Annotated in this window: 50 protein-coding genes, 1 other RNA gene, 1 pseudogene and 1 riboswitch (1 of these 53 only partly in view); of the genes and pseudogenes, 28 read left to right on the forward strand and 24 right to left on the reverse strand. The window is 70.0% G+C overall.

The genetic code is table 11. The features are described from left to right. Positions 1-35: 35 nt before the first annotated feature. A complete protein-coding gene (locus AC3WPZ_RS03735) occupies positions 36-1457 on the forward strand; it encodes a coniferyl aldehyde dehydrogenase (RefSeq protein ID WP_492438266.1) in 1422 nt (473 codons plus the stop codon). Position 1458: 1 nt separating this feature from the next. Here the strand turns inward: AC3WPZ_RS03735 and AC3WPZ_RS03740 are convergent, their stop codons facing one another. Both AC3WPZ_RS03740 and AC3WPZ_RS03745 read right to left on the reverse strand, forming a co-directional pair. Then, the gene (locus AC3WPZ_RS03740) at positions 1459-1713 is read right to left on the reverse strand and encodes a hypothetical protein (RefSeq protein WP_382326451.1); all 255 of its coding nucleotides are present in this window, start codon (positions 1711-1713) and stop codon (positions 1459-1461) included. A gap of 109 nt (positions 1714-1822) precedes the next feature. Then, on the reverse strand, positions 1823-2659 hold the full coding sequence (locus AC3WPZ_RS03745; protein ID WP_382156990.1) for an AraC family transcriptional regulator: 837 nt from the start codon (positions 2657-2659) through the stop codon (positions 1823-1825). Between the two features lie 83 nt (positions 2660-2742). Here AC3WPZ_RS03745 and AC3WPZ_RS03750 point away from each other — a divergent pair, with 83 nt between their 5' ends. Together AC3WPZ_RS03750 and AC3WPZ_RS03755 are read left to right on the forward strand one after the other, a co-directional pair. Continuing rightward, positions 2743-3987, forward strand: coding sequence for an MFS transporter (locus AC3WPZ_RS03750; RefSeq protein WP_382320386.1), 1245 nt, complete (start codon positions 2743-2745; stop codon positions 3985-3987). Between the two features lie 145 nt (positions 3988-4132). Then, positions 4133-6010, forward strand: a pseudogene (locus AC3WPZ_RS03755) (DUF1631 family protein); the annotation flags it as partial. A 696-nt stretch (positions 6011-6706) separates the two neighbouring features. Here AC3WPZ_RS03755 and AC3WPZ_RS03760 read toward each other — a convergent pair. Further along, complete coding sequence (locus AC3WPZ_RS03760; RefSeq protein ID WP_492438310.1) at positions 6707-8596, reverse strand: InlB B-repeat-containing protein; 1890 nt, start codon at positions 8594-8596, stop codon at positions 6707-6709. Positions 8597-8792: 196 nt separating this feature from the next. Here AC3WPZ_RS03760 and AC3WPZ_RS03765 point away from each other — a divergent pair, with 196 nt between their 5' ends. After that, positions 8793-9104, forward strand: a complete 312-nt coding sequence (locus AC3WPZ_RS03765) for a hypothetical protein (RefSeq protein ID WP_382320382.1) — start codon at positions 8793-8795, stop codon at positions 9102-9104. Positions 9105-9112: 8 nt separating this feature from the next. Here the strand turns inward: AC3WPZ_RS03765 and AC3WPZ_RS03770 are convergent, their stop codons facing one another. Further along, positions 9113-10903, reverse strand: a complete 1791-nt coding sequence (locus tag AC3WPZ_RS03770; protein ID WP_492438269.1) for an ATP-binding response regulator — start codon at positions 10901-10903, stop codon at positions 9113-9115. Further along, positions 10904-11518 carry a LuxR C-terminal-related transcriptional regulator gene (locus AC3WPZ_RS03775; protein WP_492438271.1) on the reverse strand — a complete coding sequence of 205 codons (615 nt, stop codon included), beginning with the start codon at positions 11516-11518 and terminating at the stop codon, positions 10904-10906. A gap of 132 nt (positions 11519-11650) precedes the next feature. Here AC3WPZ_RS03775 and AC3WPZ_RS03780 point away from each other — a divergent pair, with 132 nt between their 5' ends. Beyond that, the gene (locus tag AC3WPZ_RS03780) at positions 11651-12616 is read left to right on the forward strand and encodes a diiron oxygenase (protein ID WP_492438273.1); all 966 of its coding nucleotides are present in this window, start codon (positions 11651-11653) and stop codon (positions 12614-12616) included. A 1-nt stretch (position 12617) separates the two neighbouring features. Here the strand turns inward: AC3WPZ_RS03780 and AC3WPZ_RS03785 are convergent, their stop codons facing one another. Further along, entirely contained in the window at positions 12618-14864 is a 2247-nt protein-coding gene (locus tag AC3WPZ_RS03785) for a heavy metal translocating P-type ATPase (RefSeq protein ID WP_492438275.1), read from the reverse strand. 148 nt (positions 14865-15012) lie between these two features. Between AC3WPZ_RS03785 and AC3WPZ_RS03790 the strand changes: the two genes are divergently transcribed. Further along, positions 15013-15285 (forward strand): hypothetical protein, encoded by a 273-nt coding sequence (locus AC3WPZ_RS03790; RefSeq protein WP_492438277.1) that lies wholly within the window; start codon positions 15013-15015, stop codon positions 15283-15285. Between the two features lie 48 nt (positions 15286-15333). Here the strand turns inward: AC3WPZ_RS03790 and AC3WPZ_RS03795 are convergent, their stop codons facing one another. From AC3WPZ_RS03795 to AC3WPZ_RS03840, 10 genes are all read right to left on the reverse strand, one after another. Continuing rightward, on the reverse strand, positions 15334-16212 hold the full coding sequence (locus AC3WPZ_RS03795) for a sugar phosphate isomerase/epimerase family protein (RefSeq protein ID WP_492438279.1): 879 nt from the start codon (positions 16210-16212) through the stop codon (positions 15334-15336). A 3-nt stretch (positions 16213-16215) separates the two neighbouring features. Continuing rightward, the gene (locus AC3WPZ_RS03800) at positions 16216-17403 is read right to left on the reverse strand and encodes a dihydrodipicolinate synthase family protein (protein WP_444686824.1); all 1188 of its coding nucleotides are present in this window, start codon (positions 17401-17403) and stop codon (positions 16216-16218) included. A gap of 4 nt (positions 17404-17407) precedes the next feature. After that, entirely contained in the window at positions 17408-18571 is a 1164-nt protein-coding gene (locus AC3WPZ_RS03805; RefSeq protein ID WP_444686823.1) for a Gfo/Idh/MocA family protein, read from the reverse strand. A 43-nt stretch (positions 18572-18614) separates the two neighbouring features. Continuing rightward, complete coding sequence (locus AC3WPZ_RS03810; RefSeq protein WP_382157008.1) at positions 18615-19586, reverse strand: tripartite tricarboxylate transporter substrate binding protein; 972 nt, start codon at positions 19584-19586, stop codon at positions 18615-18617. A gap of 232 nt (positions 19587-19818) precedes the next feature. Next, positions 19819-21174, reverse strand: a complete 1356-nt coding sequence (locus AC3WPZ_RS03815) for an enolase C-terminal domain-like protein (protein WP_492433555.1) — start codon at positions 21172-21174, stop codon at positions 19819-19821. After that, positions 21171-22001, reverse strand: a complete 831-nt coding sequence (locus AC3WPZ_RS03820) for a sugar phosphate isomerase/epimerase family protein (RefSeq protein ID WP_382325640.1) — start codon at positions 21999-22001, stop codon at positions 21171-21173. Before AC3WPZ_RS03820 ends, AC3WPZ_RS03815 begins: the two co-directional genes overlap by 4 nt. Then, positions 21998-23497, reverse strand: a complete 1500-nt coding sequence (locus tag AC3WPZ_RS03825) for a tripartite tricarboxylate transporter permease (RefSeq protein ID WP_492438282.1) — start codon at positions 23495-23497, stop codon at positions 21998-22000. The genes AC3WPZ_RS03820 and AC3WPZ_RS03825 overlap by 4 nt, the downstream gene beginning before the upstream one ends. 9 nt (positions 23498-23506) lie before the next feature. Next, positions 23507-24004, reverse strand: coding sequence for a tripartite tricarboxylate transporter TctB family protein (locus tag AC3WPZ_RS03830; RefSeq protein ID WP_444686820.1), 498 nt, complete (start codon positions 24002-24004; stop codon positions 23507-23509). Positions 24005-24024: 20 nt separating this feature from the next. Continuing rightward, positions 24025-25032: a Bug family tripartite tricarboxylate transporter substrate binding protein gene (locus AC3WPZ_RS03835; protein WP_444686819.1), complete on the reverse strand. Its 1008-nt coding sequence runs from the start codon at positions 25030-25032 to the stop codon at positions 24025-24027. Between the two features lie 77 nt (positions 25033-25109). Continuing rightward, positions 25110-25760, reverse strand: coding sequence for a TetR/AcrR family transcriptional regulator (locus AC3WPZ_RS03840; protein WP_382157020.1), 651 nt, complete (start codon positions 25758-25760; stop codon positions 25110-25112). 35 nt (positions 25761-25795) lie between these two features. On the opposite strand from AC3WPZ_RS03840, the gene AC3WPZ_RS03845 reads away from it, so the two are divergent. From AC3WPZ_RS03845 to AC3WPZ_RS03855, 3 genes are all read left to right on the forward strand, one after another. Further along, positions 25796-27499, forward strand: coding sequence for a thiamine pyrophosphate-binding protein (locus AC3WPZ_RS03845; RefSeq protein ID WP_444686818.1), 1704 nt, complete (start codon positions 25796-25798; stop codon positions 27497-27499). An 86-nt stretch (positions 27500-27585) separates the two neighbouring features. Further along, on the forward strand, positions 27586-28281 hold the full coding sequence (locus AC3WPZ_RS03850; RefSeq protein ID WP_444686817.1) for a helix-turn-helix transcriptional regulator: 696 nt from the start codon (positions 27586-27588) through the stop codon (positions 28279-28281). 11 nt (positions 28282-28292) lie between these two features. Then, positions 28293-28946, forward strand: a complete 654-nt coding sequence (locus AC3WPZ_RS03855) for a Crp/Fnr family transcriptional regulator (protein ID WP_291111322.1) — start codon at positions 28293-28295, stop codon at positions 28944-28946. Between the two features lie 6 nt (positions 28947-28952). Here AC3WPZ_RS03855 and AC3WPZ_RS03860 read toward each other — a convergent pair whose 3' ends face one another. The 8 genes from AC3WPZ_RS03860 to AC3WPZ_RS03895 form a co-directional block, all read right to left on the reverse strand. Beyond that, on the reverse strand, positions 28953-30887 hold the full coding sequence (locus AC3WPZ_RS03860; protein WP_444686816.1) for a S8/S53 family peptidase: 1935 nt from the start codon (positions 30885-30887) through the stop codon (positions 28953-28955). Continuing rightward, on the reverse strand, positions 30884-32002 hold the full coding sequence (locus AC3WPZ_RS03865; protein WP_492438285.1) for a phosphatase PAP2 family protein: 1119 nt from the start codon (positions 32000-32002) through the stop codon (positions 30884-30886). The genes AC3WPZ_RS03860 and AC3WPZ_RS03865 overlap by 4 nt, the downstream gene beginning before the upstream one ends. Positions 32003-32024: 22 nt before the next feature. Then, positions 32025-33794, reverse strand: a complete 1770-nt coding sequence (locus AC3WPZ_RS03870) for an adenylate/guanylate cyclase domain-containing protein (RefSeq protein ID WP_492438287.1) — start codon at positions 33792-33794, stop codon at positions 32025-32027. 207 nt (positions 33795-34001) lie between these two features. Then, positions 34002-34445 (reverse strand): SWIB/MDM2 domain-containing protein, encoded by a 444-nt coding sequence (locus AC3WPZ_RS03875; protein ID WP_291111314.1) that lies wholly within the window; start codon positions 34443-34445, stop codon positions 34002-34004. A 244-nt stretch (positions 34446-34689) separates the two neighbouring features. Next, positions 34690-35505: a sulfite exporter TauE/SafE family protein gene (locus AC3WPZ_RS03880; protein ID WP_291111312.1), complete on the reverse strand. Its 816-nt coding sequence runs from the start codon at positions 35503-35505 to the stop codon at positions 34690-34692. A 2-nt stretch (positions 35506-35507) separates the two neighbouring features. Next, a non-coding RNA gene (ssrS, locus tag AC3WPZ_RS03885) (6S RNA) lies at positions 35508-35687 on the reverse strand. 73 nt (positions 35688-35760) lie between these two features. Further along, on the reverse strand, positions 35761-36144 hold the full coding sequence (locus AC3WPZ_RS03890; protein WP_297401080.1) for a cell division protein ZapA: 384 nt from the start codon (positions 36142-36144) through the stop codon (positions 35761-35763). A 61-nt stretch (positions 36145-36205) separates the two neighbouring features. Then, complete coding sequence (locus tag AC3WPZ_RS03895) at positions 36206-36445, reverse strand: DUF904 domain-containing protein (protein ID WP_382325470.1); 240 nt, start codon at positions 36443-36445, stop codon at positions 36206-36208. A gap of 49 nt (positions 36446-36494) precedes the next feature. Beyond that, a riboswitch (cobalamin riboswitch) is annotated at positions 36495-36751 on the forward strand. A gap of 78 nt (positions 36752-36829) precedes the next feature. On the opposite strand from AC3WPZ_RS03895, the gene AC3WPZ_RS03900 reads away from it, so the two are divergent. The 19 genes from AC3WPZ_RS03900 to bioD form a co-directional block, all read left to right on the forward strand. Continuing rightward, complete coding sequence (locus AC3WPZ_RS03900; protein WP_382157034.1) at positions 36830-38686, forward strand: TonB-dependent receptor domain-containing protein; 1857 nt, start codon at positions 36830-36832, stop codon at positions 38684-38686. After that, positions 38668-40005, forward strand: coding sequence for a cobyrinic acid a,c-diamide synthase CobB (locus AC3WPZ_RS03905; protein WP_492438312.1), 1338 nt, complete (start codon positions 38668-38670; stop codon positions 40003-40005). Before AC3WPZ_RS03900 ends, AC3WPZ_RS03905 begins: the two co-directional genes overlap by 19 nt. Further along, entirely contained in the window at positions 40002-40823 is an 822-nt protein-coding gene (locus AC3WPZ_RS03910; protein ID WP_382325466.1) for a cobalamin-binding protein, read from the forward strand. The genes AC3WPZ_RS03905 and AC3WPZ_RS03910 overlap by 4 nt, the downstream gene beginning before the upstream one ends. Then, on the forward strand, positions 40816-41370 hold the full coding sequence (locus AC3WPZ_RS03915) for a bifunctional adenosylcobinamide kinase/adenosylcobinamide-phosphate guanylyltransferase (RefSeq protein ID WP_382325464.1): 555 nt from the start codon (positions 40816-40818) through the stop codon (positions 41368-41370). Before AC3WPZ_RS03910 ends, AC3WPZ_RS03915 begins: the two co-directional genes overlap by 8 nt. 11 nt (positions 41371-41381) lie before the next feature. Continuing rightward, entirely contained in the window at positions 41382-42248 is an 867-nt protein-coding gene (locus AC3WPZ_RS03920; protein ID WP_444687487.1) for an ABC transporter substrate-binding protein, read from the forward strand. Continuing rightward, positions 42245-43249, forward strand: coding sequence for a FecCD family ABC transporter permease (locus AC3WPZ_RS03925; RefSeq protein ID WP_382325462.1), 1005 nt, complete (start codon positions 42245-42247; stop codon positions 43247-43249). Before AC3WPZ_RS03920 ends, AC3WPZ_RS03925 begins: the two co-directional genes overlap by 4 nt. Beyond that, entirely contained in the window at positions 43246-44007 is a 762-nt protein-coding gene (locus AC3WPZ_RS03930; RefSeq protein ID WP_382325460.1) for an ABC transporter ATP-binding protein, read from the forward strand. The genes AC3WPZ_RS03925 and AC3WPZ_RS03930 overlap by 4 nt, the downstream gene beginning before the upstream one ends. Positions 44008-44031: 24 nt before the next feature. Further along, positions 44032-44601, forward strand: a complete 570-nt coding sequence (gene cobO, locus AC3WPZ_RS03935; RefSeq protein WP_382325458.1) for a cob(I)yrinic acid a,c-diamide adenosyltransferase — start codon at positions 44032-44034, stop codon at positions 44599-44601. Beyond that, positions 44601-45437: an ABC transporter substrate-binding protein gene (locus AC3WPZ_RS03940; RefSeq protein ID WP_444691251.1), complete on the forward strand. Its 837-nt coding sequence runs from the start codon at positions 44601-44603 to the stop codon at positions 45435-45437. Before cobO ends, AC3WPZ_RS03940 begins: the two co-directional genes overlap by 1 nt. 14 nt (positions 45438-45451) lie before the next feature. Further along, positions 45452-46516: a cobalamin biosynthesis protein CobW gene (gene cobW / locus AC3WPZ_RS03945; protein WP_382157050.1), complete on the forward strand. Its 1065-nt coding sequence runs from the start codon at positions 45452-45454 to the stop codon at positions 46514-46516. A 1-nt stretch (position 46517) separates the two neighbouring features. Further along, the gene (gene cobN, locus AC3WPZ_RS03950; RefSeq protein WP_444686813.1) at positions 46518-50300 is read left to right on the forward strand and encodes a cobaltochelatase subunit CobN; all 3783 of its coding nucleotides are present in this window, start codon (positions 46518-46520) and stop codon (positions 50298-50300) included. Positions 50301-50305: 5 nt separating this feature from the next. Continuing rightward, a complete protein-coding gene (locus AC3WPZ_RS03955; RefSeq protein ID WP_382325637.1) occupies positions 50306-51352 on the forward strand; it encodes a magnesium chelatase ATPase subunit I in 1047 nt (348 codons plus the stop codon). Then, entirely contained in the window at positions 51349-52032 is a 684-nt protein-coding gene (locus tag AC3WPZ_RS03960) for a vWA domain-containing protein (RefSeq protein WP_444686812.1), read from the forward strand. The genes AC3WPZ_RS03955 and AC3WPZ_RS03960 overlap by 4 nt, the downstream gene beginning before the upstream one ends. 16 nt (positions 52033-52048) lie before the next feature. Further along, positions 52049-52441: a DUF1636 domain-containing protein gene (locus tag AC3WPZ_RS03965; protein WP_382325452.1), complete on the forward strand. Its 393-nt coding sequence runs from the start codon at positions 52049-52051 to the stop codon at positions 52439-52441. 88 nt (positions 52442-52529) lie between these two features. Beyond that, positions 52530-52715 (forward strand): CbtB domain-containing protein, encoded by a 186-nt coding sequence (locus tag AC3WPZ_RS03970; RefSeq protein WP_382157056.1) that lies wholly within the window; start codon positions 52530-52532, stop codon positions 52713-52715. Positions 52716-52728: 13 nt separating this feature from the next. Then, positions 52729-53535 carry a CbtA family protein gene (locus tag AC3WPZ_RS03975; protein ID WP_444686811.1) on the forward strand — a complete coding sequence of 269 codons (807 nt, stop codon included), beginning with the start codon at positions 52729-52731 and terminating at the stop codon, positions 53533-53535. 70 nt (positions 53536-53605) lie between these two features. After that, on the forward strand, positions 53606-54658 hold the full coding sequence (bioB, locus tag AC3WPZ_RS03980) for a biotin synthase BioB (RefSeq protein ID WP_444686810.1): 1053 nt from the start codon (positions 53606-53608) through the stop codon (positions 54656-54658). A gap of 11 nt (positions 54659-54669) precedes the next feature. Further along, positions 54670-56052 (forward strand): adenosylmethionine--8-amino-7-oxononanoate transaminase, encoded by a 1383-nt coding sequence (bioA, locus tag AC3WPZ_RS03985; protein ID WP_444686809.1) that lies wholly within the window; start codon positions 54670-54672, stop codon positions 56050-56052. Beyond that, positions 56042-56544: the 5' portion of a dethiobiotin synthase gene (bioD, locus tag AC3WPZ_RS03990; protein WP_444686808.1), read on the forward strand. Its footprint extends 181 nt past the window's final position; the window shows 503 of its 684 coding nt (coding positions 1-503); its start codon is at positions 56042-56044; its stop codon lies off the right edge, out of view. The genes bioA and bioD overlap by 11 nt, the downstream gene beginning before the upstream one ends.

Raw genomic sequence — 56544 nt, forward strand, 5'->3', positions numbered from 1 at the left:
ACCCTTGACGGGAGGGGCGGCCTATCATGAAACCCATGACCCAGATCCCTCCCTCCCTGCCTCTGCGGGCGCTGTTCGACGCGCAGTACAACGCCAGCCGCGCCCAGGTGGACGTGCCACTGGCATTGCGGCGCGACCGGCTGGCCCGACTGCGTGCCCTGATCGACAGCCACGCGCCGGCCCTGGCCGAGGCAGTGGAGGCCGACTTCGGCGTGCGCTCGCCGCAGCTCACCGAGGCGGCGGACCTGTTCGTGCTGCGCGCGGGCATGGCCCAGCTGCACAAGCACCTGCCCGGCTGGATGAAGCCGCAGCGCGTGGCCACGCCGCTGTACCTGCAGCCCGCGCGGGCCCACATCCAGCGCCAGCCCCTGGGCGTGATCGGCGTCATCGGTCCCTGGAACTACCCGCTGCAACTCACGTTCGGCCCGGCCGCCACGGCGCTGGCGGCCGGCAACCGCGTGATGCTCAAGCCCAGCGAACTCACGCCCCACACCTCGGCCCTCATGGCCACGCTGGTGCAGCAGGCTTTCGCGGCCGACGAGTTCAGCGTGGTGCTGGGCGGGCCGGACGTGGCGCAGGACTTCTCCCGCCTGCCGTTCGACCACCTGTTCTTCACCGGCTCCACCCAGGTCGGCCGCCAGGTGGCGGCGGCCGCGGCGGCCAACCTCACGCCCACCACGCTGGAGCTGGGCGGCAAGTCACCCTGCGTGATCGATGCCTCGTGCGACCTGAACGATGCGGCCGTCAAGATCGCGCACGGCAAGCTGCTCAACGCCGGCCAGACCTGCATCGCGCCCGACTACGTGCTGCTGCCGCGCGACCGGGAGGCCGAGTTCGAACGCGCCTACACCGCCGCCGTGGCGCGCCTGTTCCCCAGCATCGCGGGCAACCCCGACTACGCCGCCATCGTGAGCGAGCGGCACCAGGCGCGCCTGGTCGCGCTGCTGGACGAAGCCCAGGCAGGCGGCGCGCGCGTGGTGAATGTGGCGCCACCCGGTGGCACCAGCGGCGGTGCGCGCCAGATGAACCCCGTGCTGGTGTTCGATGCGGCGCCGGGCCTGCGCCTGATGGGCGAAGAAATCTTCGGTCCCATCCTGCCGGTGGTGGCCTACGACGGCATCGACGACGCCATCGCCTTCATCAACCTGCGACCCCGACCGCTGGCGCTGTACTGGTTCGGCAGCGACACCGCCGCGCGAGACAGGTTGCTGAACCGCACGGTCAGCGGTGGCGTGACGGTGAACGACACGCTGATGCACATCGCGCACGAAGGCCTGCCTTTTGGTGGCGTGGGCGAAAGCGGCTGGGGCTCGTACCACGGCGAGGCCGGCTTCCTGCGCTTCACGCAGCAGAAGCCGGTGCTGGTGCAGTCGCGTTGGGCGATGGGCTGGCTGTTCTACCCGCCATATGGGGCGCGGTTCCAGCGTGTGATGGGGTTGCTCAAGCGCTGGCTCTGAGTCAGGCACCCGCCACCGCGTCGTCGTCGGTCTCCGCCGTGGCCCCGGTCGTGGCGCACTGCAGCAAACCTTCTTGCTGCAAACGCTGCAGAAGTTCTTTCACATCGTTGCCCAGCAGGCCCACCAGTTCCTGCTCGCTGCGCCTGCCGTTGGCCAGCAACAGGACGGTGTGTGTCTGGCGGCCCAGTCGGTCGGGCCAAGTGAGGGCATCCCAGGCGCGGGATGTCTTCACGTAGCGTTGGTTGTTGCATTCCATCTTTTTACTCCCCGAATCTCGGCACCATTCTGGCCCGAGCATGTCCCATGCTGCCTGTCAGATATGACAGCTCCTTGAAGGGCGGAAAGACGGCCGCGCCGAGTCTCCTTCAGCGTTGCTGGCCGTCGGCCCGCAAGCCCCAGCGCGTTGGCGGATGGCCCATGGCCGCCTTGAACATCGCGCTGAACGCACTGTCGCTGGCGTAACCCGTGGCCGCCGCCACCTGACCGATGGGCATGCCCCGGGCGAGCATAGGCAAGGCGTGTGCCAGCACCGCCTGCTGCCGCCATTGCTGGTAGGTGGTGCCCAGTTCTTCGCGGAACAGCCGCGCCACGGTGCGTTCGCTCGCGCCGGTGTCGGCCGCCCACTCGGCCAGCGTGGCGCGTTCGCCGGGCGCGCGCAGCACCGCCTCGCACAGGGCGCGCAGCCGCTTGTCGCGCGGCAGCGGCACGCCCAGGGTCTGGGTGTCGGCGTGCGCCAGCTCGTCGAGCACCAGATCGGTCAGCAGGCGGTCGCGCGCCGGTTCGGCCGCTCGCCGCGTGGCCGCGTCCATGGCCTGGATCAGCTCGCGCAACAGGGGGGAGACGACGATCATGCGGCAGGCCGTCCAGCCGGCGGGCGCGGCGCCCGCGTGGATGTAGAGCGTGCGCAACTCGGCGGCCTCGCGCACCGTGACGGCGTGGCGCATGCCGGGCGGAATCCACACCGCGCGCGAGGGCGGCACGATGTAGGTCACCGCCTGCAGGCTCGGGTCGTCGGGAGAGGCCATCGCCTGCACGATGCCCGTGGCGCAGTAGGCCAACTGCCCCCAGGGGTGGCGGTGCGGTTCGAAGTGGGTGTCCGCGCTCAGGTCGCGGGCGCGCACGCGCACCGGGCGGGCCGCGTCGGGCGTGAAGGGATCGGTGTCTCCGAGGAGCGTGGGGCCGGGGCGAGGGCGCTGAGGCATCGTTTTGGTGCGTTGGCGGACTTTCAACGAATTCTGACAGATCGTCGCGATTCGGCGAAGTCGGGCCGATCTACGATCACGCCATGTCTTCCTCCAGCACCACCTCATCCCTGCCGCCGCCCGTGGCCCTGCGGCAGGACGCCAGCCTCATCGGGCTGGTGGGCCTGGCCCACATGGTCAGCCATTTCAGCCAGCTGCTGCTCGCGCCGCTGTTCCCCTGGCTCAAGGACGCGTTCAACGCCAGTTACGCGGAACTGGGTTTCCTGATGACCATCTTCTTCGTCACCTCGTGCGCGGTGCAGACCGCCTCGGGTTTCGTGGTGGACCGCCTCGGTCCCCGCCCGGTGCTGTTCGCCGGCCTGGCGCTGCTGGGCGTGGCGGCTTTCGGGTTCGCGGCCAGCACCGGCTACTGGATGATGGCCTTCTTCGCCATCGTGGCCGGCATCGGCAACGGGGTGTTCCACCCGGTGGACTACACCCTGCTCAACCGCAAGGTGAGCGCGCCCCGCCTGGGGCACGCCTACAGCGTGCACGGCATCACCGGCAGCCTGGGCTGGGCGCTGGCGCCGGCCATGATGGTGCCGATCGCGCTGGCCTTCTCCTGGCGCGCGGCCCTGGCCAGCGCGGGTGTGCTGGCCTTCGCGGTGCTGGCCGTGCTGTGGTTCAACCGCGAGCGCCTCAGCCTGCCGGCCGCGCCCAAGCCGGTTCAGGGACCGGCCCACGCGGCCACGGAAAGCTCCACGGCTTTCCTGCGCATTCCGGCGGTGTGGATGTGTTTCGGTTTCTTCTTTTTCTATGCCATGGCGCTCAGCGTGGTGCAGGCTTTCGCGCCCGAAGCCGCGCGCCAGCTGCACGGCGTGCCGCTCGCGCTGGTGGCGGTGTGCCTGACGATCTACATGGTCTGCGCGGCCGGCGGCATGGTGCTGGGTGGCTTCCTCGCGTCCGACCCGGCGCGCTGCGAGCGCGTGGTGGGCGTGGGCTTTGGCCTGGCGGCGGTCATCGCGCTGGTGCTGGCCTTTGCCCATGTGCCGGCGGCGGTGGTGCCGGTGCTGTTCGGCGCCATGGGCTTCTCGGCCGGCATCGCGGGCCCTTCGCGCGACCTGCTGGTGAAGAAGTCCACGCCCGACAACGCCACCGGCCGTGTGTACGGCGTGGTGTATTCCGGGCTGGACATCGGCCAGGCCATCTCGCCGCTGATCTTCGGCGTGCTCATGGACCACGGCCAGTTCCAGGGCGTGCTGATCGGCCTGGCGGTGGTGCAGGCGGTGCTCATCGCGAGCGCTTTCAACGTGCGCCGGGTGCGGCGCACCGTTTTGGCGCCGGCCTGAAGCCGGCCGGCCACCCGGGCGCCGCCGATGCCGGTGTTGCGCCCGGCTGCCGAATATTTGCCGCCCTTCACGCGGTGGGCCTTGCCAGCGGGTATAAAAGCATCTTGATACATATACCCACCCGGCCGATTCCCGCACACCGCCCATGACGGCGCCCTCCCGTTTGCTGCAGCAGTGCTTTCAGGAAGCACTCTCTGGCGCGCCCGACATGCTGGCGCGCTGCGCCGACTCGGCCATCGCCAGCCTGCAGGCCGCGGAAAAAGCCTCCAAGGAAGTCGCCCAGCGCGACCGCCTCGCTCTGGCCTGGTGGGGTCTGTTGCAGAACAAGATCCAGTGGGGACGCAGCTTCTCGCAGCACCTGCGCGATGCCCTGATGGCCTCGCCCGAGATGAACAGCTCGCGCCCGGCCCTGCTGTCCGAGTCCTCCCTGCTGTCGCTGGTGGAGGACGACGCGGTCAACGAGTCGCTCGAATCGGCCCGGCTGGTGCACAGCCTCATGCCGGTGGTGGAGCAGCAACTCGGCGTGCTCGATGCCCTGATGAGTTCGGTGATCGGCCTGCAGACGGTGCAGGCCGAGCGCAACCCCATGCGGCCTTCGGTGTTCGTGCGGGCGCTGCGCGAGCTCATGGCCTCGGCCGAGTCCGAGCCCGAGGTGCGCGCCCTGTGGTTGCGGCACATGGGCGACGCGCTGGCCCGCGAGCTGCAGAAACTCTACGAGCGCGTGGCGCTGATCCTGCAGCGCGCCAACGTGCAGGAAGCCGGCTACCGCGTGCGGCTGGTGGAAGAGTCGGGCGCGTCCACCCGATCCGGCGGCCTGTCCACCCGCTCGGGCAACCTGGGCACGTCGTCCCGCGCGGCCGGGCTGGGCGTCCCGCCCAGCAGCCAGTGGCAGGACGCCGGCGACACCGGGGGCAGCGGCCACCACGCGCCGGGCTGGGCCAGTGCCGATCCACTGCCGTCCATGCAGACGCTGGCGCGCATGCAGCCGGGTGAAGACCACCAGGTCTTCCATGACTTCCTGAAGCAGGGCGGCAAACACTTCGACCGCCACCTGACCCCGGACTACTACGAGCAGGTGAGCGAAGAGCTCGCCGCCATCGAGGCGTTTGCCGCGATCCCGGTGCTCGACGAGTCCATGATCCTGGAGCAGCAGACGCAGTACCGCGACCTGCCGGTGGTGGACCGGCCGGCGCGCGAGATCGGCATCTCCAGCCAGCTCAGCCACAAGGCCTGGGGCACCTACGCCGCCGCGCACGAGCGCTCGCGCGTGCTCATGCACCTCAAGCAGAAAGCGCAGCGCGTCAGCCAGGCCGTGGGCCTGGACCTGGTGCGCACGCTGGTCAGCCAGGTGGCGAGCGATCCCTTGCTTCTGGGGCCGGTGCGCGAATCGGTGGTGGCGCTGGAGCCGGCGCTGTTGCGCCTGGCCATGGCCAACCCGCGCTTCTTCAACGAAGACGAACACCCCGCGCGGCGCCTGATCGAGAGCGTGGCGCAGCGCAGCTTCAAGTTCAACGACGAGTTCGCGCCCGAATTCGACAGCTTCTTCCAGCCGGTGCAGAGCGCGTTCAACGAGCTCAATGCCACCGCCACCCGCGACCCCCAGCCGTTCGCCGACGTGCTCACCGAGCTGCGGCAGGGCTGGGAAGCGCAGGACCAGAAGGAACTCGCGCTGCAGGACAACAGCCTGCAGTCCATCCGCTATGCCGAAGAGCGGCAGGCCATGGCGGACCAGATCGCCTGGGACCTGAGCCAGCGGCCCGACGTGGACAACGCGCCCGGCGTGATCCTCGATTTCCTCTACGGCCCCTGGTCGCTGGTGATCGCCTCGGCCAAGCTCAACGAGCCGGACGAGGCCGACCCCGGCGGCTACCGCAAGGTGGTGTCCAACCTGCTGTGGAGCGTGAAGAAGGAAGTCACGCTCAAGCGGCCCAAGGAGTTGTTCGCCATGGTGCCGGGCATGCTCGCCACGCTGCACGCGGGGCTGGACATGCTGGGCAAGACGCGCGAGGAAACCAAGCCCTTTTTCGATGCGCTGATGCGCCTGCACCAGCCGGTGCTGGGCCTGCGCCGCGCGCGCATCCGCGCCGACGCGAGCCACTCCGGCCTGCCGCCGATGGAGAACTCGGGCGCGATGCCCCTGGAGGAGGTGCCTTCCTCCATGTCCATGGACCTCGACGAAACCCTGCCCGCCACGCCCGAGCAGCGCAAGCCGAAGCCGCGCGCGCAGCCCTGGCTGGGCAAGCGCGAGCTGGAAGCCGCCGGTTTCGAGGACACCATGCCGACCGATTACGGCGACCTCATCGAAACCCAGGTGCAGGCCCGCGCCAGCGAGGACGATTCGCAGGCCGCGGCCCTGGCCGAAGAGGGCGAACTGGAAGACATCAACGCCGCCGCTACGCTGGTGGGCCTGCACGAAGGCGACTGGGTGGACCTGTATTCCCACCGCGAGTGGCTGCGCGCCCAACTCATCTGGGCCAGCAGCAAGGGCACGCTGTTCATGTTCGTGAGCCGGGGAGGCCGGCCGCATTCGATGACCAAGCGCAGCTGCGAACGCCTGATCGCCAGCCGCCTGTTGCGCCCGGTCAATACGCAGCAGGGTGTGGTGCAGAAGGCGCTGCAGGCCATGAAAAAGGCCGACCCCGCCGCCTCGTCGAGGTCGGCGGAGTCGGCCGCGGGCGGTGGTGGGGGGTGGGGCCCGCGGCCTGACGGCCGTCGCCGTTCACGGCCCCGCGTTCCAGCGGCGCACCACGATCTGCGTGCCGGTGGCGGAGAAGAGCTGCGCCCATCCGAGCACCGCGTGGCCTTGCCCGTTCATGGCCAGGGCCGGGGTGTACGACGGGTCGGTGTAGGTTTCCACCACCTCCGCCGTGAACCAGCCGCTGCCCGGCGTCAGGCGCGACACCGTGACGTTGCTGCCCACGGGATCGACCCAGGCGACCATCGCGCGGTCCGCGCTGTCCACGCCCACCACCGGCAGGCTGTCCCAGGTGCCGCCGTTGGCGCTGCGCAGCGTGGTCGGGCCGCTGAAGGCCACCGCCTGCGGGGCGGCCGCCGCCGCGTTCAGCGATTGGTCGGCATCGCCCCAGACCACCACCGCCGTGCCCGCCGCGTTCATGCGCAGCACCGGCGTGCTGACGAAGCCTTGCGTGTTGGGCACGGCTGGTGCCACGGTGCCCACCGCCGGTTGCCAGGCGCCGGCATTGAAGCGTTTGAACCAGATGGCGTTGTTGCCGGTGCCGCCCGCGATGTCGAGCTGGCCCCAGGCCAGCAGGCCGTTGCCACCGGCATCGAGCGCGAGGTCGTGCCGGCCCAGGGTCTGGAAGGCGCCCGCGTCGGTCACGATGGCGGCAGCGGTTCCCCAGCCCGCGCCCACGGTGAAGCGGTTGCCCCAGAGGTCACCGCCGCCGCCGGAGCGCTTCCACACGGTCAGTGCGTCGCCGGCGGGCGTCACCGCCACCACGGGGTCACCGTCCACGCTGCCGACCACCTCGTTGGTCTCGATCAGCTGCGGCGAACCCCAGCCGCCGCCGGGCGTGTAGCGGTTGGCGTGGATGCTGAAGCGCGTCGCCGGGCCGATCTGCGACCAGACCGCCACCGCGTTGCCGCTGTGGTCCGTGCCCACGCTGCTCACGCCGACCATGCCCGCGCCACTGTCCACCACTGCGGCGGCGCCCCAGCCGGTGGTGGGGTCCAGCGGCCTCGCATGCAGGTCCACCGTGGGGCCGGCCTGGATCCACAGCAGCATGCCGCGCCCCGTGGCCGCGTCCACCGACAAGCGCAGTTCGCTCACGTTGCCGGTGTTGCTCTCCAGCCGCTCGGGCGTGGACCAGGTGCCTCCCGAGACCGAGCGGCTGCTCCAGACGTGGTGCTCGGTGGTGCCCGGGTTCAGCTGGCGCCACACGGCGGTGGCCCGGCCCGCGTCGTCGATGGCCACCACCGGCGTCGCCGCGCCCGCGCCCGCCAGGTTCACCAGCTCACCCCAGCCCGCCTGGCTGGGCGCTGCCTTGAAGGCGGCCGCCACGGCTCGCGCCGCGCTCATCGTCACATCGCAGCTCAGGGCCTGGTTGCGGCAGGCGCCGCTCCAGCCATCGAACACCTGGCCCGACGCGGGGCTGGCCGTCAGCGTGACCAGGGTGCCGGCGTTGAACTGGGCCTCGCAGCTGCTGCCGCAGCTGATGCCCGCCGGTGACGAAGTCACATCGCCGCTGCCGGTGCGCGTGACCGACAGGTCGAAGCGCGTGGCCGTGGTGGCCACGAAGGTGGCCGTGGCCGAGCGCGCCTGGTCCATCGACACGGTGCAGGTCAGCGCCGCGCCGCTGCAGGCGCCGCTCCAGCTGGCCAGTTGCTGCCCCGCCGCCGGTGTGGCCGTCAGCGTCACCGCGCTGCCGGTCGCAAAGGGTGCGCCGCAGGCGTCGTTGCAGTCCAGCCCGGTGGGCAGTGAGCTGATGTTGCCGCTGCCCACCACGGTCACCTCCAGCCTGCTGCCTGGGACGGGAGCGGGGCTGTTGCCACCACCTCCACTGCTGTTGTTCGAGCCTCCACAGGCGCCCAGCGCGGCGGCCACCGCCGCCAGCACGGACAGCCGTGCGATCGTTCTTTGCCATTTCATTCATGTGCTCCATGGTTGTACATGGGGCGGATGCTAGGAACGAAGGGCGCGCGGCTCCATAGCACCATCGGGCAGGGCGATGCGCGCGCGCATCACCTGCCCGAAGGTGCTGTTCCCCGCCGGGGAGGTCCTGCCTAGCATGGGTTCGCGGCAGACCTTGCCGTCACCACCTCACTCTTTCAGGACAGGAGAACCCATGCACTCACCCAGACTCTGGGTACCCACCCTTGCCGCGCTGCTGCTCACCGCCGGTTGCGCATCGATGGCCGTGACCGACGAGGCCATCGTCGACCGCACCGCCTTTGCGCTCGGCCTGGAGCGAAACGCGTTCACCGTGAGCAACCGCGTCGACGAGGGCACCACCACCCGCTACGCCGTGCGCACCAAGAGCGGCCAGGAATACGGCTGCTTCGTCGGCGGGTCCTTCAACGTGCTGGGGCGCTCGGTGTCCGAGGCGGTGTGCAGCCGCAAGGGCGCGCCGCCCGCGCGCAACCCCCTGTTGCGCTGAGCCCTTCCTCAGTCGGGCTGCGGCGCCTGCTCCCTGGCGAACACCAGGCCCAGGAACGCGCGCAGCTGCACCGGCCGCACCGGCTTGACCATCACCGTCAGGCCGGCGTCCTGAGCCAGCCGCATGTGAGGGCTTCCGGCGTCGCCCGTCACCATCACGGCGGGCACCTCGTCACCCAGCAGCGCGCGCACGTCGCGCAAGGCGTCGATGCCGCTGGCACCGTCGGGCAGGCGCAGGTCCACCACCAGGGCATCGGGCCGGAACCCCGTCCGAATGTGGCCCAGGCTGGTGGCCGCATCCGCCGCCGAACGCACGTCGCAACCCCACGAGCGCAACAGGCCCGTGAGCGCGGCGCGCGCATCGGCGTCGTCCTCGATCACCAGCACGCGGTGGCCGGGCAGCAAAGCCTCTTGGGCGCCCGGCTCGGGATGGGCCGTGGCGCTCATCGTGACTTCGTCCATGGCCACGCGCCGCAGCTTCAGGGAAAACACGCTGCCCTGGCCGGGCGCCGAGCGCAGCACCGACACATCCAGCGACAGCAGGTCGCTCAGGCGCTTCACGGTGGCCAGGCCCAGTCCCAGGCCCAGGTGGCGGTCGCGGGCCGGGTTGCCCACCTGGTAGAACTCCTCGAAGATGCGCGGCAGGTCCTCTTCATCGATGCCGATGCCGGTGTCTTCCACATCGAGCCAGACGTGGCTTTCGTCGCTTGTCAGGGCGCAGGCCACCCGCACGGCGCCGCGCTCGGTGTAGCGGATGGCGTTGGAGACCAGGTTGCTCAGCACGCGGGCCAGCAGGGCGCGGTCGCTGTGCACTGCGAGTCGGCCCACATCGATGTCCAGCCGCAGGCCCTTGGCCAGCGCCAGCGGTTCGTGGGGCCGGCAGCACTCCCGCACCAGATCGTCCAGCGGAAAACTCGACCAGTGCGGCGCCATGTGGCCCACGTCGAGCCGCGTGATCTCCAGCAGGTCGTCGATCACCTCCGCCATGCCCTCCACGCACTCGACCAGGTGGGTGGACACCGCTGCCACGTCCACCTTGTGGCCCTGTTCCAGCAGCGTCTGCGACAGCAGGCGCATGGCGTGCAGGGGCTGGCGCAGGTCGTGGTTGGCGGCCGCGAAGAAACGGGTGCGCGCCGCGTTCGCCTCTTCGGCCACGCCGCGCGCGGTTTCGCTGCGTTCGTTCTCTCTTTGCAAGGCGACGATCAGTTCCTCGTTGCGCTGGCGCTGGACGTGGATCTCGCGCAGGGCCAGCGACTGGTTGCGACCGCTGACCAGGGCGTACACCCCGATCAGGAACACCAGGAACGCCAGCACCGCGTGGTACGGGTTGGCCGTCCACAGGTCGCGCAGGATCAGCGGGCCGAGCACCAGGCCCACATGGGCGATCAGCGTGAGGCGGAAGCCGGGCAGGCGCACCGAGCCGCCCATGGCGATCGCCACCAGCGTGATGTGCAGGATGGACTCCGCCTGGGGCGGCCCCGGGGTCAGCAGGACCACGCTCAGCAGGCCCCACAGCGCGGCATGCACCAGTGTGCTGCTCAGCCACCAGCGGATCCGGGGGGCCGAGCGCGGCACGCGGTACACGAACAGGGACGCCACCAGCCTCTGCGTGCTCACCGCGCAGAAGGCGACCAGCCACCAGTCAAGGCGCGAATCGGTCTGCGATTCGGCGAACTGCAGGTAGCAGATCAACGCGCCCAGCGTGCTCAGGAACCACACCGCCGGGGTGGTGCGCACCAGCCGGTTGATCTGGTCCATCTCCAGCGCGGTCGGGCCCGGGGCGCTGGTGGGTCGGTCCATTCAGATGAGGCCCGAGTCGCGTGCCAGCACCAGCAGGTGCGTGCGGTTGCGCGCGCCCAGCGCATCCAGCAGCGCGGTGACGTGCAGCTTCACGGTGCGCTCGGCAATGCCCAGTTCGTGCGCAATCTGCTTGTTCTGCTGGCCCCGCGCGATCAGCAGCAGCACCTCGAGCTGGCGTGCCGTCGGCCCTGGGGTGGTGGTGGTATTCGCGGGCACCTGGCTGGTGGATGCCGTCGGGAGGAAATGTTCGCCACCGCCGACGATCTTCTCCAGCGCGGCGAGGATCTCGGCGATCGGCAACGACTTGCCCAGAAAGCCCGCGGCGCCGGCCGTGCGCGCCTGCGCCAGCAGGTGCCGGTCTTCCTGGCCCGAGATCAGCACGCGCGCGACCAGCGGGTGTTGCGTGCCGAAGCGCCGCAAGCCGGCCAGCCCATCGTCGCCCGCCAGCCGGTAGTCGATCAGCACCACGTCCAGCCCGGGCCATTGCCGGGCCAGCGCCAGCCCGTGTTCCAGGTGCAGCACCGCCCGGGCGTCGATGCCTGGGCGCAGGTGGGTAAGGGCGTGAACGAACCCGACGCCGAACATCGGGTGGTCATCGATGAGGAGCAGGTTCATGGGCGTGTCGATTCTGGGCCCACCATGCACTTTTGGGCACTGCCCTAAGGGGCAGGTCACCGCCTTTCGGGAATATCGCCACGGATTCTTGACATACTCGAGAACCCCTCAATCGAATGCGGAAGAACCCGGATGCGCGCCAGAAAGGAAGCCGACTCGCCCTTCAAGGACTGGATCGCCACCGCCTCGGTGCGCGCCAAGCCCTCATTGACCGACTTCGATCTGTCCGGCAGCGCGGGCGAGTTCAGCAGCGTGCAGTGGTTCGTCTTCGGCCAGACCGACGAACTCATGTCGCACCCGGCGCTGCGCCACCTCGACATGGCCCGGCGCAACCGCCTGTGCGCCGCGCGGCTGGTGCATTTCCTGGACGACATGGCGCTCACCGAGCACCGCGTCGTCAACGTGGCGGCCCAGGTCATCGCGGAAAACCGCCTGCGCGCCTTCGTGCCCGAAGCGCTCGCGCTCGACGCGTTGAAGCTGTACACCGACGAGGGCTACCACGCCTACTTCACGGCCCACGCGAGCCGCGCCATCCGCGAGGTGTTCGCGCTGGAGGCGCGCGACGAACCCAGCATGAAGATCTCGGCCATCGAGGCGCTGGCGGCCCAGGTGCCGGCGCAGCGGCGCGACCTGGCCTGGTTCATGGTCGGCTTCGTCGGCGAGACCATGATCACCAAGGCCATCGTCGACGTCATGCGCGGCACGGCGCACACGGCGGTGCAGGGCATGCTGCCCGCGCACCTGGAAGACGAGTGGGTGCATGCGAAGTACTTCGCCCACCTGTTCGAGCGGATCTGGCCCCGGCTGGACGGCAACAGCCAGGCCTTCTTCGGCCGCCTGCTGCCCGACGTCATCGCGGCCTTCCACACCTGGGACGACGGCTTCCATCGCCGCCTGCTGGGCGATGCCGGCCTGGATGCCGCCGCCACCGAACGCGTGCTGAGCAAGGTGAGTGGCGAGGGCCTGCGCCACGCGCACATGCGCAGCCGCTGCGGCAACACGCTCCAGGTGCTGGAGCGCTCCGGTGTCTTCAAACACGACGCGCTGCGCGCGCTCTTCGTCCAGCGCGGCCTGCTGGACCGCGACCGCGCCTACTGAATCAGCGCCGGCGGTGGCGCAGCAGCCGCAGGCCGTTGAACACCACGAGCAGGCTGCCGCCCATGTCGGCGAACACCGCCATCCACAGCGTGGCCTCACCCACCACCGCGAGGCTCAGGAACACCACCTTGATGCCCAGGGCGAGGGTGATGTTCTGCCACAGCACGGCCTTGGTGGCGCGGGACAGGTCGATGAACTCGGCGAGCTTGCGTGGGTCGTCGTCCATCAGGGCCACGTCGGCCGTCTCGATCGCGGTGTCGGTCCCCGCGGCGCCCATGGCAAAGCCGATGTGGGCCTGGGCGAGCGCCGGTGCGTCGTTGATGCCGTCGCCCACCATGCCCACCACCGTGTCGCCGGCCGAGAGTTCCTGAATCGCCTTGAGCTTGTCTTGCGGCAGCAGCTCGCTGCGCACGTCCTCGATGCCGACCTGCCGCGCGATCGCCTCGGCCGTGTGCCGGTTGTCGCCGGTCAGCATCACCGGGCGAACGCCCAGTTGCTTCAGTTGGGCCACGGCCTCCACGCTTTCCGGGCGCACCTGGTCGGCGATCGCGAAGATGCCAATGGGCACATTGCCGCGCACCAGCACCACCGCCGTCTTGCCCTGCGCCTCCAGCGCGTCCAGCTTCGCCTCCAGCTCGGGCGAGCATGCGGCCGATTCCTCGACCAGGCGGTGGTTGCCCAGGCGGTAGCGCTCGTTCGCGATGCTGCCTTCGATGCCGCGTCCCTGCAGCGCCTGGAAACCGGTGACCTCCCGCACGGTGCCGGTGCCGCGCGCGGCAATCGCCTTGGACACCGGGTGGTCGCTGCGCCCGGACAGCGACACCGCCAGCGCCAGCACCTCGTCTTCGCTGCCCTGCAGCGCCTGCACGTCGGTCACCACCGGTCGGCCCTGCGTCAGCGTGCCTGTCTTGTCCAGGGCCAGCACTTTCAGCCGGTGGCCTTGCTCCAGGTACAGGCCGCCCTTGACCAGGATGCCGCGCCGGGCGGCGGCGGTCAGCCCGGACACGACGGAGATCGGCGTGGACAGCACCAGCGCGCAAGGGCAGGCGATGACCAGCAGCACCAGCGCCCGGTAGACCCAGGTGAGCCAGTCCGCGCCGGTCAGCAGCGGCGGCAGCACCGCGATGGCGATGGCCACCGCGAACACGGCCGGCGTGTAATAGCGCGCGAAGGTGTCCACGAAACGCTGGGTCGGCGCGCGGCTGGCCTGGGCCTCCTGCACCGCGCGGATGATGCGGGCCAGCGTCGAGTCGTCGGCCTTGGCCGTCACCTGGTAGAGCAACTCGCCGTTCTGGTTGATGGTGCCGGCGAACAGCTTGTCGCCGGCCTGCTTGTCCACCGGCACGCTCTCGCCCGTGATGGCCGCCTGGTCCACCGCCGACGAGCCGGAGGTGACGGTGCCGTCGAGCGCGATGCGTTCCCCCGGGCGCACACGAACGGTCGCCCCCAGCGCCACCGTGGCCGCCGGCACCTCCTGCCAGGCCGAGCCCTGCTGCACCGTGGCCATCTCGGGCGCCATCGCCATCAGGCCTTCGATGGCGCGGCGCGCGCGGTCCAGCGATTTCTCTTCGATCATTTCCGCGATGGCGAACAGCACCATGACCATCGCCGCTTCGGGCCACTGGCCCAGGATGGCGGCGCCCGTGACCGCCACCGTCATCAGGGCGTTGATGTTCAGGTTGAAGCGGCGCAGGGCGACGAGGCCCTTGCGGTAGGTGTCCAGACCGGCCAGGGCAATGGCGCCCAGCGCGAAGGCCACCGCCCCGAACGAGGCATCGCCATAGGCCAGCGCCACCACCTCCGCCGCCAGCGCCAGCACGCCACCCACGGCGAGCTTCCAGGGCGAGGTGTCGTTGGCGTGCGTGTGGCCAGGCCCTTCCTCGTGGTCATGGCCGTCCTTGTGATCGTGTTCATGGTCGTGGTCATGCGCCGCATGGCTGGCGGGCGCGGGGGGCGCCGCATCCACCGTGCGGATGCCGATCGACGCCAGGCCCTTGCCCTGGGGCGCCGCGCGGCCCGGGCGCACCTCGAAGCCCGAGCGGGCCGCCGCCGCGAGCAGCTCGGGCTCGGGAATCGCGCTGTGCTGGATGCGCACCGATCGGCGGATGAAGTCGGGCGCCACGTCGTGCACGCCGTCCACGCGCCGCAGTTCCTTTTCCACCAGGTTGAACTCGGCCGCGCAACACATGCTGGGCACGTGCAGCACGGTGGATTCGGCGGGGCTCGGTGTCAGGGTTTTGTCGCTCATGGGCTTATTTGAAACCCTGGAGCCGCTGGAGGGTCAAGCCTGTCCTTGTCGGCTGGCTCCTACAGCGGGCGGCGGGTTGTGCCGACAGGCCGGGCTGGCCGCCGCTGGGATCATGCGTTCAAGCCAACAACGCATCGAGGAGACTTCCATGAACCGCAACGCCGCCTACCTGCCTGGCAACCGTGACGACTCCTGGTTCGGTTTTTTCTCCAACGCGCTGATCTGGCTGCTGTTTGCGGCCGCCGGCTTGTTGCTCATGTGGTTTGTCTCGGTGTTGAACGACGTCACGCAGCGTGGCGAACAGCGCCGCCTGCAACAGCGCACCACAGGCTCGCTGATCCTGGCCGACGAGGCCGAGCGTCGGAGCCGGCCCGTGGCCGCCGTGCTGACGGCAAGCACCGAGACCTCTACCCTGCGCTGAGACCTCGCCGTCCAAAAACAAGGGCCCGACATGCGGGCCCTTGTTTCGTCACACCGCGCTGCGGTGCCTCTCGATGCAGGTCTTCAAGACCTCGTCGTGATCGCGCTTCCACCAGTTGCCGGTGGAGAAGATCTCCACCTCGCTGAAGCCGGCGAAGCCCTGCGCTTCCACCCAGCCCCGGATGCGCGGGATGTCGATCACGCCGTCGCCCATCATGCCCCGGTCGTTGAGCAGGTCGGTGGTGGGCGTGAGCCAGTCGCACACGTGGAAGGCGAGCAGGCGGTTCTTGCCCGCGCGTTCGATCTGCGCCTGCAGCTTGGGGTCCCACCACACGTGGTACACGTCCACCGCCACGCCGATCGCGCCGGTCTGGCCCGGGTCGAGCGTGTCGCACACGTCCAGCGCCTGCTCCATGGTGTTGATGCAGGCGCGGTCGGCCGCGTACATCGGGTGCAGGGGTTCGATGGCCAGCGGCATGCCGTTGGCCTTGGCGTACTCGAGCAGCTCGGCGATGCCTTCGCTCACCTGTTGGCGCGAGCGGCCGATGTCCTTGTGCGCGGCTTGACCAGCCAGCGCGCCGGGCAGGGCGCCGACCACCAGCACCAGGCAAGGTGCGTTCAGTTCACAGGCCTCGTCCACCGCGCGGCGGTTGTCGTCGCGCGCGGCCTGCAGCCCGGCGGCGTCCACCGCCGGGAACATGCCGCCCCGGCAGTAGCCCGAGAGCTTCAGGCCGAGCGACTTCACCTGGGCCGAGATGGTTTTCAGCCCGACGGCGGCGACCTGGTCCCGCCACGGTGAGATGGCCGGGATGCCGTGGCGCGCGCAGGCGTCCAGGATCTGATCGAGCGGCAGGTCCTGCCCCCGGCTCTTGCGCACCGTGGCGGTGTTGAGCGAGAGCCAGCGGTGGTCTTGGGAGAAGTCGCGCATCGATCAGGCCTCCACGCCATGCAAGGCCAGCAGCGTGCCCATGCGGCGCACGGCCAGCTCGGGCTGCTCCAGCAGGTTGGCCGCATCGGCCAGGCGGAACAGCTCGGCGAAGTGCTGCAGCGAGCGCGTGCTCTGCTGGCCACCGACCATGGTGAAGTGCGACTGGTGGCCGTTGAGCCAGGCCATGAAGACCACGCCGGTCTTGTAGAAGCGCGTGGGCGCGGCGAAGATGTGGCGCGACAGCGGCACCGTGGGGCCGAGGATGTCGTGGAACTTCTGCAGGTTGCCTTGCGCGAGTTCGCCCAGCGCGGCGCTGGCGGCGGGGGCGATGGCGTCGAAGATGCCCAGCAGCGCGTCGCTCTGGCCGTGCGTCTTCTCGGCGCCGAAGCCGTCACCGGCGATGAGCTCGGCGTAGTTGAAGTCGTCGCCGGTGTACATGCGCACGCCCGGTGGCAGGCGGCGGCGCATCGCGATTTCCTTGTCCTTGTCGAGCAGGGAGATCTTGATGCCGTCCACCTTGTCCGGGTGCGCGGCGATCACGGCCAGCGCGGTGTCCATGGCCTTGTCGGGGTCGTTGTCGCCCCAGTAGCCCTTGAGCGCGGGGTCGAACATGTCGCCCAGCCAGTGCAGCACCACGGGCTGCTTGGCCTGGCTCAGGATGCGGTCGTACACGCGCTCGTAGTCGGCCGGGCTTTTGGCCACGCGGGCCAGGGCGCGGCTGGCCATCACGATCAGCTTGCCGCCGAGCTTCTCGATGGCGGCCATCTGCTCTTCGTAGCCGGCGATGACTTCATCGACCGTCTTCACGTTCTCCAGCACGAGGTGGTCGGTGCCGCAGCCCGAAGCCACCAGCGCGCCGGGCACGTCCTTGGCGGCGTCGAGCGAGCGGCGGATCAGCTCCAGCGAGGTAGGCCAGTCCAGGCCCATGCCGCGCTGCGCGGTGTCCATGGCCTCGGCCACGCCCAGGCCCAGGGACCAGAGCCGCTGGCGGTAGGCGATGGTCGCGTCCCAGTCCACCGCGCACTGCAGCCAGGGATCGATGGCGGCGAGCGGGTCGGCCACCACGTGGGCCGCGGAGTAGGCGATGCGGTTGAACTTCACGCCCGGCGCGGGCTTCACCGGGGTGGTGCCGCGCAGGGTGTAGGCCTCGACCTTGCAAGAGGCGTTGGGCAGTTTCAGGGACAGTGCCATGGCGTCAGACCTTCAGCGCGGGCACGTCGATCCAGCGGCGTTCCTTCCAGCTGTCCAGCGCGGCTTCCACCAGCTGCACGCCCTTGGCGCCTTCGGGCAGCGTCCACGTGTAGGGCTCGTTCTCCACCACGTGGCGGATGAAGTGTTCCCACTGGATCTTGAAGCCGTTGTCGTACACCTGCGTGTCCGGCACGTCCTGCCATTGCTCGGAGAAGTTCATGGTCTGCTTCACATCCGGGTTCCACACCGGGCGCGGCGTGTTCACGCGGCTTTGCGCCTTGCAGCCGGTCAGCGTGGCGACGGCGGAGCCGTGCGTGCCGTCGACGTGGAAGGTCACGAGGTCGTCGCGGTTCACGCGGGTGGCCCAGCTCATGTTGAGCTGCGCGATCACGTTTTCGCCGTTGTGGCCGGTGAGTTCGGCGGTGGCGTAGGCCGCGTCGTCGGCGGTGCACTCGTAGGGTTTGCCGGCTTCGTCCCAGCGCGTGGGGATGTGCGTGGTGCCGATGCACGAGACCGATTTCACTTCACCGAACAGGTTGTCCAGCACGTAGCGCCAGTGGCACATCATGTCCAGGATCATGCCGCCGCCGTCTTCCTTGCGGTAGTTCCAGCTCGGGCGCTGGATGGGCTGCAGGTCGCCTTCGAACACCCAGTAGCCGAACTCCAGGCGCACGCTGAGCATGCGGCCGAAGAAGCCGGCGCGGCGCAGCATGTCGAGCTTGCGCAGCCCGGGCAGGAACAGCTTGTCCTGCACGGCGCCGTGCTTGAGGCCCGAGCTCTGCGCCAGGCGCGCGATCTCCACCGCCTCGTTGAGGTTGGTGGCGATCGGCTTCTCGCAGTACACGTGCTTGCCGGCGCGGATGGCCTTGGCCAGCAGGGTGGGGCGCATCTGCGTGGTACCGGCGTCGAAGAAGATGGTGTCGCTCTTGTTGGCCAGCGCGGCATCGAGGTCGGTGCCCCAGCGCGGGATGTTGTGGGCCTTGGCCAGCGCTTCCATCTTCTCGGCGTTGCGGCCGACCAGGATGGGGTCGGGCATGACCCGGTCGCCGTTGGAGAGCGTCACACCGCCTTGCGCGCGGATCGCGCAGATGGAGCGGATCAGATGCTGGTTCATGCCCATGCGTCCGGTCACACCGTGCATGATGATCCCGAGTTGTTGAACGGCCATTGTCGAATTCCTTCTCTTCGCTTTGAAAACCCCGGGGCCGGGGTCAGTTGGTCACTTGCAGGCCGGCGGCTTTCACCAGCACGGCGTTGCTCTTGATTTCTTCCTTGATGTAGGCATCGAACTGCTCGGGCTTGAGCGTCCAGGCATCGGCGCCCAGCTTGAGGAAACGTTCCTTCACTTCGGGCGTGGCCAGGGCCTTGACGACTTCGTCGTGCAGGCGGTTGACGACGTCGCGCGGCGTCTTGGCCGGGGCCATCATCCCGATCCAGAAGTTGAATTCGGAGCCGGGCACGCCGGCTTCGGCGGTGGTGGGCACATCGGGCAGGGCGCTGGCGCGGCGCGGCGAGCCCACGGCCAGGGCCAGCAGCTGGCCTTCCTTGATCTGGCCGATCACCGGGGCGATGGGCGAGAAGTAGTAGTCCACGCGGCCGGCGAGCACTTCGGTGACGGCCTCGGCGGAGCCCTTGAAGGGGATGTTCACCGCGTCGATCTGCGCGGCCATCTTGAACTTCTCGGCGTTGAGGTGGGTGGCGCTGCCCTGGCCGGCGGAGGCGAAGTTCATCTTGCCGGGGTTGGCCTTGGCGTTGGCCACCAGCTGCGGCAGCGTCTTGAGGTTTCGGCTTGGCGCGATCACCAGCACGTTGGGGGTGGAGGAGATCGGGGTGACGCCAGCGAAATCGTTCACCGTGTCGAAGGACAGCTTGGCGAAGGTGGAGGGGCTCACCGTGTGCGAAGACGAGTGGATCATGATGGTGTAGCCATCGGGCGCGGCCGTGGCCACCGCCGCCTGGCCGATGGTGCCGCTGGCGCCGCCGCGGTTGTCCACCACGATGGGCTGGCCCATGCTCTGGCTCATCTTGTCCGTGATCGCGCGCGCAATGATGTCCGTGGTGCTGCCCGCGGCGAACGGCACGATCACGCGGATGGCCTTGTTCGGGTAGGCCTGCTGCGCGGCGGCGGGCAGGCTGGTGGCGAGAGCGAACGCGGCCAGGGCGGTGGCGTGAATCAGTTTCATGCTTGTCTCCAGTGAAAAAGGGCTGGTTGTTGGTTTAATTCACCAATCAGTGAATAGCGGAAATTATAGAAGCGGTCGCGAAAGATGCGCAAGCGAAGATTGTGGGCATCGCATTCAGGGTTTTCCCTTGGTTCTACGGGCGTCGGCGCGCCCGACCGCGGCTCGGCCCCCCACAGCCACGGCGGTCTGCGGTGAGCCGCAGACCGTTTTCAATTAACCATTCAGTGAAATTTCAGGCGATGGCCTGCAGGCTGCGCCATTGCGGCGTCGCCGCGGTCGCGAAGCCCGGCGCGTGCAGGGCGTGCAGGTCGAGCTGGCCCTGGCGCACCGCCAGGTGGGGGCGGCCCGCCGTGGTTTCGTAGAAGCCGGGGTGGGCGCGGGCGAAGGCCAACGCTTCGTCGGCGGGCGCGGTGCCGAAGCCGTCCACGTAGTGGTGGCCGTTGCGCTCGATGTGGCGCACGCCCAGGCTGGCCGCGAGCAGGGTGTCCTGCTGCACCGCCAGGCCGGCCTGGCAGGTGAGGTCTTCGCCCGAGAGCAGCAGGCGCGGGTCCTGCGCGATGCGGTGCGCGTTGCGCAGCGAGCGGTAGATGCCCTTGCAGGCCTTGCTGGAGATGCCGTGGTAACCCAGCGCCAGGCCCTCGTCGAGCGCGGCCGCGTGGTCGTCGGACTCGTCCAGGATCACCGGCACGCCGATGCCCAGCGAGGCGATCGATTCGCGCAGAGCCACCGCGCGCGCCAGGGGCTGCTCCAGCAGCAGGGTGCGGCGCAGCAGATCGGCCAGCGCGGGCGTGGTGCGCAGCGCCTGCCAGAACTTGCCCAGGCTGGTGGCGTCGGTGAAGGTTTCGTTGCCGTCGAGCGTGACGCGGTAGTCCCCGCCCAGGCGCTGCAGCACCTCGGCGATGCGGGTGAGGCGCTCCACGTCGGCGCCGATCTGGCCGCAGAGCTTGAGTTTGAAGTGGTGCAGGCCGTGGCGCCGGATCGCCGCCTCCAGCGTGGCGGGCAGGCCGTCCTGCGGGTCGGCGCCTTCGTCGCCCTCCACCAGCCGATCGGCCAGGCCCACGGTGTGGCGCAGCACCACGTGCGTGGGGCGCACCAGGTCGAGCCGCGGGCCCCAGGGGTCGCCGAGCACGCCGGCGTGCACGCCATCGACCCACGAGCGGCCGGCCGCGCGCAGCGCCGCGTCGGCCACGGCCTTGTCGAGCAGGGCGGGGCCGAACTGCGCGGCCAGGCGCGGCAGCCGCCGCACCACCGAGGTGGCGATGGCCGCCTCACCCGCCTCGTGCGACAGCGCATGGGGGCTGAGCGCCTCGCGGGTCGCCTGCACGGCCTCGCGCGCGTTGCGCAGCGATTCGCGCAGCTGTTCGAAATTCTGTTCGTGGGTGAGCGTGGGCGATTTGTCGAACCACTTGGGCACCATCAGTTCGGCGCTCGCGCCTTCCACGCGCCGGCCATTCACCTCGGCGAGCACGCGCACGAAGGCCTGCGGGCATTGCGTGACGGTGGCGGCGCCGAAACGGAAGGGCAGGCGCAGCGTGACGTGGCGCTCGTACAGTTGCACCTCGTGCACGCGCAAGGTCACAGCGCTCATGACAGGGTCCTCCAGATCTCACGCACATGCTGTGCCGAGGCCTGGGCGCAACCCAGGCCATCGGGCACGTATTCAAAGGGTTCCACCGCCACCCAGCCGGCGTAGCGCCCGTCTTTGAGCGCCTGCAGCACGGGGCGCTGGTCGGTCTCGCCCTGGCCGGGGCCGCGGCGGTTCCTGTCGTTCAGCTGCACGTGCGCGATGTGGCCGCTGGCGAGAAAGCGGCGCAGCACCTCGTGCACGGGCTCGGTTTCGTTGTGCGAGGCGGCGCTCACGTCGAGCATGGTGCGGATGGCGGGCGAGCCGATGCGGTCGACCATCGCGGCGGCCTGGGCCACGGTGTTGATCACCGGGGTTTCGAAGCGGCCCAGCGGTTCGATGCAATACACCACGCCCGCGTCCGCGGCGTGTGGTGCGAGTTCTGCCATGGCGGCCTCGAAGCGCGCGGCAGCGTCCGCCACGCTCTGGCCGGGGCCGGGCGAGCGCTGTTTGGGCGAGCCGTGCACGAGAGCGCGCGCGCCGCAGGCGGCGGTGAAGTCGATCAGGCGGCGCAGCAGGTCCAGCGTGCGGCGGTGCAAGGCTTTGTCATCGCTCACCAGCGAAAGGCCGGCGGGCTTGACCAGCAGCCAGTGCAGGCTGGAGACGGCCAGGCCGTGGCTGTGCGCGGTGGACCGCACGCGGTGGGCGGCGGTACTGTCGAGCGCCTCGGGTTCGTCGGTCAGCGTGAAGGGCGCGATTTCCAGCGCGTCGTAGCCCATGCGCTCGGCGGCCTCGCACTGGGCCGCCAGCGGCAGGGGCTGCAGCACCTCGTTGCACAGGGCCAGTTTCATGCCGTTGCCTTGGGCCGGGCCCGGCGGCCGTACAGCGTCCACAGCTTCCAGGCGATGGTGGCGAAGATCATGGCGGCGACGGTGCCGGCGATGGGGCGCGTGAAGAAGGGCGAGAGGTCGCCGTCGGACAGGATCAGCGCGCGGCGCAGGTTCTTCTCCATCAGGTCGCCGAGCACGATGCCCAGCACCAGCGGCGCCATGGGGTAGCCGTAGTGGCGCAGGAAGAAGCCGATCAGCCCGAAAGCCAGCATCACGTAGACGTCGAACAGGCGCCCGGCGATGGCGAAACTGCCCACGGTGCACAGCACGAAGACGATGGGCGTTATCAGGTGCTGGGGCACGCGCAGCACCTGCACCAGGGCCTTGGTGAGCACCAGGCCGAAGATCAGGATGCCGATGGTGGCGAACAGCATCATGGTCACCACGTCGTACACGAACTCGGGGTTCTCCACCATGATCAGCGGCCCCGGCTTGACGCCGTGGATGATCATTGCGGCCATCAGCACGGCGGCCGGTGCCGAGCCGGGAATGGCCAGGGTGAGCACGGGGATCACCGCGCCGGGCACGCAGGCGTTGTCGCCGGTCTCGGCGGCCATCAGGCCTTCGATCGAGCCCTTGCCGAACTTCTCCTTTTCCTTGCTCGCGCGCTTGGCGGCGGCGTAGGACGACCAGGCCGCCACGTCCTCGCCCACGCCGGGCACGATGCCCACGCCGGTGCCGATCAGGCCCGAGCGCAGGATGGTGCGCCAGTACTGCAGCACGTCGCGCACCTTGGGGATCACGGTGTCGAAGGGGCTGATCTTCACGGGTGCCTGCCGTTCGCGCATGGCCGTCAGCAACTCGGCGAAGCCGAAGGCGCCGACCAGCGCGGGCACCAGCTGGATGCCGCCGGCGAGGTCGCGCAGGCCCCAGGCGAAGCGCTCGTAGCCGTACTGCGGCTCCTGGCCGACGGTGGCGATGAACAGGCCCGCGATGCCGGCGATCCAGCCCTTGAGCGGGTCGTCGCCGGTGAGCGTGCCGGCGATGATGACGCCGAAGAACGCCAGCCAGAAGAACTCGTAGGCGCCGAACTTCAGCGCCAGGCCGCCGAGCACGGGCGTGAGCGTGGCCAGGAAGAACATGCCGATCAGCGTGCCCATGACCGAGCCAGTGGTGGCGATGCCCATGGCGCGGCCGGCCATGCCCTGGCGCGCGAGCGCGTAGCCATCGAGGCAGGACGCGGCCGAGGCCGGCGTGCCCGGGATGTTGAGCAGGATGGCCGAGCGCGAGCCGCCGTAGATGCAGCCCACGTAAGTGCAGATCAGGATCAGCAGCGCCTGGCTGGGCGGCAGCTTGAGCGTGAGCGTGGTCATCAGCGCCAGCGACATGGTGGCGGTGAGGCCGGGCAGGGCGCCCATGACCACACCGACCAGCGAGGCCAGCAGGGCGTAGGCAATCGTCTCGGGCCCGCTGAAGCGCGCGATCGACTGCCCGAACATGATCAGTCCGTCAAACATGGTGGGTCCCTAAGGCAGACGGACGAGGAAGACCTGCTCGAACACCAGGGTGACGACGGCCGAGGTGAGCAGGCCGGCCAGCAGCGCCACCGTGGCGCGGCGCGTGGGGGTCGTGTCGGTGGGGGTGAACACGGCCACGAAGGCCGCGACGAACAGGGCCGTGACCAGCCAGAACGGTGCGCGCCCGATCAGCAGGCCGGCGTACACCAGCGTGAGCGCCATGGTGATGCCGATGCGCCGGTTGAGCAGCGGTTCGACCGGTGTCGCCGCGTCCGTGGCGGCCTCATGGGCCCGGCGCGTCCAGCCGCGCAGCATCAGCACGAGGCCGAGCAGGGCCACCACGCCGCCGATCATGCCGGGCACGAAGCCGGGCATGGTGTAGAGCTGTGCGCCCATGGACTCGAAGCGCTCCATGCGAATGGAGCCGATCACGATCACCAAACCGAACACCACCCAGCCCGCACCGCCCCAGAGGTCGGAGCGGGCGGTTTTTCCACCCTCGCTCATGTTGTGTTCCGTGTGGGGGATCAGGGCTTGGGTATGCCGACGGTGTCGGGCGACACCTTGGCCTTGCCGGCGGCCTGCTGCGTCCAGGCGTAGGACTGGATGGCCGGGAACACGGCCTTCTGCGCCTCTTCACCCGCCATCGGCGCGAACATGGCGCCGCGCGCCTGCGCGTACTTGCGCAGGGCTTCGCTCTTGACCATCTCGGTGGCCCAGATCTTGTCCAGCGTCTGAGCCACCACCGGCGGCGCGGCCTTAGGCACGAAGATGCCGAAGTAGTTGATCGGGTCCTTGAAGCCCGGGATGAATTGCGACAGCGGCGGGATGGTGCCGAAGGCCTCGATCTCGATCGACTTGTCGCCCACCACCGCCAGCGGGCGGATCTTCTTGGCGCGGATCATGTCGGTCTGCTCGGCCGCGAGCTGCGTGGTCACTTCGGTTTCGCCCGAGGCGGCGGCCACGGCGGCCGGTGCGCCCCCGTCGTAGGTGACGTGCTTGTAGGTGACGCCGGCGGCGCGCGCGATGGCTTCGATGGCCGAGTGGCCGCTGGAGTTCACGCCCGCCGTGGCGACCGAGACCGCACCGGGCTTGGCCTTCATGGCGGCCAGCAGCTCGGTCATGGTCTTGTAGGGCGCATCGGCGTTGACGCCGACCACCGCGATGTGCGCCACGTTGAGGTACAGGTTCCAGTCGGTGGCGGAGGTGTCGAGCATGCCCAGCACCTTGTAGGTGCCCAGGTCCTTGGCGCCGCCGGCCGTCCAGGTGTAGCCGTCGGCCGGCGCGGCCATGGCGTTCTTGGTGCCCACCGAACCCGAGGCGCCGGGCTGGTTCATGACCACGATCTTCTGGCCCAGGTGTTTTTCCAGCTCGGCGGCGGTGACGCGCGTGACCTGGTCGGTGGAGCCACCGGGCGCCCAGGGCACGATCAGGGTGATCGGTCGGTCGGGTTTCCACTGGGCCATGGCGCTGGCCGAGACAACGGCCAGCAGGGAGGTGATCAACAGGTGGCGAAGGGGCAGGGCGGTCTTCATCGTTGTCTCCAGGGGTTTAATTCACCGAGCAGTTAATACTAGAAACCGCCCCCTGCGACGTCAAGCCGCCAGCCGCCTCAGCTCATCAGGACATACCCTAGGATCACGTCGCACATGTGGGAGAGCCGCTCGCTGTGCGCCTTGGGCGTCATGAGGTCGCGCCCGAAGATCGCCGAGAGCGTGTGGTTGTTCGAGAGGTAGAAGTAGGACAGGCCGGCGATCGACACGTAGAGCTGCAGCGGATCGACACCGCCGCGGAAGGTGCCGTCGGCGCGGCCGCGCTCGATGACTTCGGTGAGCGTGGCGATCAGCGGGGAGTTGAGCTGGCGCGCCCGCTCGGACTGCGCGAGGTGCCGCGCGCGGTGCAGGTTGGCGCTGTTGAGCAGCGTGAGGAACTCGGGGTGCTCCAGGTAGTAGTTCCAGGTGAACTCCACCAGCCGGCGCAGCGCGGTCTCGGGCTTGAGGTGCAGCAGGTTGAGCTGGCGTTCCTCTTCGCGGATGTCGCGGTAGGCCTGCTCCAGCACGGCCTGGAACAGGCGCTCCTTGTCCTCGAAGTAGTAGTAGATCAGGCGCTTGTTGAGGCCGGCGCGCTCGGCGATGCGGTCCATGCGCGCACCGCCCAGCCCGTGCTCGGAGAACTCGTCTCGCGCCGCGTTCAGAATGGTATTCTGCGATCGGTCCGCGTCTCTCAGACGCTCTTCCGCGACCGGTGTGGGTGGGATGCTCATGCCCAGATAATTCTCTAATTGGTTAATAAAGTCAAATGACCCGGATTGCTGGCCATCTGCTCGTGGAATGCCTCATTGTCCAGGGTGTGACCCATGCCTTCGGTGTGCCGGGCGAAAGTTATCTCGCGGTGCTCGATGGTTTTCACGCCCACGCCGATCGCATCCGCTTTATCACCAACCGGCAGGAAGGCGGCGCGGCCTTCATGGCCGAGGCCCACGGCAAGCTCAGCGGTCGGCCCGGCGTGTGTTTCGTGACGCGCGGGCCCGGTGCCACCAACGCCTCCATCGGCCTGCACACCGCGTTCCAGGATTCCACGCCCATGGTGCTGTTCGTGGGCGACGTGGCGAGCGAGGCGCGCGACCGCGAGGCCTTTCAAGAGGTGGACTACGCGGCCTTCTTCGGCCCGTCCACCAAGGGCATGGCCAAGCGGGTGGAGCGCATCGACGATCCGCGCCGCATCCCCGAGTACGTGGCGCGCGCCTTCGCCACCGCCATGAACGGCCGTCCCGGCCCGGTGGTGCTGGTGCTGCCCGAGGACATGCTCACGCAGGCGGTGGACGCCGAACCGCTGCCGCGCGTGGAGCCGGTGCAGGCCTGGAGCGACCCGGGCGCGCTGCGTGAGCTGCGCACGCTGCTGCTGGCGAGCGAACGGCCGCTGGTGATCGCCGGCGGCGGCGGCTGGACGCCGCAGTCCGCCGCCGCGCTGCAGCGTTTCGCCGAGAACTGGCAGCTGCCGGTGGCCAACGCCTTCCGCTTCCAGGACACCTTCGACAACCACCACGCGCTGTACGCGGGCGACGTGGGGCTGGGCATCAACCCCGCGCTGGCGCGCCGCGTGCGCGAGAGCGACCTGCTGATCGCCCTGGGTCCGCGCCTGGGCGAGGCCACCACCGGCGGCTACACGCTGGTCGAAGCGCCGGTGCCGGCGCAGAAGCTGGTGCACGTCCACGCCAGCGCCGAGGAGCTGGGCCGGGTGTACCAGCCCACGCTCGCCATCCACGCCACCATGAACGCCGCCGCGCGCAGCCTGGAGGTGCTCACCGCGCCGCCCTGCGTGCCCTGGAGCGCCTGGGCGCAGGCCTGCCATGCCGACTACCTCGCCAACATCGACGTGGCCAACGGCGGCATCACGCTGCCCGGCACCATCGACATGCCGGCGATCATCCACACCCTGCAGCGGCACCTGCCGGCCGAAGCCGTGCTCACCAACGGCGCGGGCAACTTCGCGAGCTGGCTGCACCGCTTCTTCCGCCACCACGGCCTGGCCAAGGGCCACAAGACGCAGCTGGCGCCCACCAATGGCGCCATGGGTTATGGCGTGCCGGCCGGCATCGGCGCGGCGATCGTCAGTGGGCGCACCGCGTTCACCATCGCGGGCGACGGCGACTTCCTCATGAACGGGCAGGAGCTGGCCACCGCCACGCAGCATGGCGCCAAGAGCATCGTGCTGCTGCTCAACAACGGCAGCTTCGGGACCATCCGCATGCATCAGGAGCGCGAGTACCCGGCGCACGTGAGCGGATCCGGCCTGGCCAACCCCGATTTCTGCGCGCTCGCCCGGGCCTATGGCTACGCGGCCGAGCGCATCACCCACACCGCCGAGTTCGAGCCCGCGCTGCAGCGCGCCCTGGCCGCGCCGGTGGGCACGGTGATCGAGGTGCTGCTGGACGTGGATGTGATCACCACGCGCGGCACGCTCGGCGCGATCCGCCAGGCCGCCCAGCGCACGGCCATGTGAATACGTCACAAAGTCCGGGGCAGCTTCACACACCCCGTCGGTAGCGCCCCTGCCTAGACTGGCCCATCCATCAACGGGGGTTGGTCATGTGGCAAGCAACGGACACGGTTTGGAATGGCGGCGCGGATGTCGCCGGCGGCATGGGCCTGCGTTCGGGCCTGGGCGCGCAGCACCTCATGCGGGTGTTCGACGAGATCGACTACGGCATGTTGATCATCGATGCGCAAGGGCACATCCTGCACGCCAACCACCTGGCGCGGCACGAACTGGCCAATGGGCGGGTCATCATGTCGTACGGCAACAGCCTGCTGGGCAGCAGCGCCGAATTCACCTCGCAGATCCAGCTGGCCATGGAGTCCTCGTTCCGCGGTCAGCGCAAGCTGCTCATGCTGGTCTCGGGCGAGAAAGAGCTGTCGCTGGCGTTCACGCCGCTGAGCCACCCGCTGGAGGCCGACGCGCCCTCGGTGCTGGTGCTGCTGTCGCGCCAGAACACCTGCGACAACCTTGCGGTGCGCATGTTCGCCCGCTCGCTCAACCTGAGCCCGAGCGAGGAGTCGGTGCTCATGGGCCTGTGCCGGGGCCTGCAGATCACCGAGATCGCCACGCAGCACGGCGTGGCCGAGTCCACCGTGCGCAGCCAGATCAAGACGTTGCGCGAGAAAGCCGGCGCGCCCAGCATCCGCCGCCTGCTGCATCGGGTCAACAGCCTGCCGCCGGTGGTCCCTGCCTTGCGCATCATCACGCCCATGCCTCACAATGCCACGGAGTTTTCCCACCCGTGACGTGAGCCTGGATGCCTGCCCCTGCCGTTTCCTTCGTAACCCCTCCCAACTCCCCCCACATTGAAGCGCTCGCGACCCTCGGGGTCGCGCGGCGCTATCGGCGTGGCGCGCTGCTGATCCAAGAAGGCGAAACCGGCGACACGCTGTACATCGTCCTGCAGGGGCGGTTGCGGGCCTTTGTGGCCGACAACCAGGGACGCGAGCTCACGCTGGGCATGTACGGCCCGCTGGAGTACGTGGGCGAGATGTCGCTCGACGGCGGGCCACGCTCCGCGAACGTGGAGGCCGCCGAGGCCAGCACCTGCGCGGTGGTGTCGCGCGCCACCTTGCTCGAGTACATCGCGGCCCACCCCGAGTTCGCGCTGGAACTCATGGCCCGCCTGATCCGGCGCGCGCGCCTGGCGACGGACAGCGCGCGCAGCGTGGCGTTGATCGACGTCTACGGCCGCCTGGTGCGCCTGCTCAACGAGCTGGCCAGCAGCAAGCCCGACGGGAACGGCGAGCGCCCCCTGAAGGAGCGCCTGACCCACCAGCAGATGTCGCAGCACCTCGCCTGCTCGCGCGAGATGGTGAGCCGCCTGCTCAAGGACCTGGAGACCGGCGGCTACATCGCGGTGCGCGAGCGCTGGATCGTGCTGCGCAAACCCTTGCCCGCGCGCTGGTAAACCGCCTCAGAGGCCGTTGACCATGTCCCTCGCCTGCAGGGGCGTGGCCGAGCTGGTGCCCGCCAACCGCACCACGCTGCCGCTGCGGCTGCCCGCGCCGAGCACGCCCCAGAGGGCCGGGTTGTCGTCGCAGGGCTTCAGCGTTTCGGGCACCTTCTTCACGCCCGGGCGTTGCGGTCGGCCCGCGTCGGGGTCGGGCTTGCGCGGGGAATACAGCGCGAAATGCCCACCTGCCGAGGACTGCGCGCGCAGACCCCCCACGCTCACCGTGTTCTGGCCGGTCGAGAGACTGTTGAAGGTGCCGCTGCGGCGCACGGGCGTCGGGTTGTCGGCATGGTCCACGAAAGAGCCCAGGTTGCCGCTGGTGTCGTAGAACACGTCTTCCAGGTAGGACTGGCGCGCGCCCGTGTTCTGGCCGATCGCCACGTCATCGCGTTCGATGTAGGCGTCGAACAGGGTCTCCGTCGGGCCGGTGTTGCTCAGCACCACCTTCCAGGTGCCGAAGGGCCCGGTGACCACCGATCGCCGGCGGCTGAACGTGGGCGCCAGCGCCAGCAGGGCGCAGGTGCCGTGGCTGCCCAGGGCCGAGGTGGTGGGGTAGATCAGGCCGCACAGCGGTGCGCCCTGCGCGTCCACCCAGGTGCCACCGTGGCCCATGGCCATGGGCGGCAGGGGCTGGGTGTGGCCCGGTGGCGTCACGCTGATGCGCACGTTCTGCGCGCCCGCGGGCAGCCAGATCTCCAGGTAGCTCTCGGTGCGGTCGTCGGGTTGCACGCGCCAGTGCAGCGCCACCGAACCGCCTGGGGGCAGTGTGGCGTTGGCATGGGTGCGGCTCTGGTAGGCGTTGCCGGCGGGCACGGCGATCTGCAGGCGGCCGCCGAGCAGCGCGACCAGTTGGTCCATCGCCGCTTCCAGCACCGAAGTGCCGTCGTGCGGACCGGCCAGCGTGCCCCAGCTGATGTTGACCACCAGCTGGGCGCTGGGCGCGCAACGCGCGAGGATGTACATGAGCCCGTCGAGCACGCTCACGTTCATCGCGCCGCCCGAGGTGTCGAGCACGTTCGACCAGTCGAGCTGCACCGCGACCAGGTCGCAGCGGCTGGCCTCGTCGTCCATCGGATGCAGCAGGTTGCCTTTGCCGCAGGCCAGGCTCATCACGTGCGTGCCGTGGTTGACCGGGCGGGTCAGGTCCCAGAGCTGCAGGTGGGCGTAGAGCGCGTCCTCGTCCAGCTGGCCGTGGCGCGTGTAGGTGGCCATGGCCGCGTCGATGTCCGCGCCCGAGAGTTCGTGGCCGTAGCCCATGTCATCGGGTGTCGGGCCGGCGCGGGCCGGGTCCAGCGGCACGCAGTGGTGCGGCTGGTTGCCGGGCCAGTTGCCATTCACCGTGTCGTCCTGGCGCCAGAAGTGCTTCACGCGCGTGTGGCCGAGGGCGTCGAGGAACTGGTCGTTGGCGAAAGCCAGGCCGCCGTCGATCAGGCCCAGCACCTTGCCGTCGAGCAGGTCGGGCGCGGAGACCGGTTGGCTCTCGGGCGTGCAGGGGTCGATCAGGGGATGCGTGTGGTGGCCCACCGGCAGGCCGAGTTCGAAGCGCAGGATCAGGCCGCGCAGGTGCGGGTTGCTGCGCAACTGGTCGAAGAAGCGCTTCTTCACCCGCGCGGTGCAGAAGCGCAGCCCGGGCACATTGAGGTACACGCGCGGAATCTGCAGCCAGGCGGTGGAGGAGGCCGCCACCAGCGCCGGCACATCGGCCTCGCTGGTGAGCTCGATCACGATCGGCAACCACTTGGGTGGCCTCTTGCCGCGGCCGAGGTGATAGCCCGCGAACTGGTCGGCTTCCGCCCAGATCAGGTAGGGGTCTTCACCGTCGATGGCGCCCGGCGCGTTCCAGTCGATGCCGGTGAACTCACCGGTGGGCAGCGGTTGCCAAGTGGGGCCGCTCATGCCCACTCCTTGAGCGCTTCCCCCCAAAGCCAGGCCAGCAGTGGCGCGTTGCCCACGGCGGTGGACGTGGCCGAGCGCGTGTAGGCGTTGCCACTGGTGTGGTCCATCGACTGGTTCAGGCTGAAGTCCAGCGGCTCGCCGTTGGGGCCTTCGAACAGGCGGCCGTCAAAACCGCGTTCGTGCACACGCGTGCCGGTGGCGCGCGCCACCAGGAACTCGGCCAGCGCCGTGCCGAGCAGGCGCCCGCCCGCGCTGTCCACGGGGTAGTGCACGCCGGCCACCACGCGGTTGGTCGCGATGCGCGCGGCCAGCCGCTGCATCTGCTCGCGGTTCAGCGTGCCGTTGGGCGGCGAACCTGTACCCGGTACAGCATCCAACAAGGCCTCAAGAAGCGCGGCCACGGCAAAAGCCTCCGTGGCATGGCCGCTGGGCCAGCTGCCATGCCCCGGCGTCTCGATCATGGGCTGGATCTGCGGCGAAAACGCCACCGGCCGGATGCTGGCGAAGATCTGCTTGAAGCGCATCTCGACCAGCACGGCCAGGGAGAACACCAGGTCGATCAGCTGCAGGGTTTTCTTGTGGCGGTGTGCCGTGAGCCCGACCACGGACGACCAGAACAGGATCGGCGGGGTGCGCTGGTCCACGATCTCGATCGCGCGGTCGGCCCGCAGGTCCGCGTACGAGGCCACCAGATCGAGCTGCTTCTTGAACTGCGCCTTGGTGGGTGCGCGCATGCGCACGAGCGGCTTGCGCTGGATGGTGCTCGCCTGGAGGTTGGCGAACTCGAGCGTGGCGTCCTTGGGGCCGCTTCGGGTCTTGAACAGCAAGCCCTCGACGAGCTGGGAGAAGACGGCCTCGTGGCGCGGGCCTTCGGCCCACAGCGCGAGGTTGGGCGGGCTGTCGAACGCCGGCTCGTTGACGTGCAGCACCGCCCCGTTGAAGGGGCCCACGATGGCGGCGCGGCTGAGGATCAGGGCGTCGGCCGACACCATGGCGCCACCGCTGATACCTCCGCTGATGCCGCCGCTGATTCCCCCACTGATACCGCCGCTGATACCGCCGCTGATACCGCCGCTGATACCGCCGCTGATACCGCCGCTGATACCTCCGCTCATATGTATTCCCCTTGTTGGTTGGTTAATGCAATCGAAGACCGAGATGGGTGAGTGCTTTGGCGACACGCTGTCGAAGCGGGCTTTCGCCGCCAGCAGCCAAATACTGCTGCACCGTCAAATGCGGTTGCAGCTGCATCAACAGAGAGAAGGTTTCCTTTGCCTCGTTCTCGAAACCCAATTCATGTTGAGCGATCAGAAGCGTGCGTATGGTCGGTAGGTGGTAACGGTTTTTCTGGAGCGAAGAGCGACAGAGTTCGATGGCTCTTTCCCATTGCTCCAGGGACGCGCAACTCGTCGCCAGCATCATCTCAAAATAGTATTTCTGAGGATCCAGCGGAGACAGGTGCAATGCCTTCTCCGCCTCTGTCATCGAATCCTCGGGCGTGCCCCACATCGTTGACCACACGCTGTTGTACAGCCAGGCCATGGGATCGTTCGGGTTGCTCTGCGTGGCCTCCTGCAGCAGCCGGTACGAGGCGTCCACGTCTTCGCCGAGGTGGCACAGCGCATGGCCCTTGATCGCCATGGCCAGCGAGCTGCTGGGTTCGAGGTCGAGCGCGCGGTCGGCGGTGTCGATGGCGCGCTGGAAGTCGCGCGCCGGCTCACTCGAGAGGCCTTGCACCACCTGCATGATGTGCCACTTGGCCAGCCAGGCCCAGGGCGTGGCCACGCGTTTGTGGCGCTCCACCACGGCCTCGATCAGCTGCAGGCTGCGCTGCAGGTCGCGCGGCGTGGAGCGGTGCATGAGCGTGATGCCGCCGAGCATCAGGGCATTGCTGTCGAGCTGTGGCACGGGCAGCACCAGCGTGCGCTGCACCACGTCGTTGAGCAAGGCCTTGGCGCAGGCGGCGCACAGGGCGTCGAGCAACTGGCTCTGGGCTTCGAGCAGGTCGCGCGTATCGCCGGTGAGCCGGTCGGCCCAGATCACTTCGCCGCGCTTGCGGTCGGAGAGCTCGGCCATGATGACAACCTTGTCGCCGTAGGTCACGTAGCTGCCGCCGAGCACGAAGGCCGCGTCCAGGCGCTGGCCGATCTCGTCCGTGCTGCTCTGGCGGCCACGGAAGGCGGTGGTGGACATGCGGGAGATCACGCGCAGGTTCTGGCTGCGCGCGAGTTGCGCGATCACGCCGTCGGCGATCAGCTCGCCGATCACGAACTGCTCGGCCGCGTGGCTGCGCGTCTCGAAGGGCACGACGGCGATGGAGGGGCGGAAGTCGGTGGCGGCGCCTTCGGGCACGCGCGGGCGCACGGCCGCCGACGTGCTGGAGACCGGGTACAGCTGCCAGGTGCGCACCGGCTCGGGCCAGTGCTTGAGGTAACTCTCCCCGCGGTCTTCGACCTCGGCGTCCACGCCGACCACGATGCCGTCGAACACGCTGGTGGTCACCAGGGTTTCACCGGGCGAGGCGAGGTCGGCCACGCGCGCGGCCAGGTTCACGCCGTGGCCGTACACGTCGTTCTCGTCCACATACAGATTGGTGGCGTTGAGGCCGGCGCGCAGGTGCAGTTGTTGGGCGGGCGGCAGCGTCTGGTTCAGCGGCGCGAAGTATTGGTGCAGGGCGAGGGCTGCCCGCACGCCGTCGGTGGGTTGGTCGAACTCGACCAGCATGCCGTCGCCCAGGCTCTTGACCAGGCGACCCCGGCACGCGGGCAGCACCTGAGAGGTGGCGTGGTGCATGAACCCGCGCCATTGGTTCACCACCGCGGCTTCGTTGGCCGCCATGAGCCGCACCGACTCCACCAGGTCGATCACCAGCACGACCTTGTGCCGTTGCTGTGGCAACGGAGGCATGGTCGTCGATGGTGGGTCCTGGCCTTCTTGAAATTTCGAAGCGGTCACGGGCTGGCGGGCGGTCATGCCTGAGGGATTGTCAAAATTTTGTTGCAGTTTCTCACATGTCGCGCGCGATGCTGAGACGCGAAGGCGCAAAAACAGCAAAGCCGGCTTGCGCCGGCTTTGCTGATCTTCATTGCACCCGTGAAGGTGAAGAAGGAAGGCTTACTTCAGGTGGTCGTTGACCAGCTTGGTCATTTCGAACATGGACGCCTGGGCCTTCTTGAAGATTTCCTTCAGCTTGGCGTCGGCGTTGATCATGCGGCGGTTGACCGAGTCCTGCAGCTTGTTCTTCTTGATGTAGTCCCAGATCTTCTTGGTGACTTCGGTGCGCGGCAGGGGCGAGCTGCCCACGATGGCGGCCAGAGCGGCGCTGGGGGTCAGCGCTTTCATGAACGCGGCGTTGGGGGTGCGCTTCTTGGCCGGAGCGGCCTTCTTCGCAGGAGCTGCCTTCTTGGCCGGAGCGGCCTTCTTCGCAGGGGCTGCCTTCTTGGCCGGAGCGGCCTTCTTCGCAGGGGCTGCCTTCTTGGCCGGAGCGGCCTTCTTCGCAGGAGCGGCCTTCTTGGCCGGTGCCGCCTTTTTAGCGGGCGCTTTTTTCGCAGTTGCCATGATTGAATTTCCTTCTAGAAGTTGACGATTCGCCAGCGGAAAACGCGCTTTCTCACTGGTGTCTCGGATGCTAATGGAGATGCACCCGCAATCCAAGGTGGAGAACGCGCTTTTTTCAAGCTTTGCGCAGGGGAGACGCGGGTTTTTGGCGGGGAAAACAACACTTCCTCGCGAGGAGGCCGCTCAGTGCCTTGGCGGGAGGGCGTTTTTGCACGGCTCCACGGCGGCTGGCTTCGTGTCTCGATCAGGCGGTGATGCCCTTGTAGAGCATGTAGGTGGCGAGCATGTACAGCAGGCCGGCGAACACGCGCTTGAGCGATTTCACCGGCAGCGCATGCGCCGCCTTCACGCCCACCGGCGCCATCAACACGCTGAAGAGCGCGATCACCACCAGCGCGGGCAGGTAGATGTAGCCGAACGAGCCGGCCGGCAGATCCTTCAGGCCCTGGCCCGCGATCACGTAGCCGACGGCGTTGGCCAGCGCGATGGGAAAACCGAGCGCCGCGCTGGTGGCCACGGCGTTGTGGATGCTCACGTTGCACCAGGTCATGAAGGGCACGCTGACAAAACCGCCGCCCGCGCCGACCAGCCCGGAGAGCATGCCGATGACGCCGCCGGCACCCACCAGGCCCGGGGTGCCGGGCAGGGTGCGCGTGGGCTTGGGTTTCTTGTCGAGCAGCATCTGCGTGGCTGAGAAGCCGACGAAGGCCGCGAAGAACAGCGCGAGCCACGAGCCCTTGAGCAAGGCGAAGATGCCCAGGCTGGCAATGGCGGAGCCCAGCACGATGCCGGGGGCGAGGCCCTTGACGATGTCCCAGCGCACGGCGCCGCGTTTGTGGTGCGCGCGCACGCTGGAGATGGACGTGAAGATGATGGTGGCCATGGAGGTGGCGATGGCCATCTTGACCGCGAGATCCGCTTCCACACCGCGCCCCGCGAGGATGAAGGTGATGAAGGGCACCATCAGCATGCCTCCACCGATGCCCAACAAGCCGGCCAGGAAACCGGTGCCTAGGCCGAGCGCGGCCAACTCGAGAATCAGGAGGGGGTCTAAAGGCATGAAAGGTGTCTGCAAGTGCCGCCGGACCGGCATCCTGAACCGGGGTTCAGGTGGGCGAGGGCAGCGGGGCTTCGGGTTCGTCTGACGCGAGACGCTCGCACCAGCCACGCAATGTACCAAGCCCGGGCTCTATGAGCATTGGTTCAAGGAAATATAAAGCCCGACGCGCACTGCAGACGGTTCAAATTGTAGGCGCTGCATGCGGCCCACGAGGACCATCGGTCGATAAATTCTCGCGCAGTGACCAGCGGCGCGTCAGAGCAGGCGCCCGTCCTTGTCGAGCGTCTGGTCCAGGCGGCGCATCAGCTCTTCCACGCGGGCCTGCGTCTGGGGGTCGAGCGGCTCGCTGTCGAAGCCACCACCGGCTTCGGCGAACGCGCTCTGCTCGGGCTGGCCGAACGACGAGGCCTGGAAGCTCTCGGCTTCCTTCTGCGAGAGTTCGAACGCGAGGTTGAGCGAGGCCAGCACCGCGATGCGGTCGCGCGCCTTCACCTTGCCCGCATCGCGGATGCGGCACATGGCGGTGTCCACGCGCTCCACCGCGTCGAGCAGCGAGGCCTCGCCACCCGGTGGGCACGAGAGCAGGTAGCTCTGGCCCATGATCTGCACTTCAATCTGTTTGCTGCCGGGTTTGCTCATTGGAATACCTCCGTGCTTCGCACTGCGGTGCGAGCTGGCTTGGGGCGGCCCGACGCGGCGCTCATGACCGTTCCTTGCGGGTGTCGGGGGTGACATCGGTCATGCCGGGGGGCAGGCGATCGAGCAAGGCATCAATGCGGGCGCGGGCGGCCATCAGCCGGGACTTGAGCGAGTCGCGCTCGGCCTGCAGCGCATGCACCTGTTCCACCAGCAGGCTGTTGGTGCGCTGCAGTTCTTCGTGTCGCAGCAACAGGCGCTCGACACGTTCGGTGATCTGATCAAAGTGCTTGGGATCGGCCATGGTGGGACTCGAAGTTTTCACATTGTAGGGTTGCCCCGGGTGTGCGCGCCGTAGAATGCCGGTTGTTGGTGCTCGCGGTGTGGTTCACATGCCGCAGTTCAACGGGAAGCAGGAGGGTCACACCCCAGGGATGGGACCTAACCTGCGCTGCCCCCGCAACGGTAAGCAGACGAGTGGCCATGAGCGCATGCGCGAACGGTCTCTCAGCCTCCATCCGACAGCCACTGGACGACACGCCGTGTCATCTGGGAAGGCGATGGAGGTCGGTCTGTCAGCCCGGATACCGGCCAACAAGGTGGTGGTGCGTCTGGCGACAGACGCTCCACCGTGATGCCCATGCGCCGTCGGGGAAGATGGCGAGGGTCTCCTGTCTGTTTCTTCATCATGAAAAATCGCACCCTGCGCGCGCCCCTGGCCGCGCTACCGCTGGCGTTGCTGGCGGGCTTTGGCACGTCGGTCGCCCACGCTCAGTCCTCCTCTTCTTCCTCCGCTGACACCACCCTGAGGGAAACGGTGGTCACGGCCACCCGGGTCGAAACCCGCACCGATGCCGTGCTCAGCGACGTCGTCGTGATCGACGCCGACGTGATCCAGCAGTCCGCGGGCCGCTCGCTGTCCGAAGTGCTGTCGCGCAACGCGGGCCTGCAGATGTCGTCCAACGGCGGCCTGGGCAAGCAGTCGGGCCTGTTCATCCGCGGCACCGAAACCCGCCACGTGCTGCTGCTGATCGACGGCGTGCGCTACGGCTCCAGCACCTCCGGTGCGGCCGTGCTGGACAACATTCCGCTGAGCGCGATCGATCGCATCGAAGTGCTCAAGGGCCCGGCCTCGGGCCTCTATGGCAGCGATGCGGTGGGCGGCGTGGTGCAGGTTTTCACCAAGCGCGGCGTGAAGGGTTTCCATCCGCAGGCCAGCGTCACGCTCGGCAGCTTCGGGCACCGTGAAATCACCGCCGGCATCAGCGGTGGCAACGACACGATCACCTACAACCTCAGCCTGGGTTCCTTGCGCGAGGACGGCTTCTCGTCGACCAACCGAAACGTGGCCTTCGGCAACCACAACCCCGACAAGGACGGCTTCGACCAGGACAGCCTGTCGGCCTCGCTGCGCTGGGCCATCGCGCCGGGCTGGACGACCGATGTCAACTTCACCCAGGCCGACGGCGTCAGCCAGTTCGACCAGGGGCCGGGCACCTTCAACGTGCGCTCGGAAACCACCACCCGCGTGACGGGCTGGGGCCTGGAGCGCAAGTGGTCGGCCGATTCGCGCACCCAGCTGCGCCTCTCGCGCAGCGAGGACCGGTCCGACAGTTTCGAGACCTCGCCCACGCCCTCGGTGTTCAACACCGCGCAGACTCAGGCCACGCTGCAGCACGACTGGAACACCGCGCTGGGCAACCTGCTGGTGGGCCTGGAGTCGATCAAGGAAGAGGTGTCGGGCACGCAGGCCTACGCGGTGAACTCGCGCACCACGGACGCGGCCTTCGTGGGCCTGACCGGCCAGGCCGGCCAGCACCTCTGGCAGGCCAACCTGCGGCGCGACGACAACTCGCAGTTCGGCGGCGCCACCACCGGTTTCGCCAGCTACGGCTTCCAGCTCACGCCGAACTGGCGCCCGCACGTGGCCTACGGCACCTCGTTCAAGATGCCGTCGTTCAACACGCTGTACTACGTCTCAGCGTTCTTCAACGGCAATCCCACCACGCAACCCGAGCGGGGCAAGAACCGCGAAGCAGGGCTGACCTACACCCAGGGATTGCACGAAGTGAAGCTCATCCGCTTCGACAACCGGGTGCGCGGCTTCATCACGCTGCAGCCGGCGGTGGCCAACGTGCCTCGCGCGCGCCTCGAAGGCTGGTCGCTGGCCTACACCGGCTCGGCCGGTGCCTGGAGCTGGTTCACCAACCTGGAGTTGCTGGACGCGCGCAACGAGATCAACCAACGCAAGCTGCAACGCCGCGCCGACGAGGTGCTGACCGCCAGCCTGGACCACCGCATCGGTGCCTGGAACTGGGGTGCGTCGATGCAGCTCGTGGCGGAGCGTTTCGACGACGCCGCCAACACGCGCCGCCTGCCGGGCTTCGGCACGCTGGACCTGCACGCCCGCTACGCCGTGAACAAGGACTGGTCCGTCGCCCTGCGCCTGAACAACGTGGGTGACAAGTTCTATGAGACCGCGTACGGCTACAACCAGCCGGGCCGCGCGGCCTTCGTCACCCTCAACTGGGCGCCGCAGCGGTGACGCGGCATTGCCCGGCCATCCTGGTGGCTGCCCCGGCTTCAGGCCAGGGCAAGACCACCGTGGCCGCGGCACTGGCGCGCCTGCACACGCGCGCCGGTCGGCGTGTGCGGGCCTTCAAATGCGGGCCCGATTTCTTGGACCCGCACTGGCTCGCGCTGGCCACCGGGCACCCGGTGCACAACCTCGATCTGTGGATGACGGGCGAAGACGATGCCCGCGCCCGCCTGCACGAAGCCGCCGGGCAGGCCGACCTGATCGTGGTCGAAGGGGTGATGGGCCTGTTCGACGGCGAACCCAGCGCGGCCGACCTGGCGCAGCGCTTCGGCCTGCCGGTGCTCGCGGTGATCGATGCCTCGGCCATGGCGGGCACCTTCGGTGCGCTGGCATTTGGCCTGCGCCATTTCCGCCCCGGCCTGCCCTGGGCCGGCGTGCTGGCCAACCGCGTGGGCAGCGAGCGCCATGCGCAGATGCTGCGCGAGGCGCTGGCCGGTGACGAGGCCCAGTTCCTGGGTGCGGTCATGCGCGACGCGGCGTTCTCGCTGCCCGAGCGCCACCTGGGCCTGACCGTGGCCGCCGAGCTGCCCGACGCGCTGGCCCGGCTCGACGCCGCCGCCGACGCGCTGTCGCGCACGCCGCTGGGCCGGATGGAGGGTGACGCGCTGGGGCGCTGGTCGGTGGCGTTCGACGTGCCCGCCGAGGTGCCGGTCGACGCGCATTTGCTCACGGGCAAGACCATCGCCATCGCGCGCGACGCGGCTTTCTGTTTCATCTACCCGGCCAACCTGGATGTGCTGTGCGCGCTCGGCGCCGAGCTGGTTTTCTTCTCGCCGCTGGCCAACGAGCCGCTGCCGCCGTGCGACGCGGTCTGGTTGCCCGGCGGTTATCCCGAACTGCACACCGACGCACTGGCGGCGGCCACCCGCACCCGAGACGGCCTGCGCGCGCATGCCCAGGCCGGGCGGCCGGTGTGGGCAGAATGCGGCGGCATGATGCCGCTGTTCGATCAAATGATGTCCAGCGACGGCCATGCCGCCGCCACCTGGGGCCTCTTGCCGGGCCAGGTGCTCATGCAGAAGCGGCTGGCGGCCCTGGGGCCGCAGCAACTGCCGCTGCCCGCGGGCACCTTGCGCGGCCACACCTTTCACTACTCGCGCTGCGAGACCCCGCTGCAGCCGGTGCGCCACGCCGAACGGGCGCGCGGTGGTGCCGGCGAAGCCGTGTACCGCGTGGGCCCGGTGCAGGCGAGTTACTTCCACGCCTGGTTCCCGTCCAGCCCGGCGGCGGCGGCCTCGCTGTTCCTTGCAGGAGGTGCCGCATGAACCCGCCGACCCTTGGCCCGCAGCGCATCGTCTGCCTGACCGAAGAAACCACCGAGTGGCTGTACCTGCTCGGGCAGGAGCACCGCATCGTCGGCATTTCCGGCTACACCGTGCGGCCGCGCCGGGCGCGCGACGAGAAGCCCAAGGTCAGCGCCTTCCTGAACGCGAAGATCGACAAGATCCTCGCGCTGCAACCCGACTGCGTGTTCGGCTTCTCCGACCTGCAGGCCGACATCGCCGCCGAACTCATCCGCGCGGGCGTGCAGGTGACGGTGTTCAACCAGCGCAGCGTGGAAGAGATTTTGTCCATGCTGTACCAGGTGGCGGCGATCGTGGGCTGTGCCGACGAAGGCCTGGCCTGGATCGAGGCCACGCGGGCCCGGCTCGATGGCATCCGCGCCGCCGTGCAGGCCCTGCAGGCCGGCGGCAAGCGCCGCCCGCGCGTGTTCTTCGAGGAATGGGACGAGCCGCACATCAGCGGCATCCGCTGGGTCTCCGAGCTGATGGGCATCGCGGGGGGCGACGACGTGTTCCCCGAACTCGCGCGCATGCCGCTGGGCAAGGACCGCATCATTGCCGACGGCGCCGAGATCGTGCGCCGCAACCCCGACATTGTGATCGGCTCCTGGTGCGGCAAGAAATTCCGCCCCGAGAAGGTGGCCGCGCGCGCCGGCTGGCAGGACGTGAACGCGGTGAAGCACGGCCAGCTGTTCGAGATCAAGTCGGCCGACATCCTGCAGCCCGGGCCCGCCGCGCTCACCGATGGGGTGGCGCAGCTGCACCGCATCGTCACCCAATGGATGGCGCAGCATGGCTGAGATCGCGCGCAGCGAATTCATCCTCGGCGGCCAGCGCAGCGGCAAGTCGCGCCGCGCGGAGTTGCTCGCGCGCCAGTGGCTGGCGACGGACACCGCCCACCGCGCGGTGATGATCGCCACCGGCCAGCCCTGGGACGAGGAAATGCGCGAGCGCATCGTGCGCCACCAGCGCGACCGCGCCGAGCGCGTGCCCGGCATGGTCACCGTGGAAGAACCGCTGGCCCTGCCCGAGGCCCTGCGCGAACACAGCGCGCCGCACACCCTGGTGGTGGTGGACTGCCTCACGCTGTGGCTGACCAACCTGCTGATGCCCGCCGAGGGCGCGGCGGCCGATGCCGCCGGGCCCACGCGCCAGCTGTGCCAGGCCATCCGTGCCGCGCGCGGTCCGGTGGTGCTGGTGGGCAACGAGATCGGCCTGGGCGTGATCCCCATGGGCCGCGAGGTGCGCGCCTTCGTGGACGCGCTCGGTGGCCTGAACCAGGCCGTGGCCGCCGCCTGCGAGCGCGTCACGCTGATGGCGGCGGGCCTGCCCCTGACCCTGAAATGAAAGCCCGATCCATGACCCGCTTCTGGCGCCTTCTCTCACTCGGCCTGCTGATCGGCGGCGCGGCGCACGCCGCCGGGGTGGAAGTGACCGACGACCGCGGCGTGACCGTGACGCTGGCGCAATCGCCGCAGCGCATCGTCTCCCTGCTGCCTTCGTTGACCGAAACCGTGTGCGAGCTGGGCCAGTGCGAACGGCTGGTCGGCGTGGACCGGTACTCCAACCACCCGGCCTTCGTGCGCACCCTGCCGCAGACCGGCGGCGGCATCGACCCCAACATCGAGGCCATCGTGGCCCTGAAACCCGACGTGGCGCTCATGGCCACCTCGTCGCGCGGCGTGCAGCGGCTGGAGTCGCTGGGCGTGAAGGTGCTGGCGATGGAGCCCAAGAGCTCGGCCGACGCGCAGCGCGTCATGGGCAAGCTCGGCCAGCTGCTGGAGGTGCCCGATGCGCAGCGCATCTGGCGCGCGATCGACGCCAGCGTGTCGGCGGTGGCGCAGTCGCTGCCGCCGGGCGCGCGCCAGCTGCGCGTGTACTACGAGGTGAGCACCGGGGGCTATGCCGCCGGCACCGGCTCCTTCATCGGCGAGCTGATGGCGCGCCTGGGCGTGCAGAACATCGTCGCGCCCTCGCTGGGGCCTTTCCCGCGCGTCAACCCCGAGTACGTGGTGCGCGCCAACCCCGACCTCATCATGATCGGCGCGCGCAACGTGCAGGGCCTGGAAACCCGGCCGGGCTGGCGCGGCATCCGCGCCCTGCGCGAGCGCCGCCTCTGCGTCTTCACGGCCGAGGAGTCCGACGTGCTGGTGCGCCCGGGCCCGCGCATGGCCGAGGCCGCGCGCCTCATGGCGCGCTGCATCACCGAAAAGGGCTTGAAGTGAGCGGCGCCCGCCACAGCCTCTGGCTCGGCAGCGCGCTGCTGATCGCGGCGGCGGCCGTGCTGCTGCTGGGCGCGGGCGTGGGCAGCACCGGCTTCGACAGCGTGCTCAACGCCCGGCACGACCCGGTGGCCTGGCAGATCCTGTGGGACATCCGCCTGCCGCGCACGCTCGGCGCCTGGGTGGCCGGCGGCCTGCTCGGCCTGGCCGGCGCGGTGGCGCAAGGCCTGTTCCGCAACCCATTGGCCGACCCCTATCTGCTGGGCAGCGCCTCGGGCGCGGCGCTCGGCGTGGCCCTGGCGCTGGCCCTGTTCGGCACCACGCCGTTCGCCACGCAATGGGCCGTGCGCCTGGGCCTGACCGGCGCGGCCTTCACCGGCGCGGTGATCGGCGTGGTGCTCACGCTGGCGCTGGCCAAGGGCGTGCAGCACACCCTGCGCCTGCTGCTGGCTGGTGTGATCGTGGGCGTGGTGCTGGGCGCCGCGCGCGACCTCGTCACCATCGCCTCGCCCGACACCTTGCAGGCCATGCAGGGTTTCATGCTGGGCAGCACCGGCTTCGTGGGCTGGGCCGCCTGCGGCGTGATGGCCGCCATGGGGCTCGCCGCGCTGCTGGTGGCCGCCTCGCTCGGCCGCGTGCTCGACGGCCTGGCACTGGGTGAGGCCACCGCGATCAGCCTGGGCCTGCCGCTGGTGGCCGTGCGCGCCGTGCTGGTGGCGGTGCTGGCGCTGGCCACCGGCGCGGCCGTGGCACAGACTGGCCTGATCGCCTTCGTGGGCCTGGCCTCGCCGCACCTGGTGCGCTCCATCGTGAAGACCACGCACGGCCGCCTGATCGTGCTGAGCGCCTTGATGGGCGGCCTGCTGTTGATGGCCGCCGATGTGCTCGCGCGCTGGATCATCGCGCCGCAGGAACTGCCGGTGGGCGTGCTCACCGCCGTGTTGGGCGGCAGCTACCTGCTGTGGCTGATGCATCGGCGGCGCCGACCGGGGAGTGGCTTGTGACGGCCGCGCTGCAGGCCCAGGGCATCGGCGTGGCGCTGGGCGGCACGCCGGTGCTGCACGGCATCGACGTGGCCTTGCCTGCCGCGCGCTGGACCAGCGTCGTCGGTCCCAACGGCGCGGGCAAGTCCACCCTGTTGAAAACCCTGGCCGGCCTGCTGCCGCACAGCGGCCAGGTGCAGCTGCTGAACCGCCCGCTCGCGCAATGGCGCGGCCGCGAGCGCGCGCGCCGACTGGCCTGGCTGGGGCAGGGCGAGCAGGGCGCGGACGACCTCAGCGTGTGGGACGTGGCCATGCTCGGCCGCCTGCCGCACCAGCCCTGGCTGGCCCCACCGTCCGAGGCCGACCGCGCCGCGGTCGAGCAGGCCCTGCGCGCCACCCAGGCCTGGGACTGGCGCGAGCGCCCGCTGGGTGCGCTCTCCGGCGGCGAACGCCAGCGCGTGCTGCTGGCGCGCCTGCTGGCGGTGCAGGCCGAGGTGATGCTGATGGACGAGCCGCTCGCCAACCTCGACCCGCCGCACCAGGCCGACTGGCTGCTGCTGGTGCGCGAGCTGGTGGCCCGGGGCAAGACCGTCGTCAGTGTGCTGCACGAAATCGGCATGGCGCTGCACGCCGACCAGATGGTGGTGATGGCCCAGGGCCGCGTGCACCACCAGGGCGCCTGCGACGACGCGGCCACCCACCAGGCCCTCGAACAGGTCTTTGACCACCGCATCGCGATCCATCCGCTGGGCGACCAGTGGGTCGCCTTGCCCCGCTGACCCTCTTTTCACGGAGCCCGAACCATGCAGATCGAAGCCCCTCCCGTCCTGCGAGACACCCCCAAACCCCAAGGCGAACGGCGCGGCCTGGTGCTGGTGCACACCGGCACCGGCAAAGGCAAGAGCACGGCCGCCTTCGGCCTGGCGCTGCGCGCCCATGGCCGGGGCAAGTCGGTCAAGGTCTACCAATTCATGAAGGTGCCCTCGGCGCGCTTCGGCGAGCACCGGCTGTTCGAACAATTGGGCATTCCCATCGAAGGCCTGGGCGACGGCTTCAGCTGGAAGAGCCGCGACCTGGACCACTCCGCCGAGCTGGCGCGCGAGGGCTGGGCCAAGGCCGAGGCCACCATCCGCGCCGGTGAACACTTCATGGTGGTGCTGGACGAAATCATGTACCCGCTGCGCTACGGCTGGGTGCCGCTGGAGGCCGTGCTGACCTGCCTGCGCGAGCGCCCGCCGCACGTTCACGTGGTGCTCACCGGGCGCGGTGCGCCGGCCGAACTCATCGAGCTGGCCGACACGGTGACCGAGATGACGCTGATCAAGCACCATTTCAAGGCCGGCGTTCCCGCACAGCGAGGCATTGAAGACTGATGGGCGCGATGCCGCCCGTGCCGACGCTGGCGATGCTGGGGCTGCTCGGCGGCATGGCCGTGCCCGCGCTCGCCCAGCACCGCATCGTCACGCTCTCGCCGTCGCTCACCGAGGCCGTGTGCGCGCTCGGCCACTGCGCCGAGCTGGTCGGCACCGACCGCTATTCGAGCTGGCCGGGCACGGTGGCGAAGCTGCCCAAGGTCGGCGGCCTGGCCGACGCGCAGATCGAGCACATCGTGGCACTGCGGCCCGACATGGTGCTACTCGGGCCGCGCAGCCGCGCCGGTGAGCGCCTGACCGAACTCGGCGTGCCGGTGCAGACCTTCGACGCGCGCACCCACGCCGACCTCAAACGCATGCTGCTCGCGCTCGGCCAGTCGCTGGGCGAGACGGCGCGCGCCCACGAACTCGTGCGGCGCATCGAGCAGGAACTCGAGGCCGCCGCGCGCCGCGTGCCGGCTTCCCTGCGCGGTCGCACGGTGTACGTGGAGGTCGGCATCGGCCCCACCGCCGCCAGCGCCAAGAGCTTCATCGGCGAAACCGTCGCGCGCCTGGGCCTGGTCAACATCGTGAGCGGCGACGCCGGCCTGTTCCCGCGCGTCAACCCCGAGATGGTGGTGCGCCGCTCGCCCGATCTGATCATCGGCCCCCAGTCCACGCTCTCGGGCATGACCGACCGCCCCGGCTGGGCCGGCCTGCAGGCGCTGCGCCGCCAGCAGGTCTGCCAGCTCGACGCCGACCGCATGGACCTGCTCTCGCGCCCCGGCCCCCGCCTGGGTGAGGCTGCGCAGATGCTGGTCGACTGCCTGCTCGCCTTGCCCACCCTTCGCCCCTGAATAGGAGACCTCTGATGCAAACCCGCAAGATCCCCGCCACCATCGTCACCGGCTTCCTCGGCGCCGGCAAGACCACGCTGCTGCGCCACCTGCTCACGAACGCGCAGGGCCGGCGCATCGCCGTCATCGTCAACGAGTTCGGTGAACTCGGCATCGACGGCGAGCTGCTGCGCGGCTGCGGCATCGGCTGCGACGAGAACGGCGAAGAGAATGGCCAGCTGTTCGAGCTCGCCAACGGCTGCCTGTGTTGCACGGTGCAGGAAGAGTTCGCGCCCGTGATGGAGCAGCTCGCCGCGCGCCGCGACCAGATCGACCACCTCGTCATCGAAACCTCCGGCCTGGCCCTGCCCAAGCCGCTGGTGCAGGCCTTCCAGTGGCCCGCGCTGCGCAACGCCTTCACGGTGGACGCCGTCGTGACCGTGGTGGACGCCCCGGCCGTGGCCGCCGGCCGCTTCGCTGAAGACCCGGTGGCGGTGGACGCGCAACGCCGTGCCGACGAGAACCTGGACCACGACTCGCCGCTGGCCGAGCTGTTCGAGGACCAGCTCGCCACCGCCGACCTGGTGGTGGTGCACAAGACCGACGGCCTGGATGCCGCCACGCTGGCCGAGGTGGAGGCCATCATCCGCGCCGAAACCCCCGCCGGTGTGAAGCTGGTGCACGCGCAGCACGGCAAGCTGGACCTGGGCGTGCTGCTCGGTCTGGAGCGCGCGGTGGAAGACGTGATCGACCAGCGCAAGACCCACCACGACGAGGAAGAGGACCACGACCACGACGAGTTCGATTCGGTCTCGCTCACGCTGGACGTGCCCGACCGCCAGCGCCTGCTGGACGCGCTCGTGGCCCTGGTGCAGCGCCACGAGATCTACCGCGTCAAGGGCTTCGTGGCCTTGCCCGGTGCGGCCATGCGCCTGGTGGTGCAGGGCGTGGGCCAGCGTTTCGACAGCCACTTCGACCGCCCCTGGCGCGCCGACGAAGCGCGCGCGACGCGGCTGGTGTTCATCGGCGACCACCTCGACCGCGACACGCTGCAGAGCGAACTCCAGTCGGCCCTGAGCGCCGACACCAGCCTGGCCTGACATGCACCTGTTGTCCACGCGCCCGGGCGGCCACGTCGAAGACGGCGGGCAGGGCATCGTGCGCGTGGAACAGACCCCCGGCGACATCGTGGTGCTCAGCGCGGCCGACACCACGCTCTCGCTGCTGGCCGACGCGGCCGCCGGCCTGGGCGACGACTTCCCCAGCGTGCGGCTGGTCAACCTGATGTGGCTGCGCCAGCCCGCGTCCACCGACATGTACGTGGACGACGTGCTGCGCCACGCGCGCGTGGTCGTCATCGACCACCTGGGCGCACCGAGCGACTGGGCCTACGTGGTGGAGCAGGCGGTCTCGCTGGCGGCGAAACACGGCCAGTGGCTGGCCCTGTTCTCGGGCGACAACGCGCAGGACCCGCAACTGCTGATGCGCAGCACCGCCGCGCCCGAGGACTGCGACCGGCTCTGGCGCTGCCTGCGCGAAGGCGGGCGCGACAACGCGTTGGCCTTCTTCTCGCTCATCGGCCACGCGGCCTTCGGCCGGGGGCCCCGGCCGCCGCCGCCCCGGCCCCTGCCGCCGGTGATGCCCTACACCCCGCAGGCCGCCGTGCCCTGGCGCGTCGGCGCGCCGGTGGCGCTGCTGGTGTTCTACCGCGCGCACCTGCAGGCCGGCAACACCGCCGTGTTCGACGCGGTGCTCGCCGCCCTGGCCGAGGAAGGGCTCAACGCCCTCGCGGTGGCGGTGGACTCCCTGAAGAACCCCGACAGCCTGACCACGCTGCAGGCCCTGGCCGCCGAGCGCGGCGTGGGCGTGGTGCTCAACGCCACCAGTTTCGCGGTGGCCTCGCTCGACGTTGAGAGCACCGAGGCGGTGGCGCTGGCCGGCGACGCGCCGGTGCTGCAGCTCATCACCGCCGGTTGCTCGCAGGAACAATGGCAGGCCGACCCGCACGGCCTGGCGCCGCGCGACCTCGCCATGCAGGTGGTGCTGCCCGAGGTGGACGGCCGCATCGGCACGCGCGCCATCAGCTTCAAGGGCCTGGCCTGGCGCTGCGAGCGCACCGAGGTGGACGTGGTGCGCTACCAGCCCGAGCCCGAGCGCATCCGCTTCGTGGCCGAACTCGCGCGCCGCTGGTGCGCGCTGCGCGACAAGCCCCATGCCGACAAGCGCGTCGCGCTCATCCTCGCCAACTACCCCAACGACGACGCGCGGCTGGCCAACGGCGTGGGCCTGGACACGCCGGCTTCCACCGCGCTCATCCTGCGCGCCCTGCGCGACGCGGGGTACGCCACCGGCGAACTGCCCGAGGGCGGCGACGAACTCATGGCGCGGCTGGTGCAGGGCGTCACCAACGACACCGACGCCAACCACCACCGGCCGGCGGGCCAGAGCCTGGCCATGGCCGACTACCTGCGCGACTTCCAGGCCTTGCCGCCCGAAAGCCAGGCCGCGGTGAACGCGCTCTGGGGCGCGCCCGAGCAGGACCCGATGCAACGCGGCGGCCGTTTCATGGTGCCCGGCCTGCGCCTGGGTCAGGTCTTCGTGGGCATCCAGCCCGCGCGCGGGCGCGACCTCGATCTCGTGGCCAGCTACCACGATGCCGACCTCGTGCCCACGCACGGCTACCTCGCCTTCTATTTCTGGCTGCGGCGCGCCTTCGCGGTGGACGCCGTGGTGCACGTGGGCAAACACGGCAACCTCGAGTGGCTGCCCGGCAAGAGCGTGGCCCTGGGCGCGGCCTGCTGGCCCGATGCCCTGCTGGGGCCGCTGCCGCACCTGTACCCCTTCATCGTCAACGACCCGGGCGAGGGCAGCCAGGCCAAGCGCCGCACGCAGGCGGTCATCATCGACCACCTCATGCCCGCGCTCACGCGCGCCGAGACCTACGGACCGCTGCAGGAACTCGAGCGCCAGATGGACGAGTTCTACGAAGCGCTCTCGCTCGACCCGCGCCGCGCCAGGCTGCTGCGCGAGGGCATCCTGGCGCAGGTGCTGAAGCACCAGCTGCACCGCGAGCTGGGTTTCCAGCCACCGGCCGACGAGGCGCAGCGCGAACAGCTGCTCGCGAAGCTCGACGCCTACCTGTGCGAGATCAAGGAATCGCAGATCCGCGACGGCCTGCACATCCTCGGCCAGTCGCCGCAGGGCCGCCAGCGCACCGACACCCTGGTGGCGCTCGCGCGTTTCCCCGGCGGCCAGGCGGCAGGGCAGGGCAGCCTGCTGGTGGCGCTGGCGAACGACCTCGGCCTGGACGGCTTCGACCCGCTCAGCCCTGAATGGGCCGAGGCCTGGGCCGGCCCGCGCCCCGAGGCGCTGCAAAGCCTGAGCGACGAACCCTGGCGCCACGCCGGCCACACGCGCGAGCGGCTGGAGCTGCTGGCCGCCGCGCTGGTGGACCAGCACCTGGGTGCGGACGAAGCCCCACTCGATGCGCAGGCCTGGCCCCACACCGCCCCGGTGATCCAGCGCCTGAGGCAGACGCTCGCGCCCCGGCTCGACGCCTGCGGACCGAACGAGATCGGCCAGCTGATGCGCGGCCTCGCGGGCCGCTTCGTGCCCGCCGGCCCGAGCGGCGCGCCCTCGCGCGGCCGGCCCGACGTGCTGCCCACCGGGCGCAACTTCTATTCGGTGGACACGCGCGCCGTGCCCACGCCCACGGCCTACGCCATGGGCGCGCTCGCGGCCGACCGCGTGATCGAGCGCCACCTGCAGGACCACGGCCGCTTCCCCACGGCGGTCGGCCTGTCGGTGTGGGGCACCAGCACCATGCGCACCGGCGGCGAGGACATCGGCCAGGCCTTTGCGCTGCTTGGTGTGCGGCCCAAGTGGGCGCCCGGCAGCAACCGGGTGGTGGACATCGAGGTGCTTCCCATGGCCATCAAGAACCGGCCGCGCATCGACGTGACGCTGCGCGTCTCCGGCTTCTTCCGCGACGCCTTCCCCAACGTGATCGACCTGTTCGACACAGCGGTGCGCGCCGTTGCCGCGATCCCGGAAGACGACGAGCCGGACGAGGTGAACCCCATCCGCGCGCGGGTGCGGCGCGAGGCCGCCGAAGCGGTGGCGGCCGGCGCGGCGGACGAGGACGCGCAGCGTCGGGCCACCTGGCGCGTGTTCGGCCCGCGCCCCGGCGGCTACGGCGCCGGGCTGCAGGAGCTGATCGACAGCCGGCGCTGGAGCGACAACGCCGACCTCGCGCAGGCCTACCTGCGCGCCGGCGCCTTCGCCTACGGGCAGGACGGGCACGGCACGGCCGCGCGCGACGCCTTCGAGCAGCGCCTGGCGCGCGTGGACGCGGTACTGCACAACCAGGACAACCGCGAGCACGACATCCTCGACTCGGACGACTACTACCAGTTCCAGGGCGGCATGGCCTCGGCCGTGCAGCACCTGGCCGGCGCCCCCGCCGCGCTGTACCACGGCGACTTCAGCACGCCCGGCGCGCCGCGCGTGCGCACGCTCGGCGAGGAAGTGGCCCGCGTGGTGCGCGCGCGCGCCGTCAACCCCAAGTGGATCGACGGCGTGAAGCGCCACGGGTACAAGGGCGCGTTCGAGATCGCCGCCACCGTGGACTACCTGTTCGCCTTCGACGCCACCACCGGCGTGGTCGGCGACCACCAGTACGCGCTGGTGGCCGAGGCCTACCTGCACGACGACGCCACGCGCGCCTTCCTGCAGCAACACAACCCGCTGGCCCTGCGCGGCATCGGCGAGCGCCTGCTCGAAGCCATGCAGCGCGGCCTGTGGGCCGAGCCGGGCGAGCACCGCGAACGCATCGAACAGCACCTGCTGGCGCTGGAACAGACGCTGGAAGACCAAGGACCCTGAGCATGATGAACACCGCCGTTCCCGAACTGCAGGCCGCGTCCCCGGCGGCCTTTCCCTTCACCGCCCTGGTGGGGCATGGCGACCTGCAGCGCGCGCTGCTGCTGGCCGCCATCGACCCCGGCATGGGCGGGGTGCTCATCAGCGGTCCGCGCGGCACGGCCAAGTCCACCTCGGCGCGCGCGCTGGCCGCGCTGCTGCCGCAGGCGCCCTTCGTCACGCTGCCGCTGGCCGCCAGCCTGGAGCAGTTGGTGGGCACGCTCAACCTCGAAGACGTGCTGCGCGACGGCCAGGTGCGGCTGGCGCCCGGCCTGGTGGCGCGCGCGCACGGCGGCGTGCTGTACGTCGATGAAGTCAACCTGCTGCCCGATGCGCTGGTGGACGCGCTGCTCGACGTGGCCGCCAGCGGCGTGAACACCGTCGAGCGCGACGGCGTCTCGCGCCAGCACGCCGCGCAATTCGTGCTGGTGGGCACCATGAACCCGGAAGAGGGCGAGCTGCGCCCGCAACTGCTGGACCGCTTCGGCCTCTCGGTGTCGCTCACCAACCCGGACGATGCCGCGCAGCGCCAGGCCATCGTGCGCGCGCGCCTGGCCTTCGATGCCGACCCGCAGGCGCTGCTGGCGCGGCACGCCGAGGCACAGGCGGCACTCGTGGCGCGCCTGGCCAGCGCGCGCGCCGCCCTGAACGGGTTGCCGTGGACCGACGCCGTGGTGCAGCACGCCGCGAACCTCGCGCTGGCCGCCGGTGTCGACGGCATCCGCGCCGACCTCGTCATGCTGCGCGCCGCGCGCGCCCTGGCCGCGCTGGAGCAGCGCGATGCGGTCAGCGTGGACGACGTGGACGCCGTGGCCGAACTCGCACTGGCGCACCGCCGCTCGCCCGACAGCGCCGCCCCGCCGGCCCCTCGCGCATCCAGCCCGCCAGCGGGTGGGCAGGGTGCTGCTCCGTCGAACGGGAGCGCCCCCGAAGGCGACTGGGGCGCGTTGCCGCCGCAGCCCGAGGCCATGGCGCGGGTGAAACACACGGGGGCCTGGCCCCCAAAAAAAGCATGAGCCACCCCGGCCCGCGCGCGCCCACGGCGCCCGACGGTCGGCGGTGGCCCACCCCGAACCTCTCCCCGAAACCGAGCCTGGCCCGGCACGCGGCGCGTCCTGCCGAAACGGTGGGCGCCGGCATTCACTGGTTGCGCACGCTGGTGGCCAAGGGCCCGCAGCGCCTGGCGCCCGCGCACCTGCGCCACCGGGCGGTGAGCCTGCGCACGCCCCCCTTGCACCTGATCGCGCTCGACACCTCGGGCTCGATGCGCCGGGGCGGGCGGCTGGCCTGGGCCAAGGGTTTTGCCGCGCGCCTGATCGAGCAGGCCGCGCGCGCGGGCGATCACGTGGCGCTGCTGTGTTTCGGCGGCCAGGGCGTGCAGCTGCTGCTGCCACCCGGCCCGGCCCGTGCGGCCGGCAGCGCGCGCGTGCGGCCGGTGGGCGGGGGCGGCGGCACGCCGCTGTCGGCCTGCCTGCAGGAGGCCGATCGCCTGCTGCGCAAGGCCCAGCGGCAGCGCGGCGCGGCGGGCGGTGATTGCCTGTGGCTACTCACCGACGGCCGCACGCTCGAACAACCCACGGCCCCGCGCTCGGCGGGCCACATCGTCGTCGTGGATTTCGACGACCCCCTGCGGCCCCTGGGCCGGTGCGCGGCCTGGGCCGGGCGCTGGCACGCCGAACACCGCCTGCCGGCCTGACCACGCTGTCCACACCATGTCCCTGACACCCCTCACCGAAGTGATCGTCTGCACCACCTGCCGCCCACCCGGCGCCTCGCGCGACGAGCCCGCGGCCGGCGCGCTGCTGTTCGAGGCCGTGCTGGCCGCGCAAGGGCGCGACGCCGAACCCCTGGTGCGCGTGCGCGGCATGGCCTGCCTCAGCAGCTGCTCGCGCGCCTGCTCGGTGGCCTTTCAGGCGCCGGGCAAACACACCTACCTGTTCGGCGATCTGGTGCCCGATGCCGAGACGGCCGAGCACGTGCTCGTCTGCGCCGGCATGCACGCGGCCGCGAGCGACGGCAACCTGCTGCGCAACGAGCGGCCCGCGCGCCTGCGCAGCGGCATCCTCGCGCGCCTGCCGCCCAACCTCATGGTGTCCGACGCATGAGCCCTCGTTTCCTGCCGGAGCGCCGAAAGGCGCGGCGCCCCGGCTTCCTTGTTCGCACGCCTCAACCCTTCTTGAAATGGAGCACCACATGAATGGAACCAGCACCACGGCGCCCTCGGGCGTCACGTCCGCCGTGCGCAGCCTGCTGCTGCAACTGGCCGCCGCCGCCGCCCTCGGGCTGGTGGTTCTCTACGGCGTGGCGTTCGCCGAGAGCCCGGTCGCGCACAACGCGGCGCACGACGTGCGCCACGTGACGGTCAAACCCTGCCACTGAAGGAGCCGCCATCATGATTTTTCAAAGACTGATCTGGGCCAGCCTGGCCGTGGCCTTCGCCGTGGGCGTCGTGCAGACCGGTGTGCAGCAGCTGCAGGCCGTGCCCATCATCCTGGCCGCCGAGGTCTACGAAGACCAGAAGATCGAAGCGCCCGCCACCACCACCGAAGCCGCGCCGGCCGGCGGCCATGCCGCTCACGAAGGCCATGCCATGGCCGAGGAAGCCGAAGAGTGGGCCCCGGCCGACGGCTTCGAGCGCACCGCCTGGACCTTCGCCGCCAACGTGCTGCACGCCTTCAGCATGGCGCTGCTGGTATTCGCCGTGATGGGCGTGGCCCTGTGGCGCGGCACCACGCTGCGCGCGCTGCCACTGGCCCTGGCGACCGCCGCCGCCGGCTGGCTGGTGTTCCACTTCTGGCCCTCGATCGGCCTGCACGCCGAGATCCCCGGCATGGACGCCGCCCGCCTGGGTTCGCGCCAGGGCTGGTGGATCCTGGCCGCCGTGAGCGCGGCACTGGCCTGTGCCTCCGTGGCGGGCCTCAAGAGCCCTCTGCGCTGGCTGCTGGCGGCTGCGCTGCTGGCCTTGCCCTACGTGGTCGGTGCGCCGCACATCACCGCCGACCCGCTGGCCGGTTTCCAGGGCGAAGCCCAGGCCGTGCTGCGCGACCTCGGCACCCAGTTCGTCTGGGCGACCACCTGGGTCTCGCTGACGTTCTGGCTCTGCATGGGCCTGGCCACCGGCCTGGCGTTCCAGCGCTGGGTGCAACCGATCCTGCGCGCCACCTTCGGCGAAGCCGGCAAGCTGCCGCAAGCGGCCTGACAGGGCGGTGGTCTGCCTGCCCGCGAGGACAGGCAGAATACCGCTCCCCTAAGTCGAAAGGACTATGAACATGACGACCATCACCGACACCGCCCCGCCGCAGGCCGCCAGCGCCGCGCAGCCCCTGCATTTCCACGCCAAACCCGCGCCCCAGCCCGCCACCGACGCCGGCACGGACGCCTGGCGCGTGGAAGACGTGCAGGCGCTGTTCGACCTGCCGTTCTCCGATCTGCTGCACCGCGCGCAGACCGTGCACCGCGAACACTTCGACCCCGCCGAGGTCGAGCTCGCGACGCTGCTGTCGGTGAAGACCGGCGGCTGTCCGGAAGACTGCGGTTACTGCCCGCAGTCGGTGCATTTCGACACCGGCCTCACCGCCGGCAAGCTCATGGGCGTGGACGCCGTGCGCGAGGCCGCGCAGCGCGCCAAGCAGGCCGGCGCCACGCGCTTCTGCATGGGCGCGGCCTGGCGCGCGCCGAAAGACCGCGACGTCGATGCCGTGGCCGAACTCGTGCGCACCGTCAAGGCCGAGGGCCTGGAGGCCTGTGCCACGCTGGGCATGCTGTCCGACGGCCATGCCGAGATCCTGCGCGACGCGGGCCTGGACTACTACAACCACAACCTCGACAGCGCGCCCGACTTCTACGGCGAGATCATCACCACGCGCGACTACCAGGACCGCCTGGACACGCTGGCGCGCGTGCGCGGCGCGGGCGTGAAGGTCTGCTGCGGCGGCATCGTGGGCATGGGCGAGTCGCGCCTGCAGCGCGCCGCGCTGGTGGCCCAGCTCGCCAACCTCGCGCCCGACTACCCCGAGTCGGTGCCGATCAACCACCTCGTGAAAGTGCAGGGCACGCCGCTGGCCGATCAGCCCGACCTGGACCCGCTGGAATTCGTGCGCACCATCGCGGTGGCGCGCATCACCATGCCGCGCGCGCGGGTGCGCCTGTCGGCCGGGCGCCAGCAGATGAGCGAGGCGGTGCAGGCCCTGTGTTTCCTGGCCGGCGCCAACTCCATCTTCTACGGCGAGAAGCTGCTCACCACCGGCAACCCCGACGTGGCGGCCGACATGGGCCTGCTGGCCAAGCTGGGCCTGCGGCCGCGCCACGTGTCGGCCGACTGAAGCCACCGCGCATGCCCTCGCTCAACGAGACCTGGCGCCAACGCAGCCTCGCGGCGGTGTGGCACCCCTGCACCCAGATGAAGCTGCACGCGCCCGAGGGCGCGGCCTTGCCGCTGGTGCCGGTGGCGCGGGCCGAAGGGGTCTGGCTGCACGACCACGAGGGCCGGCGCTACCTGGACGCCATCAGCTCCTGGTGGGTCAACCTGTTCGGGCACAACCACCCGGCCATCCGCGCGGCGCTGGTGGATCAGTTGAATCGGCTGGACCATGTGATGCTGGCCGGCTTCACCCACGCGCCGGTGGTGGAGCTGTCCGAGCGCCTGTCCTCGGCCACCGGGCTGGGCCACGCCTTCTACGGCAGCGACGGCGCCAGCGCCACCGAGATCGCGCTCAAGATGAGCGCGCACCACTGGCGCAATGCGGGGCGGCCCGGCAAGAGCCGCTTCGTCGGGCTGGCGGGCGGTTACCACGGCGAGACCGTGGGCGCGCTGGCCGTGACCGACATCGCGCTCTTTCGCGAGGCCTATGCGCCGCTGGTGCGGCTGGCGGCCACGGTGCCCAGCCCCGATGCCCGCGCGGCGGCACCCGGCGAGTCCGCCGCCGACGTGGCCGAGCGCGCCGCCAAGGCGCTGGCCGACTGGCTGGCCGAACACCATGAGGACACGGCGGCGCTGATCGTCGAGCCGCTGATCCAGTGCGCCGCCGGCATGGCGATGCACGATCCCCACTATTTGCGGCGCGCGCGCGAGCTGTGCGACCGCTACGAGGTGCACCTGGTGCTGGACGAGATCGCCGTCGGCTTCGGCCGCACCGGCACGCTGTTCGCGCACCAGCAGGCCGGCATCCAGGCCGACTTCCTGTGCCTCTCCAAAGGACTGACCGGGGGCACGCTGCCGCTGTCGGTGGTGCTCACCACCGACGAGGTCTACGCCGCCTTCTACGACGACCAGGTCGCGCGCGGTTTCCTGCACTCGCACAGCTACACCGGCAACCCGCTGGCCTGCCGCGCCGCGCTGGCCACGCTCGACCTGTTCGAACAGACCGATGCGCTGCGGCGCAACGTGACCACCGCCGAGCGGCTCGCCGCGCAGTTCGCGCCCCTCTCGGCGCACCCGCGCGTGCGCCACGCGCGCCGCCAGGGCATGGTCTTCGCGTGGGACGTGGCCAGCAGCCTGCCCGACTTCGGCCGCCGCTACGCCCGCCACGCGCTGGACCGGGGGCTGGTGCTGCGGCCCATCGGCTCCACGCTGTACGCCATGCCGCCCTACGTGATCGACGAAGCCGAAGGCGACTGGCTGGCGCGGGGCGCGCTGGCCGCGTTGGAAGCCACGCTGGCGGAAGAGGCAACCGGTGCGAGCCTCGCTGGCATCGCGGAGGTGCGCGATGGCGTTTGACGGCTGCTTCGTCACCGGTACCGACACCGGCGTGGGCAAGACCCTGGTCAGCGCGGCCCTGCTGCACACGCTCGCGCGGCACCACCGCCGCGTGGTCGGCATGAAGCCGGTGGCGGCGGGCCTGATCGAGCACCAGGGGCAATGGGTCAGTGAAGACGTGCTGGCCTTGCGCGCGGCGTCCACGGTGGTGGTGCCGGCCGAACTCGACAACCCGGTGGCCCTGCCCGATGCCATCGCGCCCCACCTCGCGGCCGAGCGCGCGGGCCGCACCGTGACCGTGGCCGAGCTGCTGGCCGCGCACCGCACGCTGCGTGCGCAGGCCGATGTGGTGGTGGTCGAAGGCGCGGGCGGCTGGCGCGTGCCGGTCAACGACGACGAAACCCTGGCCGACCTCGCGCGCGCCATCGGTGCGCCGGTGGTGCTGGTGGTGGGTCTGCGCCTGGGTTGCCTGAACCACGCGCTGCTCACGGCCGAGGCCATCCGCGCCGACGG

Source organism: Hydrogenophaga sp. FW305-3-2-15-A-LB1 (assembly GCF_058787875.1).

Coding starts and splice junctions, on each gene's coding strand:
- AC3WPZ_RS03735 (WP_492438266.1), top strand. CDS start 36: ATGACCCAGATCCCTCCCTCCCTGCCTCTGCGGGCGCTGTTCGACGCG.
- AC3WPZ_RS03740 (WP_382326451.1), bottom strand. CDS start 1,713: ATGGAATGCAACAACCAACGCTACGTGAAGACATCCCGCGCCTGGGAT.
- AC3WPZ_RS03745 (WP_382156990.1), bottom strand. CDS start 2,659: ATGCCTCAGCGCCCTCGCCCCGGCCCCACGCTCCTCGGAGACACCGAT.
- AC3WPZ_RS03750 (WP_382320386.1), top strand. CDS start 2,743: ATGTCTTCCTCCAGCACCACCTCATCCCTGCCGCCGCCCGTGGCCCTG.
- AC3WPZ_RS03760 (WP_492438310.1), bottom strand. CDS start 8,596: ATGAAATGGCAAAGAACGATCGCACGGCTGTCCGTGCTGGCGGCGGTG.
- AC3WPZ_RS03765 (WP_382320382.1), top strand. CDS start 8,793: ATGCACTCACCCAGACTCTGGGTACCCACCCTTGCCGCGCTGCTGCTC.
- AC3WPZ_RS03770 (WP_492438269.1), bottom strand. CDS start 10,903: ATGGACCGACCCACCAGCGCCCCGGGCCCGACCGCGCTGGAGATGGAC.
- AC3WPZ_RS03775 (WP_492438271.1), bottom strand. CDS start 11,518: ATGAACCTGCTCCTCATCGATGACCACCCGATGTTCGGCGTCGGGTTC.
- AC3WPZ_RS03780 (WP_492438273.1), top strand. CDS start 11,651: ATGCGCGCCAGAAAGGAAGCCGACTCGCCCTTCAAGGACTGGATCGCC.
- AC3WPZ_RS03785 (WP_492438275.1), bottom strand. CDS start 14,864: ATGAGCGACAAAACCCTGACACCGAGCCCCGCCGAATCCACCGTGCTG.
- AC3WPZ_RS03790 (WP_492438277.1), top strand. CDS start 15,013: ATGAACCGCAACGCCGCCTACCTGCCTGGCAACCGTGACGACTCCTGG.
- AC3WPZ_RS03795 (WP_492438279.1), bottom strand. CDS start 16,212: ATGCGCGACTTCTCCCAAGACCACCGCTGGCTCTCGCTCAACACCGCC.
- AC3WPZ_RS03800 (WP_444686824.1), bottom strand. CDS start 17,403: ATGGCACTGTCCCTGAAACTGCCCAACGCCTCTTGCAAGGTCGAGGCC.
- AC3WPZ_RS03805 (WP_444686823.1), bottom strand. CDS start 18,571: ATGGCCGTTCAACAACTCGGGATCATCATGCACGGTGTGACCGGACGC.
- AC3WPZ_RS03810 (WP_382157008.1), bottom strand. CDS start 19,586: ATGAAACTGATTCACGCCACCGCCCTGGCCGCGTTCGCTCTCGCCACC.
- AC3WPZ_RS03815 (WP_492433555.1), bottom strand. CDS start 21,174: ATGAGCGCTGTGACCTTGCGCGTGCACGAGGTGCAACTGTACGAGCGC.
- AC3WPZ_RS03820 (WP_382325640.1), bottom strand. CDS start 22,001: ATGAAACTGGCCCTGTGCAACGAGGTGCTGCAGCCCCTGCCGCTGGCG.
- AC3WPZ_RS03825 (WP_492438282.1), bottom strand. CDS start 23,497: ATGTTTGACGGACTGATCATGTTCGGGCAGTCGATCGCGCGCTTCAGC.
- AC3WPZ_RS03830 (WP_444686820.1), bottom strand. CDS start 24,004: ATGAGCGAGGGTGGAAAAACCGCCCGCTCCGACCTCTGGGGCGGTGCG.
- AC3WPZ_RS03835 (WP_444686819.1), bottom strand. CDS start 25,032: ATGAAGACCGCCCTGCCCCTTCGCCACCTGTTGATCACCTCCCTGCTG.
- AC3WPZ_RS03840 (WP_382157020.1), bottom strand. CDS start 25,760: ATGAGCATCCCACCCACACCGGTCGCGGAAGAGCGTCTGAGAGACGCG.
- AC3WPZ_RS03845 (WP_444686818.1), top strand. CDS start 25,796: ATGACCCGGATTGCTGGCCATCTGCTCGTGGAATGCCTCATTGTCCAG.
- AC3WPZ_RS03850 (WP_444686817.1), top strand. CDS start 27,586: ATGTGGCAAGCAACGGACACGGTTTGGAATGGCGGCGCGGATGTCGCC.
- AC3WPZ_RS03855 (WP_291111322.1), top strand. CDS start 28,293: ATGCCTGCCCCTGCCGTTTCCTTCGTAACCCCTCCCAACTCCCCCCAC.
- AC3WPZ_RS03860 (WP_444686816.1), bottom strand. CDS start 30,887: ATGAGCGGCCCCACTTGGCAACCGCTGCCCACCGGTGAGTTCACCGGC.
- AC3WPZ_RS03865 (WP_492438285.1), bottom strand. CDS start 32,002: ATGAGCGGAGGTATCAGCGGCGGTATCAGCGGCGGTATCAGCGGCGGT.
- AC3WPZ_RS03870 (WP_492438287.1), bottom strand. CDS start 33,794: ATGCCTCCGTTGCCACAGCAACGGCACAAGGTCGTGCTGGTGATCGAC.
- AC3WPZ_RS03875 (WP_291111314.1), bottom strand. CDS start 34,445: ATGGCAACTGCGAAAAAAGCGCCCGCTAAAAAGGCGGCACCGGCCAAG.
- AC3WPZ_RS03880 (WP_291111312.1), bottom strand. CDS start 35,505: ATGCCTTTAGACCCCCTCCTGATTCTCGAGTTGGCCGCGCTCGGCCTA.
- AC3WPZ_RS03890 (WP_297401080.1), bottom strand. CDS start 36,144: ATGAGCAAACCCGGCAGCAAACAGATTGAAGTGCAGATCATGGGCCAG.
- AC3WPZ_RS03895 (WP_382325470.1), bottom strand. CDS start 36,445: ATGGCCGATCCCAAGCACTTTGATCAGATCACCGAACGTGTCGAGCGC.
- AC3WPZ_RS03900 (WP_382157034.1), top strand. CDS start 36,830: ATGAAAAATCGCACCCTGCGCGCGCCCCTGGCCGCGCTACCGCTGGCG.
- AC3WPZ_RS03910 (WP_382325466.1), top strand. CDS start 40,002: ATGAACCCGCCGACCCTTGGCCCGCAGCGCATCGTCTGCCTGACCGAA.
- AC3WPZ_RS03915 (WP_382325464.1), top strand. CDS start 40,816: ATGGCTGAGATCGCGCGCAGCGAATTCATCCTCGGCGGCCAGCGCAGC.
- AC3WPZ_RS03920 (WP_444687487.1), top strand. CDS start 41,382: ATGACCCGCTTCTGGCGCCTTCTCTCACTCGGCCTGCTGATCGGCGGC.
- cobO (WP_382325458.1), top strand. CDS start 44,032: ATGCAGATCGAAGCCCCTCCCGTCCTGCGAGACACCCCCAAACCCCAA.
- AC3WPZ_RS03940 (WP_444691251.1), top strand. CDS start 44,601: ATGGGCGCGATGCCGCCCGTGCCGACGCTGGCGATGCTGGGGCTGCTC.
- cobW (WP_382157050.1), top strand. CDS start 45,452: ATGCAAACCCGCAAGATCCCCGCCACCATCGTCACCGGCTTCCTCGGC.
- cobN (WP_444686813.1), top strand. CDS start 46,518: ATGCACCTGTTGTCCACGCGCCCGGGCGGCCACGTCGAAGACGGCGGG.
- AC3WPZ_RS03955 (WP_382325637.1), top strand. CDS start 50,306: ATGAACACCGCCGTTCCCGAACTGCAGGCCGCGTCCCCGGCGGCCTTT.
- AC3WPZ_RS03960 (WP_444686812.1), top strand. CDS start 51,349: ATGAGCCACCCCGGCCCGCGCGCGCCCACGGCGCCCGACGGTCGGCGG.
- AC3WPZ_RS03965 (WP_382325452.1), top strand. CDS start 52,049: ATGTCCCTGACACCCCTCACCGAAGTGATCGTCTGCACCACCTGCCGC.
- AC3WPZ_RS03970 (WP_382157056.1), top strand. CDS start 52,530: ATGAATGGAACCAGCACCACGGCGCCCTCGGGCGTCACGTCCGCCGTG.
- AC3WPZ_RS03975 (WP_444686811.1), top strand. CDS start 52,729: ATGATTTTTCAAAGACTGATCTGGGCCAGCCTGGCCGTGGCCTTCGCC.
- bioB (WP_444686810.1), top strand. CDS start 53,606: ATGACGACCATCACCGACACCGCCCCGCCGCAGGCCGCCAGCGCCGCG.
- bioA (WP_444686809.1), top strand. CDS start 54,670: ATGCCCTCGCTCAACGAGACCTGGCGCCAACGCAGCCTCGCGGCGGTG.